The sequence below is a fragment of the Nocardia sienata NBRC 100364 genome (assembly GCF_001613205.1).
GTDB classification, from domain to species: Bacteria; Actinomycetota; Actinomycetes; order Mycobacteriales; family Mycobacteriaceae; genus Nocardia; species Nocardia sienata.
The window spans coordinates 56,468-102,661 of the sequence record NZ_BDBX01000031.1 but is presented as its reverse complement, the minus strand read 5'-3'; the positions used below and the strand labels follow the sequence as shown (position 1 = coordinate 102,661).

Here is a 46,194-nt window from a genome sequence, read left to right as displayed (position 1 = left end):
GCGAAGGCCGTCCGGTAGCCGCCGGTCAACGCCTCGGCGTCGGAGGCGCCGGCGGCCGCCAGGGTGCCGGTGCGGGACGCCGCGAGGGTGGTCAGTACAGCGACGCCGAGGGCCATACCGATCTGCTGGGTGGTGTTGAACAGTCCGGAGACCAGTCCCGCGTCGCCGGCCTCGGCACCGGACATACCGAGCGCGGTGAGCGCCGGGAGCACCAGCCCGAATCCGGCGAGCAGCGCCATCACCGGCAGCAGGTCGATCGGATAGGAGGCGTGCGCCGGCACGGTCGCGAGCCGGGTCATGGCGGCCAGCAGGAGCAACAGCCCCGTGATCAGGACGGCGCGTTCACCGAAACGGAGGGTGAGGCGGGCGGAGACGAACAGCGACACCCCGCCGATCGCCACGGCCGCCGGCAGCATGGCCAGCCCGGTCTCCAGCGCCGCGTAGCCGAGGACGCGCTGCAGGTACAGCGCGAGCAGCACCTGGAAGGCGAACATGGCCGAAACCGTCAGCATCTGGACAAGATTGGCTCCGGCGACAGCACGCGAACGGAAGATCCGTAGCGGGAGCAGCGGATCGGCGATCCGGGACTGCCGGCGGACGAACGCGGCCAGCAGGAACAGGGATACGGCCGCGAGACCGAGCGTGCGCGACGAGGTCCAGCCGTGGCTCTCGGTCCCGACCACCGTGTAGATACCCAGCATCAGCCCCGCGGTGACCAGTGTGGCGCCGATCAGATCCGCCCGGTGCACACCTCCGTCGGCCCGGTCCGCCGGCAGCACCGCGACTGCCAGAGCCAGCGTGGCCAGGCCGATCGGCACATTGATCAGGAAGATCCAGTGCCAGCCGAAGGCATCGGTCAGCACCCCACCCAGCACCTGCCCGATCGCGGCCCCGGCGGCGCCGGTGAAACCGAAGACGCCGATGGCGACCTTGCGCTGCCGGTCGTCGGTGAACAGTGTGACCAGGATGCCCAGCGCGACAGCGGAGGCCAAGGCGCTGCCCACGCCCTGCAGGAAGCGGGCGGCGATCAGCAGCGCGGGAGTGCCGACCGCGCCGGCGATCAGGGAGGCCGCGGTGAACACCGCGTTGCCGATCAGAAAGATCGTCTTGCGGCCGAGCAGATCGCCGAGACGCCCACCCAGCAGCAGCAGGCCGCCGAAGGCGATCAGATAGGCGTTGACCGTCCAGCTCAGTCCGGCGGCACCGAATCCCAGGTCCCGCTGAATCTCCGGGAGTGCCACGGTGACGATGCTGCCGTCCAGCACGGTCATCAGGGTGGCTGCCGACAGCACAGCGAGGGCGAGACGTGCGTGGGTATTCATGGTGTTCTCCTGTCCGGAACCCGACAGGAGAGACTGTAATAGATAGTTTTGTTACAGACAATCTTTTGGAGATCTATTGGCGCGCGCGGCGCGCTGCCGACGGCGCCTCCACCGCCTCGGCGAGATACCCCTCGGTCAGATTTCGCAGCGCACGCACCAGCACCTCCCGCTCCCCCGCCGGCAGCGAGCCGAGCGCCGCGCTGTGCACACCGTCGACGATCCGCTGACTGCGCTCGGCCACCTGCCGCCCCTTGTCGGTGACGGCGATGATGCGAGCCCGCCGGTCCGCCGTGGAAGGCCGCCGCTCGGCGAGCCCGGCCCGCTCCAGCGCATCGACGGTGACCACCATGGTGGTCTTGTCCATATCCCCGATCGCCGCGAGTTGCGCCTGGGTGCGCTCCTCCTCCAGCGCGTGGACGAGCACGCAGTGCATGCGGGCCGTGAGCCCGATCTCCGCCAGCGCAGCCGCCATCCGGGTGCGCAGGACGTGACTGGTGCGGTCGAGCAGGAACGACAGGTCCGCTTCGGCGCGGACGGGGGCCATTGCGGTCATACGTCCATGATAGTTCCGTTGCGGATCTTCTACGGTGAACCGTGCCTGCTGTCCTTAAGCGGGTACCGGGTGATCCGAACGGCCACGGGAATGAACCGGTCAGCGATCCACTCCCCCGGCCCTGCCCTAGAATTGCCCTACAACTCGAAGCACTCCCGTTCTTACGATGCGCACCCAGGTTTCGTGGTGCGTCGGCGAGTGCGTCCGCCCGCGCGGCGGCTTCGCACCGAACTCCGATCCGAGGCGGCGCTCATGACAGACGTCGACTATTGCGTGGTAGGTGGGGGATTTGCCGGACTGACCGCCGCCCGGCGGTTGAAACAGGCGGGCCGCACAGTGGCCGTGCTGGAAGCCCGCGACCGGCTCGGCGGGCGCACGTTCACCGAAACCCGGACCGACGGGTCGTGGATCGATCGCGGCGGTGCCTGGATCGGCCCCGGCCAGGACCGGATCCAGGCCCTGATGCGGGACTACGGGGTGGCGAGTTACAAGCAGTACACCGACGGTGAGGCGATGATGCTCGTCGAGGGCAAGCAGTATCGCTACACCGGCACGATCCCGTGGTCGATGAGCCCGTGGGTGGCGATGAACCTCGGCGCCGCGCTGCTCGACCTGGGTCATCTGTGCAAATCGATACCGCTCGACGCACCGTGGACGGCCGAGCAGGCCGACCGCTGGGATCGCCTCACCCTGGCTCATTGGCTGAATACCCATGTCGTATCCAAGGCCGCACACGAACTGCTCGAAACCGCGATCGCCGGTGCCTACACCTCTGCCGCGTCCGAGGTGTCGCTGCTTTTCGCCCTGTATCAGATGGCATCCGGCGGCGGGCCGGGTTTCGTCCTGGGTATCGAGGACGGCGCCCAGGATTCCCGGCCGGTGGGCGGGATGGGCGCCGTCTACTGCCCGATGGCGGCCGAACTCGGCGACGCGGTCATGCTCGCCCGGCCTGTCCGCCGCATCCAGCAGGACGCCGACGGTGTCACGGTGTTCGCCGGCAAGACGACGGTTCGCGCCCGCCGGGTGATCGTAGCGGTGCCGCTGGCGATCGCGAGCCAGATCCGCTACGAGCCGATACTGCCGGTCGACCGGTCGCTACTGCACCAGCGGATGCCGAGCGGCGCCATCATCAAGATCTCGCTCGTATACGACGAACCGTTCTGGCGGGCGGACGGGTTGTCGGGGCAGTCGGCGGCCCCGGGTTCGCCGGCCACCATCACCATCGACGCCTGTACCGACACCGGCCGTCCCGGCGTCCTGTGTGTCATCGTGGAGGGCCCCATCGCGCGGCGGATCGGCCGGCTCGACCCCGCCGAGCGGCGGCGCACGATCCTGGACGCTCTCGCCGACCGCTTCGGCGACAAGGCCCGCACCCCGGCCGACTACATCGAGCAGGACTGGAGCGCCGAACGCTATTCCGGTGGCGGGATGCTCAGCCACGCTCCGACCGGCGTCCTCACCCAGTTCGGCCCTGCCCTGCGCGCACCGTGCGGGCGTATCCACTGGGCCGGAACCGAGAGTTCCGCGGTGATGTGCGGGTGGGTCGACGGAGCCGTGCGCTCGGGCGAGCGGGCGGCGGAGGAGGCATTGGAGCACGAGATCGTGACCGCGGCCGCGGCACACGCTCCCGGCTCTCGGTTCGAGTGACGACACTCCACGCCGACCGGACCCCGGATCGGGCGTGGAACAATACGAGCGGAGCGAGGCCGCGGCACCGTCCGGCAGCCGCCACCGGGTCCCGCCGCTCAGAACCGGTCTTTGTGCTCACGCAACCAGTCGGCGAACGTGCGCGCGGGCCGGCCGAGAATCCGGTCCACGGTGCCGTCCGGGATCCGCGCCTCCGGCGGCGGGTCGGCGTGCCAGCCCACCACATACTCGGCATCGGCCCGCGAGACCCCTTCGCGCAGCATCCTTTCGATGGCCCGTTCGCGGCCGATCTGCTCGAAGGCGATATCGCGGCCGAGCGCACCGGCGAGCAGAGCCACCCGCTCTCCGGTGGTCAGCGCAGCGGGTCCGTTGAGGTTGTACGCACGACCCGCATGCCCTTCCTCGGTATGCGCGATCGCCGCCACGGCACCGAGATCGCCCTCGTGCACCACCGCGCTCGGCAGATCGAACGGTTCCCGCACCACGCCCTCCGCGCGAACGGATTCCACCCAGGTGAGCGCATTGGATATGAACTCCTGCGGTTCCAGCCGCGTCCATGCGACCCCGGACCGCTCCACCGCGGACTCGGCCGGGCCGACGTAACCACCCCAGAGGATGGTGATCCGCTCGACCCCGGCGGAGACCGCGCGCCGGACCAGTTCGGGTCCGGTCTCGGCCACGCCGGCCGTCACCGTGATGTGCAGCCCGGTGACACCGTCCAACGCCGCGTCCAGCGTCGCGGGTCGGGTGTGCGTACCCGCTACCAGTTCCGCGTCCGCGGGCAGCAGCGTGGCGGCCCGTCGCGGATCACGGGTCAACGCCCGCACCTTCCTGCCCCTACGCAGCAACTCCGACACCACGTGCTTGCCGGTGTTCCCGGTTGCGCCCGTTACCAATACCGTCACGTCGACTCCTTTCCGAACGCGAACGCTATAACCTCAACTAAAGTTGAGGTCAATTCCGCCGATTTCGGAGGCGTCGCGGCACGCACGAGCACCGAATCCGCGGCCCACGCGTCGTACCCGTATTCGGCCGCGGACCCGGCCGGGCGACATCCGAGGCCGGGGATGTGGACCCACGTCCTCGACAAACCGGATTCGACCAGCACCCACATGGCGACCGGCGCCGCCGTGCCGGATACGGAAGAGTGGCGGGAAGTGACCTCGGCGACGATCCCGGCCGGGGATGATCGCACCCAGTGCGCACACGAGTGCCCCGATGCGATTTCGGTTCCCTTCCCGGAGCCGAGCCGCTACACCGAGGTTCGGTCGGAGACGCCGTGGTCTCTTTGTTCTCCAGACACCAGATCTCGATGACCGCCGGCCCGGTCGCCGGCTCCACGGTCGGCCACCTCGGCCGAGCACCGTGGCGCAGGTCAGGACTTTCGGCCGACCGCGGCGTAGCCGGGCACCTTCGCGTCCATCGACGCCGCCGGTTCGATCGGCGGCCGCCACCGGTGGATGGGCACCACGCCGGGTTCCAGGATCTCCATCCCGGCGAAGAACGCGGCGATCTCCTCCTGGTTCCGCGGGTGGCAATACATGCCGCGCTCCTGGTACACCTTCACCGTGGCCGCGATTCCCTCCGGGTCGAAGTCGGCGGTCAGGTGGGTCATCGCCAGGTACGAACCCGGCACCACCGCAGCCAGGAGGGTTTCGGTGATCTCGTAGGCATCGGGCACGAAGTTCAGTAGGGCTATCAGCGACAGCGCGATCGGCTCATCGAAATCCAGGGTGCGGCGCGCGGCCGCCAGGATCTCTTCCGGCCGGGTCGCGTCGGCCTGAATGTAATCGGTGCGCCCCTCCGGAGTGCCGACCATCAGGGCCCGGGCGTGCGCGAGCACTATAGGATCGTTGTCCACATAGACGACCCGTGATTTCGGCGCCTCCTCCTGGGCCACCTGGTGCAGGTTCGGCTCGGTCGGGATGCCCGTACCGATATCGAGGAACTGGGTCACCCCGGCCTCCCGGGCGAGATACCGGGTCGCGCGGTGGATGAACCCCCGATTCGCCTGCGCGGCCAACCGCACCTCGGGCAGTGCCTGCAGCACCTTCTCCGCGGCTTCCGCATCGGCCGGGTAGTGGTCTTTACCACCGAGGTAGTAGTCGTACATGCGTGCGATATGCGGCTCGTGCGGGTTCAGGCCGGACCGATCCATACCGGTGAAGATACAAGACCGACAATAGTTTTCGTACACCCGAGCCCACGGGACCGGATCGTGACGGTGAACGCACCGGAGCCGGTGGTTGCGGAGATCTGCCAGGATGACCGCATGGGAACCATGACTCGCCCCGGCACGATCTCCGCCGGGACGCTGGTTCTGCTGGCCGCCCTGTATTTCGCCCAGGGACTGCCGTACGGGTTCTTCACCCAGGCGCTGCCGGTGGTGCTACGTGAATCCGGCTTCTCGCTGATCGAGATCAGCGCCACCGGAATTCTGTTCGCGCCGTGGGCTCTGAAGTTCCTGTGGGCGCCCTACGTCGATCACTACGGCACTCGCCGGCAGTGGCTACTGACCCTGCAACTCACCGCGTCGGCGGTCACACTCGGGCTCGCCTGCCTGGACCTGTCGGCGTCACTGCGCTGGCTACTCATGGGCATCGCCGTGGTCAACGCGGTATCGGCGACCCAGGACATCGCCACCGACGGTCTCGCCGTTCAACTCCTCGGACCTCGGCAACGCGGCCTGGGCAACGGGATCCAGGTCGGCGCGTACCGGATCGGCATGATCGTCGGCGGTGGCGCGCTGCTGTGGCTCTTCGCGCTCGCGGGGTGGCGCGTCCTGTTCGTCGCGATGTCGATTCTGCTGCTGATCACGGCGATTCCGGTGTGGTGGTCGCCGCGTACCACGATCCGAAGTACGCCGGAGAAGGCGCCACCGAGCCCGGGCGGGTTGACGATCGGATGGTGGCGGCGGCTGCGGCGGCCCGGCATGCTCGCGTTCATCCTGCTCATCGGGGGCTTCAAATTCGGCGATTCGATGGGCTCTGCGATGGTCGGCCCGTTCATGTCCGACACCGGACTCACTCTCGGGCAGATTGCCCTGGTCAAAGGCGTCCTTTCCTCCACCGGAGCGCTCGCCGGCGCGGCCCTGGGCGGCTGGATGTGCTACCGGCACGGCCGGCGGCGCGCCCTGCTCTTCGGGGGTGTCACACAGACCCTCGGTCTGTCTCTCTATCTGCTCGCCGCGCTGGGGATCGGCGGCTTCGAGTTGATCGTCACCGCGAGCCTCGCCGAACACATTCTCGGCGGTGCCGCGACGGTGGCGGTCTTCACCCTCATGATGGACGCCGCCGACCCTGAGCACGCCGGCAGCGACTACACGCTGCTGGCCTGCGCGATCGTGGTGGTGCAGGGTATCGCCGGGTTCGCGGCGGGGACGGTCGGCGAACTGCTCGGTTATCCGGCGCTGTTCGGCTCCGGCCTGGTGCTCTCCGGTATCGGCTGCGCCGCCCTCATCGTCGCGACGGACCGAGGCGCCGGACCGGCGGGGGTGCACGCGGTGTGGGCGACCCCCGGCCCGGCGACGCACCGATCCGCGACCTGACCCGGACGATTTCAGTCCGGCGCCAGCACACCCCGGAGGGCTCGGCGTAGCAGGAGTTCGAAGAGTTCCCCGGGGCCCGCGACACGGCTGGGGGTGACGAGCGCGTCGGCCAGATACGGATGGTGACCCGCCTCGGCGATCTTGCGCACATAGGCCACCTGAGCGATCCGGCGCGATTCGGTCGCCGTCCGCTCATCGAGTTCGGCCCGGGCGAACTGCTGGGCGAGCGCGTTCAACACCGCGACCGTCTGCAGTTTCACCTGCCCGGGAGCATCGACTTCCGCCATGGCCCGTAGCGCGTACTCGAGGTAATCGATTCCGCGAGGTCCGACGCGTAACGGCTCGACCGGGATGTCGAGGAGCCACGGGTATTTCAGGTACACATTCTTCGCCCGGACTCCCAACGCGGTGAGATCGTCGATCGCCTCTCCGGTCAGCGCTACGTCGAGGTCGATCTCCCCAGCGACGGTGTCGACCATGAGGTCGAGCACGTCGTCACGACCCGAAACGTAGCGGTACAGAGCCGATTGACTCACCCCGAGCCGCTGCGCGATCCGGCGCGTGGAGACAGCGGCCAACCCGCCGTGCCCGGCGAGCTCGATCGCCGCGGCGGCGAGTTGCTCCCGGCTGTGCGAGGGGGCCGGGCCACGCCTGCCGTCGGGTCGCTCCCAGACCGTCGGGTCGGCCTTTCCGGACCGTGTCACTCGCCATACCCCTCTACCAATCGATACCTGCCGTGCCCTATTCTAAACTGCGTTCGGTGAACACTATTTATGGGAGGTACCGGATGTCGGCACACGCAGTCTGGGGACCGCGACGATGGGCACAGAACGGAGCGGTACGCCTCGCCTTCGACCGGTACCTGCCGGAGCGAGGCGGTGAACCGCTGCTGATCGCCACCGGGCTGGGCGCCAACCGGCACTGGCTCCCCGACGGGTTCTGTGAGCAACTGACCCGACACGGTTTCGCCGTGGCGCGCTACGACCAGCGCGACGGCGGCGAATCCACCCATCTGCCGCCCACGGCCGTGCGGAACCCGATCACAGCGCTGCTCACCCGGCGCGGTGCGGACTACACCGCCGAAGACATGGCCGACGACGCGGTCGCGGTACTCGACGAACTGGGCTGGCAGTCGGCACATGTGCTCGGAGTCTCTCTCGGCGGCGCGGTGGTTCAGCGCCTCGCCCTCCGGCACCCCGACCGGGTACGGACCCTCACCACTGCCGATGCCGTCCCCGGCGACGTCACCGGACTGCGCACACTCCGCTACATCCGGTTGCGCACGCTCGCGAAGTTCGCCCGGGTGAAGTTTCCCGACACCCGACAGGGTGCGATCGAGGCAGGCGTCGCGGTAGCGAAACTGCTCGCCTCGCCACGCCACGAATTCGACGAAGCAGCCGTGCGAGCGCGTTTGGAAGCCGAGCCCGACAGCGGAATCCACGACGCACAAGCCCAGAGCCGGCAGATCGGGGCCCAGTGGAGCGGCCCTGCGATCACCGGCATCACCCGGCCCACCCTCGTCGTACACGGCGAAGACGACCCGCTGATCGAACCCGCCGCCGCGCATACCATCGCCTCGCGCATACCCGGCTCTCGTCTACTCATACTTCCCGGAGTGGGGCACGAACTGCCTGAACATGCGTGGAAGCCGCTCGCTACCGCAATCCGCGAACTCGCCGACGGGAACGCGCGATGAACTCGGCCGAACCGCGGCGCGCCCGACCACCGGGCCCGCGCGGTCCACGCTCTCGTGCTCGAACCGTCGGATCGGCACGAGGCGGCCGCACGGTGCGTTGGCGGCCGGGCAGCCCGGCAGTGCGTTATCGTCGGCACCCCGATGGACATACCGGCTGCACGAGCGACAGCGCGCCCTGACGTTCGGTACCGGCCCGAATCGCGGTTTCCGGGAGGGATTATGGACATTACCCAGCTGATCCTCGACGACCACCACGAGCAACGGCGACAGTTCGCGATCCTGGAGCAGATCGATCGCCGCGAGACCGGGGTGCTCTCCGTGATCTGGGACAGGCTGGCGGCCTTTCTCGAACTGCACGCGCAGGCGGAGGAGGAGATCTTCTATCCCGCGCTGCTCCAGGTGGGTATCGCGGCCCGGCGCGCATCCGGGGTGGAGGCAGAGACCATCGACGCTGTGCACGACCACAACGAGATCAGGGACGCGGTCGCCGAAGTGGCACGTCATCGGGTCGGCAGCGATGACTGGTACACGGCCGTCGCAGCAGCGAACACGGCCAACAGCGATCACATGGCCGAGGAAGAGCGCGAGGGCCTGACCGATTTCCGCCGTCTGGCGGGGTTGTCGCACCGCCATCGGCTGGCTGTCGCCTTCGCCGCGTACGAGGCGCGGCACTACGCGGGCGTCCGCCCTGTCGACAAGGATCCCGTCGGCTATGTCCGCACCGCGGAGAAAGAGCTACGGACCACCAAGAGTGGATCTCTGAGTGTCGGCACCCTGAAGCGGGCTCCGCGCAGTGGCCCGGCCTCTACTGCCGGCTGAGCGAAACGTTTTCTCCGGACATGCCGCGACAGCGCTGTGGCGCGACAGCGATATCGACACAGCGTAGGTAACGACCATCCGCCTCATCGATCCCGGCAGGCCCACCCACCTGCCGCCTGATCGGTAATCGAGGATCGCCGGCCTGTTCCGGATGTTCACATTCGCCTTGACTTGGAGTGCTCTCCAGGACTTAGCGTCGACCCGACGGTTCCGAATCCAGGAGGTAACAGCATGTTCCACGTCCACACCCGCTACCTCGGCGAACTGGCGGTCTCCGCGCAGGGTCTGGGGTGCATGGGCATGAGCCACGGTTATGGCACCACCGATGACGAACAGTCGATCGCGACACTGCACCACAGCCTCGACCTCGGGGTGAACTTCTTGGATACAGCCGACTTCTACGGCTCCGGGCACAACGAGGAACTGATCGGCCGAGCCATCGGCGGCCGACGCGACGAGGTGGTGCTGGCGACGAAGTTCGGCTTCGCCAACCGGCTCGGCGAGCCGACCCGGCTCCGCGGTGACGCCGCCTACGTGCGGCAGGCCTGCGAGGCTTCCCTGCGCAGGCTCGGCGTCGACCACATCGATCTGTACTACCTGCACCGAGTCGATCCGCAGGTACCCATCGAGGAAACGGTCGGCGCCATGGCGGAATTGGTGCGGGCCGGTAAGGTCCGGCACCTCGGCCTGTCCGAAGCGAGTGCGTCGACCATCCGCCGGGCGCACGCGGTACATCCGATCGCCGCGTTGCAGAGCGAATGGTCGCTGTGGACCCGCGACCTGGAGACCGACATCGCCCCGGCCTGCCGCGAGCTCGGCATCGGCATCGTCGCGTTCGCCCCGCTGGGACGTGGCTTCTTGACCGGCCGATACCGCTCGGTCGACGAGCTGGCGGATAACGATGTGCGGCGCAATCAGCCGCGTTTCGCCGACGGCAACCTGGACCGCAACCTGGCGATCGTCGCGAACCTCGAAGAGCTGGCCGCGGCGAAGGGAGTCACCGCCGCCCAGCTCGCCCTGGCGTGGGTACAGCACCGAGGCGAGGATGTGGTGCCGATCCCCGGCACCCGGCGACAGCGAAACCTGGAGGAGAACATCGCGGCGCTGGCCGTCGAACTGTCCGCCGAGGAACTCGCCGCCATCACGGCCACCGCCGCACCCGAACAGGTCGCGGGTACCCGCTACGACCCGGCCAACCTCGCCTTCGTCAACGGCTGAACCCTTCGGCCGTCCCTGTCGGCGCACCGAACCCGACCCACGATACGAGCGACCCCACCCGCGCGCCGACGGGTGGGATCCGCAAATTCCCTACCGGCAGCACTACATCCGCTGACGGCTCGACGGCCAGTGCCGTCCGGGTGACGGCACACACGGCGGCGCGGGGCACATCCGGGCTTGCCAGCGATCCGGGAGTTAACGCGATGGACGGTTCGAGTAACAAGCGCGATTCCTGTGCGATGTGTTCATACAACATCAAACCAGGAGGTTCGAAATGTTCTCTGCGAAGCGACTTGCCGCCGGCGCCGTCGTTGCGGGCGCGACTGCGGCCACTGTGCTCGCCGGTGGCGGCGTGGCCCAGGCCGACGTACCGGTGTGGCAGGCCAACTGTCACGTCTACAACGTCTTCAATACCGGCGGAATGGCCAATTGCGAGCTGCCGACCTGGCACCAGGTGAAGCTCACCTGCGTCGCGTGGCCCGTCCCGTTCACCTATTGGAAGTACGGCCCGGTGCAGTACGGGCAGAACCAGTCATGGGCCAGTTGCGATTCGTTCAACGCGATGACAAGGATCGAGGTGATCCAGGCCTGATTCGCAGGCCGGTCTGCGGCACCCGTTTTCCCGAGCTCATCGACTCCCGCCGACGCAGCGGACGCTCCGAACCTACGACCGCTCCCCACCGAGCCTCTCGATGGGGATCGGTAGAGGCGCCGACGGCGGGCACGCGCTCAGCAAATTCTCGTGCGAGCGAGGGTGCCGACTCGAACTGTGCTACCCGCCCGGGTATTCCGCGTGTATATCGCCACCGAGCGATCTCCAGTAGAAGGCGTTCATTCGCGCGGCGGCAGGGGCGTGGCGGGTCAGGATCGAGGCCACGGCCGGCGATACGTCGTCCGGGATATGACCGGCGGCGCACCGGAGTACGTACTCGCGGCGATGATCAATGTCTGCGCCGACGGCCGGGCAGCGGGCGATTGGTACACGACGATCACCGACGGCGCGGAGCGCAGCCTGCCGTTCGGGGATTACGCCCGCTGGCAGGACATAGCAGCACACGGTAGCCACATCCAATTGGCGACGGGGTGGTGCGAACTCGTTTGATCGCGGTGCGGCTCTGTCCTACCTCGCGACTGTTCGGTGGTTGGTATGCGCCGAAGCTCCCGCTCTCACTCGCTGCGGTTCCTGTTCCACAGCTGATGGGTCAGACCGCTGGATGTGCTGATGGACTCGACATCGAATCGCTCTTCCAGGCCGGTGAGGTGATCCCAGATCCGGACACCGGCACCGAGCACGATCGGAATGATCGACACGTGCAGAAAATCGATGAGGTCGGCCTGGAGGAACTCGCTCACGGTGGACGGCCCGCCGCCGATCCGGACGTCCAAGCCGCCGGCCGCGTCTTGCGCCCGGCGAAGTGCCTCCTGCGGCGAGGCATCCAAGAAGTGGAAACTGGTGCCGTTGTCGAATTCGAGTGTTTCGCGCGGGTAGTGGGTCAGAACGAAGACCGGTGTGCGGAAGGGCGGCGCATCGCCCCACCATCCCTGCCAGCCGTCGTCGGGCCATTCACCCGCCTGCGGGCCGAACTTGCGACGACCCATGATCTCCGCCCCGACACCCTGGCCCCACATACTGAACATGGCGCGATCCACGGTCACCGGTTCGTCGATCCCGTGAATGCCGTGGATGACGCGTCCGTCGAATTTGCCGAAGAGCGCCGCCGCTCCGCCGATCGGCGCTTCGAACGTCACGTGATCGCCGGCGGCATACCCATCCGAGGAAACGAAGAGGTTGTGGACTCGCGTCCGGGACATAATGGCTCCGATACAGGTGGTTGCAAATTAAAATCACTCACACCGTAGCGTAGAGTGATTTCTATTTGCAATCACTTTGGAGGGCGGATGGTGAGAGAACAGCCCCGATCAGGGTGCGCAATCAATGCGGCGGTCGAGGTCCTGGGCGACGCCTGGAGCCTCATCGTGCTTCGCGACATCGTTTTCGGCGGTCGCCGGCACTTCCGTGAGCTCCTGACACGCAACGACGAAGGCATCGCGTCGAACATCCTCGCCAGCCGCCTCCGAAACCTGGTCGAGGAGGGCCTGCTTTCTCGTGACGATGCGCCGCGGGGGCAGCGGGCGGCGTATTCGCTCACCGAGGCAGGGATTCAGACAGTGCCGGTGATGGTGGCCCTCGGGACCTGGGGCATGCACCATCGACCCACGTCACACGCATTGAGCGTGCGCGCTCGCATTCTGGCCGAGTCCCCGGAACTCGTCGACGACCTCATCGACGAGCTCCGCGAGATCCACCTCGGCATTCCGCGCCGCGCCCCCGAACGCCCCCTGGCGTCCGAACGGCTGCAGCACGCCTTCGAGGCCGCCACAGAGCGAGCGGGGGCACGGTACGGAGGCAACGACGCGCCCGAACCGGCGACCTCGAACGCCGACATCCGAACGTTGGGGCGTCCCGAGCCTTCGTAAGACAGCTCTGAAAGGCGGACCGAAACGACGACTACACGTTGAAGCGGAACTCGACCCTCTTGACATCCAACATCCGCACGTCGAATGCCCTGTCCGCGCCCACCTAACGTTCCGAAGCCGAATAACCTCCGTGCGGCTCCCGCCCCCGCCTCCAGCGACTCGCTCGTTGCGATGTTGGCATCAGGAATAGTCGACTTATTCCAGTCGGGCACGTAGTTGTTGAGCGTCGGTGACTCGACCGCCTGCATAAGGCAGGTGCTCTATGGGCTGACCACTGTGGCGTTCATCTCGACAGCCATGGCGAATTCGCCGACCCTCCGACGGCCACCACTGTGTCGCCGGGACTCCCTATGAGTCACGCTGATGTCAGGCCTCGTGGTCGCTCGGGTTCTGCGGGTGGGCAAGTCCCCGCCAGAACGGAGAATCGCGAGGGTGCTGCTGCGTGAGCACCGGCAGGACGGGATTCGCAGTCTTACTGCGGACCAGCACGTCGTCGAGCGAAGCGACGACGTCCAGCACCGAGCGCGGATCGAACTGACCGGCCTGCCTCTTGGCCTTAACACGCACGTTGTTAGGTGTGGGGCCAGCGTCGATGACGGAGTGGTGCCACAGCCGGCTGTGATGAGCACAGCGATTACGGAGGTAGACCAGGGCCCTCACCCGGTAGGCAAAACCGCTCTTTGCTACTCCGATGCTGGTCGCGACGGCTTCGGGTAGCGTGCCCAGTGCCCCACGCTCGATGCACTTTGATAGTGTGCCGAACGACCAGGCCTCGACGGCCGACCAGACGGGCAGTTCGCCAAAGTCCTGCGCGCCTGCGTCCCTGGTCTTGAATCGCAGAATGTGGCGCTCCTTGCTCCGCTCAATGTCGCGCAAGCATGACTCGACGGTTCGTTCGCCCTGGCCTACATCGGTGTAAAAATCTTCCTCAAGGTATCGCCCGCATGGCCCGTGCGCATATGCGATCACACGCGCCGTATGGGTCCGTAGCAGTAACTCAACGCGGGCGAGCGGCGGTGCGAGCATGGTCCGCAGCGCCTCGTCTGCTTCGTAAACCGCCCGGATCTCATGGAAGGTCGTGCCTGGACGGAAGTCATCGTCGCCCAGGTGTGGAGCCTGCTGGAAGTACCGCGCGTAACCGGAGAACCTGTAGTAGTTGTTCGCGGTGAGGAATGCGGAACACCCAGCCTCATCCTCGATGACAAGACCCCGTTGCTGCAGGAGCTCAATCTGCTCCCCCACGGACAGACTCGGCTTCACAGACCCCCCGGAAAGAAAAAGGCCCCCCCCATTTGAGCTTCAAAGAGAGGCTTGGGAGGGGGACGATTGAGACCAGCATAGCCCATGAGCAGAGTCGGCGCCAGCCGCCGCTGGGCATCAGTTGTTGCCTACGAGGCGCAGTACTGGCCGCTGGTCGGCCTCTCCGAGCAGGTCGCGAACCTGCATTGGGCTGATCTTCAGGACATCGGCGAGAGCAGGGATGCTCACCCCGTGGTCGCCGGCGAGTTCGGCTGCCTTCCTCAGCAGCGTCGGCACCTCCCCCGGATACGCGCTCGTCGGATCGGCGGACGGGTCGATGACCACAGCGAGGCGTTGGTACGCCCGGCGCGCAGACGACTCGGTGGTGCGGCCGCGCTCGACCATCCGGCGGACCAGCGAGTGGGGCGAGACACCCCAGGTCCTGCCCAGCCGGTCGAGAGCAGCCAGATCGAGCCGCTGGGGTAGGGCAGCATCCATCGACGCGGCCGGCGTGAGGAATGCGGCGGCGAATTCGTCGGCCTCATTCTCGATGGCTGCACTGTGCTCGCCGGAGTCGGCATGCAGCAGCAAGTGCCCAATCTCATGCGCAATCGAGAATCGGTGGGTAAATACGTTTTCGGTCCGCCGCGGGGTCGTGATGATGATCGGACGGTCGACAATCACGACGGAGAAGGCATCGACGGCGTCGATCTCGCCGAGCGGGCGCACAGCGACGACGATGCCGCGGGACTCGGCCGTGGCGACCAGGTGCTTGACTGGGCCGTCGGGCAGGCCCCAGTGCTGGCGCAGAAGCGCGGCGGCCTCGGCGGGCGCAGTGCCCCGATTGACCTCAGGGAGGTCGGCCTCGGGAAGCTTGATGTGCCGCTCAAGCGCGAATGTCAACTCCCACACCAAAGTCGCGGTGGCCAGTGCCTTTTGGCGGTCGCTCACGCGCGCCGAACGCAGGCTCCGGAAGTGGGCATTTACAGTGTCGATGCGGGCCAGAGGACGACCGACGCCGAAGAAGCCAGGGCGGACATCCAGGGCCTTCGCCAAGCGGTCGAGCACGTCGGCGCGCGGTGCGTTAACCCCGGCCTCGTACTGGCCGATCGCGGCTGCCGACACTCCTACCTCGGCCGCCAGGTCGGACTTCGTCACTGAACGACGGACACGAGCTTGGGTTAGCCGCGCCGGTTCGAAACGGCCGTGCGTCTGCCCAGAGCCGGGTAGGTCAAACAGGTGCGGGGTACCGTCACGCATCTGGATGCGTCCCCTCCTGCTTCTGCAGCTCGACGACGGGGCCGACCGGGGTGCCACTATCAAACGACTCGACATCCGAAGCCGCGCGTTCAAAGTCGGCCTCGGGCTGCCAGATGGCTTCATGCCCGTGCAGCTTGACCTTGCCTGCGTCGTCGAGGACGGCGACGGCCCACTCGATCGACTGCAACTGCCGCGGCGACGAATGGACCATGACAAGCACTAGAGGCATCGTGTCACCGACCGCCGCCACCAGGCGCTCAACGATGGCCTCGTCAGTGTTCTCGGCCGCCTCGTTGTCCGGCTCGGGCGCCTCCTCGAAGCCAGGCTCGAAAAGCATAGGGTCTGGAGGCTGGGCAGCAAAGCCGTTCATCCGCGTCGGGCTGGACGCGAAGTTACTGACCGCGTTAGGGGTGCCCGGCACCCGCCAGACATACACCAGGCAGTCGTTGACGACGGGAAACTCGTGCCCTGCCGGGGCTAGCTTGTGCGACTGAAAGCCGCGATCGGCCAGCGCCTGGTGGGCGTCATCGAGGAGATCGCGCCACTGACTGCCGAAGCCCATCGAGTACCGCGACCCCGAAGCCAGGTGCGCCTCTGCTGCGCGGTCGTGCCTGGAACGGACAACTTCGACGAGCAGTTCACGGATGCCGGGAGCGTGGGAGCCGAGAGCATCGGCCGGCGAGTGGAAAACCATGTTGGACTCCTGAATTCACGTCCGGATCCGTGTAGTCGGCCAGGACTGAAACTTCAGTATGGCACGCGATTCGCGCACAGTCGCTTCAGTCGGGCTCGGCGTGGCGCCGCAGCCGCAGGGAACCAGCCAGGCGAGTCGAGATTTGGATAACCGTCACCGGCCGCCGCTACCTCGCCGAACTAGTAACCGACACTTTCCTTTACGGCTGACCAAACGCATGCTCAAGCCGAATTCCGCACTGAACGAACCGGCCAGGGTTCTGCCCCGACGGAACGACTGAGCCTTACCCAGAAGCGACGGACGCACCGCCCTACTTCTTCGCAGACGCTGGCCTGTTACACGTTGAAGCGGAACTCGACCACGTCGCCGTCGGCCATGACGTAGTCCTTGCCCTCCATCCGGACCTTGCCCGCTGCCTTCGCCGCGGCCATCGATCCCGCCTCGACCAGATCGTCGAAGGCGACCACTTCGGCCTTGATGAACCCGCGTTCGAAGTCGGTGTGGATGACCCCGGCCGCCTTCGGCGCGGTGTCGCCCTGGTGGATCGTCCACGCCCGGGCCTCTTTCGGACCGGCGGTGAGGTAGGTCTGCAATCCGAGGGTGTGGAAACCGGCGCGGGCCAGGGCGTGCAGGCCGGGTTCGGTCTGGCCGATGGATTCCAGCAGTTCCGTGGCGGATTCCTCGTCGAGTTCGAGGAGTTCGGATTCGACCTTGGCGTCCAGGAACACCGAATCCGCCGGCGCCACGGAGGCTTTCAGTTCGGCGACCTTGGCTTCGTCGCTGAGCACCGACTCGTCCGCGTTGAAGACGTACAGGAACGGCTTGGTGGTGAGCAGGGACAGCTCTTTGAGCAGGTCGCCGTCGATCTCCTTCGCGGCGTGGAACAAGGTCCGGCCGCTGTTGAGGATTTCCTGCGCCAGTTTGGCGGCGTCGGCGTAGGGCTTGCGGTCCTTTTTGACCTTGGCTTCCTTCTCCAGGCGGACGACCGCCTTCTCGAGGGTCTGCAGGTCGGCGAGGATCAGCTCTGTTTCGATGACCTCGATATCGGAGGCCGGGTTCACCTGGCCGTCCACATGCACCACGTCGTCGTCGGCGAAGACGCGGACGACCTGGCAGATGGCGTCGGCTTCGCGGATGTTGGCGAGGAATTTGTTGCCGAGGCCGGCGCCCTCGGAGGCGCCCTTCACGATGCCGGCGATATCCACGAAGGAGACCGTGGCGGGGACCGTGCGGGCGGAGTCGAAGATCTCGGCGAGTTTGTCCAGGCGGGGGTCGGGCAGCGGAACCACGCCGACATTGGGCTCGATGGTCGCGAACGGGTAGTTCGCGGCGAGCACGTCGTTGCGGGTCAGCGCATTGAACAGCGTCGATTTTCCGACGTTGGGCAGGCCGACGATTCCGAGGGTGAGACTCACGAGGACAGCAGTCTACGCGGGTGAGCGCCGAGGGCGGCGGTCGGCCGGGGCGTGCGCGCGGGCGCTCGCGCGCAGGGCGGCGGAGAAGGCGGCGAACTTCATGCGGTCGCCGGGACGCTCGGTGATGACGAGGAGCTCGGTGGCCCGTTCGTGCTGGACGGCGCGGACGGCGAACCCGGGGACGCCGCCGAGCGCCCACCACGGCGGGTTCAGGGCCTGCGCGGCCAGGCGGTCGGCGGCCTCGGTGCGCTGTAGCCGGGTGGCACAGGCGTCGGTGAAGTACTCGGTGAATTCGGGCCAGCTGCCGGGGAGGGGGCGGGTGGAGATCCCGTAGAGGCGGTACCAGTCGCAACAGTCCTGGTAGAGGCGTTCGCGGGCGGCGGGAGTGAGGGGGCGGACGTAGGTGTCGACGGCGGTGACGAGAGTGTCGACGTAAGTGGCGTGCTGGAAGTGGAACAGGTCGGGGGTCAGCGCGTGATAGCGGGCGCCGGTGTGGTCACGGCCCTTGACGTGCTCGTGGGCGTAGCGGATGACGCGGGCGGGGTCGGGGTGGCCGTGGCAGGCCAGACCGGTCATGCGGTCGACCGTGCGCGTCTTGTGCGCCCAATTTTCGTCTCATCATGTCAACGCGCCGGTATGTCGGCCCGTCGGCGTAGCGTGACCCCATGGAGCCGACCTCGCAGGTAGTGACGGCCTACCCGGCGCCCGCCCTGGCCGCCTTCATCGACCGGTACGTCGGATACCGCATGACCGGGTACGAGGCGGGTCTGCACCGCGGGCTGCCCTCGCGGCATATGACGTTCATCGTCGCCATCGGACCGTCGATCGACGTGATCGGCCAGACCGACGCACGCCAGTCGCCGGGCGCCTACCGCTGCGTGCTCAGCGGACTCCAGGACAGCCCGGCGATCATCGCGCACGACGGCACCCAGGAAGGGGTGGCCATAAAGCTCACCCCGCTGGGGAGCCGGGCCCTGTTCGGGCTACCCGCGGCGGAACTGTGGAGCACCTCGATCGAATTCGCCGACCTCATCGGCGCGCCGGGACGGCAACTGTGGGAGGAGCTCCAGGAACAGCCGGAATGGCCGCAGCGGTTCGCGGCGTGCGACCGGGTGCTCACCCGGCTGCTGGTCCCCGAGCGGGCCGTGGGACCGGAACTGAGCTGGGCGTGGCGGGCGGTCACGGGGTCACACGGGACGATGGGCGTCGAACCGCTCGCCGAACGGATCGGGTGGAGCCGCCAGTACCTCACCAAACGTTTCACGAGCGAGTTCGGCTCGAGCCCGAAGGTGGCCGGGCGGGTGGCGCGGTTCGAGCGGGCCAAACAGATGCTGCTGCACACACCGTCGTTCGTCTCGATCGCCCAGGTCGCCGCCGCCTGCGGCTACTACGATCAGCCGCATCTCAACCGGGAGTTCGTCCGGCTGGCCGGTTGCAGTCCGACGCAGTGGCTGGCCGAGGAGATTCCATCCGTCCAAGACCCGGAGATGGCCGGCGGGCCAGGCTGAAACCATGACCGCAACCGAGGACACCACCACGACCACCACCCCCGCACCGGCCGTCTGGCCGTGCCTGGCCTTCACCGACGCCCGCGGCACCGCGGACTTCTTGGCCCGGGCGTTCGGCTTCGAACTGACGGCGATGTACGCCCGCGAAAACGACCCGTCGGTAATCGAGCACGCAGAAATGCGCTGGCCGGAAGGCGGCGGGATCATGTTCGGCACCGTGAACAAGGGCGGTGGGTTGCCGGAGCGGCGCATCCCGGGCACCGAATCGATCTATGTGGTCTGCGCCGACCCGGACGCGCTCTACGAGCGAGCCACTGCCGCCGGCGCGGAAACCGTCGCGGGCTGAAGGACGAGGACTACGGGTCACGCGGGTTCACGGTCGCCGACCCGGAGGGCAACTATTGGAGCTTCGGGACCTGTCGAGGGCACTGAACCGCGTCGCTGCGCCGGATCGGGGCCGGTACATGGTTCGCTGTTCCCGGTGGCCGCGGCGGTGTCGAGCCCTGCCGCGGCGCCTCTTCGAAGCGAGCCACGCGATCGTGGCTTGACCTTCAGGTTGCTCGAAGCCCGATGATGGGCGCGTGCCCGAATCCGACCTGATCACCATCGGCGCGTTCGCCCGCTCATGCGGTATCACGCCCAGTGCGCTGCGCTTCTACGACGACTCCGGCCTGCTGGCACCGGCCGGGGTCGACGCGGCCACCGGATACCGCTACTACACACCCACCCAGGTCGAGCGCGCGGTGACGATCCGCCGCCTCCGCGCCATCGATATGCCGCTCGACGAGATCGCCCGCGTTCTCGCGAGCGACCCGCATACCGCGGCCGGGCTCATCGACGATCACATGGCGGGGTTGCTCGAGCGGACCAGGCAGGCACGGCGGACCGCCGAAGTGGTCAAGGCCGCGCTCGGCGAACCCTCCGGCTGGTGGGTGGCGACGGTACGAGGGCCGGTGCTGGCGGCGGCGGTCGAGCAGATACTCGCCGCCACCGGCACGGACCCCGACCTGCCGGTGCTGACCGGGGTGCGGCTCGAGGTGACGCCCGCATCGCTCACCCTCACCGCCACCGACCGCTACCGGCTCTCCACCCGCACCCTGGTTCCCGAACAGCCCGGATCGGTCGAGTGGGCCGCCACGGTCGACGGCGCCGACCTGAGCGCGGCGCTGCCGGAGATCCGCAACGCCCATTCCATCGATATAGAAGCCGGTGAACACAGCGTCCGGTTCCGCTCCGCCGACGGCGCCGTACGTAGCTGCCGCACGTTGGCCGAACCGTTTCCCGACCACCGCGGGCTGCTGGCGGCTCTGCCGGCGGCGCCCACCCACGCCGTGGTCGCCAAACACGACCTCATGCGCGCGCTGGAACAGCAGCGCGACCGCTACCTGCGGGTGACGACCGCGGCGGGCACCCTCACCGTCTCGGGCACCGGAGGCGAGCCGCCGACCGAATTGTCCGCGCGGGTCACCGGCCCCGACAGCGAACTCGTCTTCGGGTTCACCATCCTGCACCCGGCCGTCGCCACCGCCATCGGACCCGATGTGCGGCTGGATATCGGCGGCCGCACCGACCCGATGGTCGTCCGGTCCGCGGACAACGGCGACCTCACCACCCTGGCCATGCCGGTCGCACTGGCAGTACTCGACGAACAGAACGGAATGCCCGCATGACCTCCACCACGGGGCTCTCACCCGATCCCACCATGCACTCGATCACCGAGGCCGTCACGCTCGGCCGGACCGGGGACCCGGCGGCCGCCCGAAAACGGCTGCTCGAGCTCTGGCGCGGTATCGGCGTCACCGGCGACCCCTTCCACCGGTGCACCCTCGCGCATTACCTGGCCGATCTCTACGACGATCCCGCCCAGGCGCTGGCCTGGGATATCCGCGCCCTCGACGCGGCCGACGCCCTCACCGACGACCGGGTTCAGCGGCACCATGCGAGCCTGCGGGTCGCGGGGTTCTATCCGTCGCTGCACCTGAACCTGGCCGACAACTATCGGCGCCTGGGCTCGTGGGACGCCGCGGAGAAACAGCTCGCCGCCGCACGCGAACGGCTGGACGCCCTCCCCGACGACGCCTACGGCGCGATGATCCGCACCGCGCTCGACGAGGTGGCCGACACGGTCACCCGGCGGTCCACCGAGCGGCGGCCGAGCGCACCGGGCCCGGGTTCCTGACACCGTTCCCCGCCGCTACCGCCCGGCCGGACGTCACCGATCGGGCGGAAGCCGCCCGTCCGACCGACGCCGATCGGCCGCCGTGCTCACCGCACTGTGAGCGCGGCGAAATCAGGTGCGTAGACGGTCGTCCAGTTCGGGCGCAGACGGAAGAACACCACATCGTTGTCCCAGTCGAACCCGTCGTTGCCGTAGAAATCCTTGAAGTAGGCGAGCAGTTCCGGCCACTCGGGATCCGGTTCACCGACCGCCGGGTTCAAGGTCTCGGCGGTGCCGTGCGTGAACACACCCAATGCCTCACCACGCAGGTGCGCGACGCTCGCGGCGGGCCGGGCAGCGAGGTGACGAGCCTTGGCCGCGGTGCGCGCGGTGCCGAAATACCACCGGCCGTGCAGGAAATGCCCGTCGACACCGCTCACCCGCGGCTCGCCCTTGGCGGTCACGGTGGACAGGGTGAGCAGACACATACCGGTGAGTATCGAGGTGAGCTGCTCAGCGGTCAGGGTGCGGTCGGCGGCGATGATCGAGCGGAGATGACCTGTGGCACCCGCGAGCGAGGTGTCGAGCAGGGTCTGCAGTGCGGCCAGTTCTTCGGGGGTTTCGCGCATTGCCCCACCGTATGCACGCCGGACCGGAATCCGGTTGACCGAAATTGCTCTATGTACCCGGGCCGTGCGGTTGCCGTTCGACCCGCGAAGGGCTATTCGAGATCATCGGGCAGCAACGGTTCATCGCCGGGTAGTGCCCGCGGACCTCGACAGCTGTACGGATCACCCTGGCATCGACCTCCGGCACGACAATGCGGCCCGCGGCGACGCGATCGCCCATCAGCCGCAGAATTGCGTCCGCCACGCGGCGGTCGGCCCGGACACTCGCCACATGGTGTACCTCCGTCAGCGCGAGCGGACTCACGACGACGGCGCTGGCGGAGGGACGCGGAACATTCCGCTCGCCGCATCACAACGACCGTTCACCGCAACCGTCGAAGCGCCGAACGGCCATCGGTTACGTTCGTGTGGCCGGCATGTTCCAGCTCGCTGTACAGGAGTTGCCCGATGGGGACTATCGAATATCTCAAGACCGACCCCGACCTACCACCCGTGGGTGTGGTCGACCGGTCCCCGATCACGCCCGCGAAGAAGGCGATCTTCGCGGCCATCGCGCTGCTGGGCGCCGTGGCCTGGACGATTCTCGCCCTCGCGCGGGGCGAGTCCGTGAACGCGGTGTGGATCGTGATCGCGGCGGTGAGTACCTACATCATCGCCTACCGCTTCTACGCCCGGCTCATCGAATACAAGGTCGTCAAACCCCGCGACGACCTGGCGACTCCGGCCGAGATCCTGGACAACGGCAAAGACTTCATGCCGATGGACCGGCGGGTGCTGTTCGGGCATCATTTCGCGGCCATCGCGGGTGCGGGGCCGCTGGTCGGGCCGGTGCTGGCGGCACAGATGGGGTACCTGCCGGGCACCATCTGGATCATCGTGGGCGTCGTGTTCGCGGGCGCGGTGCAGGACTACCTGGTGCTGTGGGTGTCGATGAAACGGCGCGGGCGCAGCCTCGGTCAGATGGCACGCGACGAACTCGGCGTGGTCGGCGGTGTGGCCGCCATCGTCGGCGTCCTGGTGATCATGATGATCCTGCTCGCGGTGCTGGCGCTGGTGGTGGTGAACGCGCTGGCGCACAGCCCCTGGGGTGTCTTCTCCATCGCGATGACCATCCCGATCGCCCTGTTCATGGGCGTGTACCTGCGGTATCTGCGTCCGGGCCGGGTCGGTGAGATCTCGGCGATCGGTTTCGTGCTGCTGATCCTGGCGATCATCGCGGGCGGCTGGGTCTCGCACAACGACACCTGGGCCGGGTGGTTCACCTTCCATCCCGTCACCATCTCGTGGATGCTGATCGGCTACGGCTTCGTCGCCTCGGTGCTGCCGGTGTGGCTGCTGCTGGCCCCGCGCGATTACCTGTCGACCTTCATGAAGATCGGCACCATCGGCCTGCTGGCGGTCGGCATCCTGGTGACCCTGCCGGTGCTGAAGGCGCCCGCGGTCTCGGAGTTCGCCACCTCGGGCACCGGCCCGGCCTTCGCGGGCAGCCTGTTCCCGTTCCTGTTCATCACCATCGCCTGCGGTGCGCTGTCCGGTTTCCACGCGCTGGTGTCGTCGGGTACGACACCGAAACTGCTGGAGAAGGAATCACACGCCAAGATGATCGGCTACGGCGGCATGCTGATGGAGTCGTTCGTGGCGGTGATGGCGATCATCACGGCGTCGATCATCGATCAGCACCTGTACTTCGCCATGAACGCCCCGGCCGGCGCGACCGGTGGCACCGCGGAGACCGCGGCCGCCTATACGAACAGCCTGGGACTGTCCGGCCCGCCGACGACCGGCGCCGAGTTGAGCCAGGCCGCGACCGATGTGGGCGAGGAATCGGTGATCTCCCGCACCGGCGGCGCCCCGACGCTGGCCATCGGAATCTCCGAAGTGTTCGCCGGATTCCTCGGCGGTGCCGGGATGAAGTCGTTCTGGTACCACTTCGCGATCATGTTCGAGGCGCTGTTCATCCTGACCACCATCGACGCCGGCACCCGCGTGGCGCGGTTCATGCTCTCCGATTCGCTGGGCAACCTGCGCGGTCCGGCGCGCAAGTTCGCCGATCCGTCGTGGCGGGTGGGCGCATGGCTGTGCTCGGCGATCGTGGTGGCGGCCTGGGGATCGATCCTGCTGATGGGTGTGACGGATCCGCTGGGCGGCATCAACGCGCTGTTCCCGCTGTTCGGTATCGCCAACCAGCTGCTGGCCGCGATCGCGCTGGTGGTGGTGCTGACGATCCTGGTGAAAAAGGGCCTGACGAAATGGGCCTGGATACCGGGTATCGCCCTGGCCTGGGATCTCATCGTCACCATGACAGCGTCCTGGCAGAAGATCTTCTCGGCCGATCCGAAGGTGGGCTACTGGAAACAGAACAGCATCTGCCGGGCCGCCCGCGACGCCGGGGAGCTGTGCCTGACGGCGAAGACACCCGATGACGTGGACGCGGTGATCCGCAATACGTTCATCCAGGGTGCGCTGTCCATCGTTTTCGCGGTGCTGGTGCTGATCGTGGTGCTCGCGGCGGTATGGGTCTGCTACCGCACCGTGAAGTCGGGCGATACCTCGACCACCGAATCGCCGGAGGAACCGTCGAAGATCTTCGCGCCGAGCGGTTTCCTGGTCACCTCGGCGGAGAAGGAGGTCCAGCGGCAGTGGGACGAGCGAATCGCGAAAGGCGAGGTCGCGGTGCCGGGGGCGGCGCACGCGGAGGTGCGGAGTTGACCGGGCGGCTCGCGGCGGCGCCGAACGTGCGCGCCGGCCTCCGCGGGGCCCCGGCGACGCCGGTCCGCGGGGTGCAGGCGCTCGTTGGCGGGGTGCTGTCGGTGTTCCGGTACCTGGACTCCGTCGTCGGCGGGCAGGACTACCAGCGCTATCTCGCACATATGCGCAGAGTGCATCCCGATCGCCCGGTCGCGAGCGAGCGGGACTACTGGCGGGAGCGGTACGCCGACGCGGAACGCAACCCGGGCGCTCGCTGCTGCTGAGCAAGGACCGCAAGAAGTTACGGCGGGGCCGGTCGGACCGGCCCCGCCGTCGCGTTTCCGCGGCGCCCAGCACCACGTGGGTCTTCGCGGCCCGCCCTGCCTCGCCGTAGTTTCCGCTGCCGTCCTCCCGTACCGCCTTTTCGAGGCCGCCCATCGTCACGAATCCTCATCATGTTCCCGCAGCGCGCTGCGCCGCCCGTCGTTGTGGCCGCGCGGTTACCCCCGAGAACGGACCCGCACAGCTCTCCGGCGAGTACCCCGGGCGACACCCGGCACCGATGTCTGTTTTCCGCTAGCCTGCGGCTTCCCGAGCTGACATCGTGTGTGGGGTGAGCATCACGGCCCTGGATTTCGAACGCTGCTATCGCGCGGTGTCGGCCCGCGACTCCCGTTTCGACGGGCAGTTCTACACCGCCGTGCGCACCACCGGAATCTACTGCCGGCCATCGTGCCCGGCGATCACTCCGAAGCGCACCAATGTGACCTTCCTGCCGACCGCGGCCGCGGCCCAGCAGGCGGGCTACCGCGCCTGCCGCCGCTGCCTGCCCGATGCCGCGCCCGGGTCCCCCCTGTGGAACACCCGCGCAGACCTGGCGGCCCGGGCCATGCGGCTCATCGGGGACGGTGTGGTGGAACGCGGCGGGGTCCCCGCGCTGGCCTCGGCGCTCGGCTATTCACAGCGTCAGCTCACCCGGGTGCTCACCACCGAACTCGGCGCGGGCCCGCTGGCGTTGGCGCGCGCCCACCGGGCACATACCGCGCGACTGCTGATCCAGACCACCGCCATGCCCATGTCGGATATCGCCTTCGCCGCCGGTTTCGCCAGTATCCGGCAGTTCAACGACACCGTGCGCGAGGTCTTCGCGGTCAGCCCGAGCACCATGCGCACCGAAGCGCAGCGCGCCCGCGACCGCACCGTCCCGGCCGCCAACGGCACCCTGTCCCTGCGCCTGCCCTACCGGGCGCCGCTGGACCGCGACTGGCTGAACTGGTTCCTGTCCGCCCATGTGGCACCGGGTCTGGAGCTCTGGCAGACCACATCGGGCGGGGAGAACCACTACCTGCGCACCATCCGCACGCCGCACGGTTACGCCGGGGTCCGCCTCGCGATACAGCCCGGGCATGTCCAGGCGGAACTGACGCTGCGCGATATGCGCGACCTCGCGCCCGCGGTGGCCCGGGTCCGGCATCTGCTCGACCTCGACGCCGATCCGGTGGCCATCGACGAGGCAATCGCCCGGGCGCACGAGGGCACCGGCGCGCCGCACGAACCGAAGACCCATTTCGCTCCCGGGATCCGGGTACCGGGATGTGTGGAGGGACCGGAATTGCTGCTGCGCACCATGATCGGTCAGCAGATCTCGGTGGCCGCGGCCAATACGCATACGGCCCGGCTGGTCGCCGCCCTCGGCGAAGCGGTGGACGGGCCGGTCGGCCGGCTGTTCCCGGCACCGGAGGTGATCGCCGAACGCGGCGCCGAAGTACTGACCGGCCCGGCCCAGCGCATCCGCTCCATCACCGCCGCCGCGGCGGCGCTCGCCTCCGGCGACCTGGTCCTGCACCAAGGCCGTACAGCCGCCGACCTGCGACGCGATCTGCTCGCGCTCGACGGTGTCGGCCCGTGGACCGCCGACTACGTCACCATGCGGCTACTCGCCGACCCCGACATCATGCTGCACACCGACCTGGTCATCCGCCGCGGCGCCGTCCGGCGCGGTATCGACCTGGCCGATACGACCCGCTGGTCGCCCTGGCGTTCCTATCTCTGTATGCACCTGTGGCGCACCGAACTGCGCACCCGGGCCCAATCTCGGGAGTCCGCCGCGCCTACCACCCGAACCGACGCGAAAGTGAGCACCGACTGATGTCCATCGCCACCCTGCCCGCACCGGCCGCCACCGCGACCGGCACCGCCGACTTCGCCACCGTCGACACCCCGCTCGGCCCGTTCACCGCGATCGTGGCCGCCGACGGCGCGGTACTGGCGTCCGGTTGGACCGCCGCGCCCGAAGAACTCCGCACACTGGTCCACCCCGGCCTGCGTCCCGCGCAGCTGCGTGCCCGCCGTGAACTGGGTGCGGTGACCGACGCCGTCACGGCCTACCACCGCGGCGATACGGCCGCGATCGATTCGGTCCCGGTGCGTCAGCGCTCGGGCGAATTCCTCCAGCACGCGTGGGAGGTGCTGCGCACGGTGTCCGCGGGGCAGCCGATCACCTACACCGCGTTCGCCGCGCGCGCTGGCCGGCCCGCGGCCACCCGCGCCGCGGCGAGCGCCTGCGCCCGCAATGCGGCCGCGCTGTTCGTACCCTGCCATCGGATCGTGCGCACCGACGGCACCCTCGGGGGTTTCCGCTGGGGTCTGGACATCAAGCGACGGCTGCTCGATCTCGAGGGTTGAGGCCCGTGCGGTCAGGCGATGGTGGCGTGCAACCGGGAACCGTTGCGGCCGCGCACCACGTGCAGGCGGCTGGGTATGCGCTGACGCATTTCGTCGACGTGACTGACCAGCCCCACCACCCGGCCCCCGGCGCGCAGTTCGTCGAGGACGCCCATCACCGCGTCGAGGGTGTCCGCGTCCAGGCTCCCGAAGCCTTCGTCGATGAACAGGGTGTCGAGGATGATCCCGCCGGCTTCGGCCGCGACGGTATCGGCCAGACCCAGCGCGAGCGCCAGTGAAGCCATGAAGGTTTCGCCACCGGAGAGGGTGCGAGCGGGCCGGACGGCGCCGGTGTAGTCGTCCCGGATGTCCAGCCCCAGCCCGCCGCGCCGGCCGTGGGTCCCGGCCCGGTCGGTGTGCACGAATTCGTACCGGCCGCCCGACATCCGGCGCAACCGGGCCGACCCGGCCACCGCGACCTCTTCGAGCCGGGCCGCGAGCACATAGGAACGCAGCGACATCCGCCGGTTGTTCGCGCCGCGGCCGGCGACCACCTCCGCCAGCTCGGCCAGTTCCTGATGGGCCCGCTGAGCAGGGGCGATCAGATCCACTGCCGCCCACAACTGCCCGCACAGGGTTTCCAGCCGGGTGACCCGGTGCACGGCGGCGGAATGGGCCGCGACCGCCTCGTCCAACGCGGTTCGGGCGCTCCGAACCGCCGCCTCGAGCGCTTCCGGATCGCCGGGCGCGCTGCTGGCGGCGGCCCGGATCTCGGGTTCGTCCAATACGGCCCGAGCCGCGGCGCGTATCTCTTCCGCGGCGGCGAGGGCAGCGCTCAGCGCGTCCTGCCGCTGCGGCGTCCGGGTCGCGGCGCCGATCAGCGGCGAGTAGATCCGCAGTGTCGCCAGCATCTCCGCCGAGCCGGCTCCGGGGTCCTGGCCCGCATCGCCCGATCCACCGGCCCCCGGCTCCGGTGCGGTGCCGTCGGTGCTCGTGGGCGGGACAAGGCCCGCCGACCCGGCCAGCCGTTCGACCCGCAGGACACAGGTGGCCACCCGTTCCCATGCCGCGCGGACCGCGGCATAGGTGTCACGCCGGTCGCCCGCGGCGGCGATCAGTGCGTGCAGACGTTCCCGGCGACGGCCGATGGTCCGGTCCCGCCCGGCGGCGGTGCGCAACTTCTCGTCGATTTCGGCCAGCCGGGTCTGCGCGGACTCGATCCGCGCGGCGATGGCTCCCGCCCGGGTCTCGGTATCGCGCAGCGCATCGTGCAACCCGCTCTCATCGGCACGCAGCCGGGTGAGTTCGGCGGCGCACGCATCGGCCGATTCGGCCAGTTCCTCGGTGTCCCCGCACTTCTCGGTGGCGGCGCGCAGAGCGGCCGCGAGTTGCACACGGTCGGTGTCACCACCGCGTGCCAGCAGCGCCTCGATCTCCCGCTCCACCTCGGCCAGCGCCGACTGCGCACGGTCCCGCGCCACCTCGGCGGAACGTTCCGCGGCGACCGCCGCCGCCTCGTCCTCTTCCGATACGGCACCGGCCGCCTGCCGCGCCGGCCGGGGATGCTCGGCCGAACCGCACACCGCGCACGCCTGCCCGTCGACCAGGCGCCCGGCCAGCTCCGCCGCCATTCCGGCCAACCTGCGCTCCCGCAGATCCAGGACGTGCTCCCGCGCCTGCAGGTGCCGGCCGCGCGCGGTATCGAGATCCACCCGGGCCCGGTCGAGCGTGGTCCGCGCCCGAGCCAGATCCACGGCCGCGGTCGCGGTCTCCTGCAAACGCCGGAGTTCGGCCCGCAGACCGGGCAGCGTCGCTTTCGCCTCGTCGGCTTCCCGCGCCCGCGCCTGGGCCGCAGCGATGGCCTCGGGTAAGCGGGTCCGCCGTTCGGTGAGTGTGGCCGAGCGCTCGGCGAGTTCGGCCGCTGCGGAGTGCAGTCCGGCCAGTTCCTCGCGCAACGTATCGGCCGTGGCCGCGTCGGCGCGGATCTCGCCGAGCCCGCCCAGCAGCGCACTCCACCCGCGAATCGCGGTATCCAGGCCGAAGTCCTCGTCGTAGCCGGCTCGGTCGTCCACCCGGTCCGACTCGTCCGCGGTACCGGAAGGGCCTTGCCGCGACCCGCCGGGGGCCACGTCGAACAGCGCGAATTCGTCCTGCGCCTGCGCCGGAGAGCCCCCGGCCGCGGCGTCCCCGGAGGACAGCTCGTCGATCCGGTCTCCCGTTCGCCCGGCGGATGGGCTCAGCACCAGATGGATACCCGGAATATCCGCACTGTCGGGTTCCGCGGCCAGCCGGGCCAGGTGTTGCGCCGCCGCCACGGATTCGTCTTCACAGCCGCGCGCCGCGCGGACCGCGGCCTCCGCCTCGGCCAATGCCGCGGCCACCGGTTCGGCGCGGCGCGCCCGATCCAATTCGCCCCGGTCCGCGGCCCGCGCCCGGGCCTCGGCGGCGTACTGCTCGAGCTGCTGCCGGGCCAGTTCCAGCCGGCGCCGCTGCTCGGCTGCCCGCCGCTCCCGTTCGGCCGACTCGTCGGCGCGGGCCGACTCCGCGCGCCGCCGATCGAGTTCGTGCTGTGCTTTCTCCACCTCGCCGCGGGCCCCGGCCAGCAGATCCTGCGACCACTCGACCGCGTCCAGAATGTCGATCCGCTCGGTGCGGTCGATCCCGGCCGTCACCGCGACCCGGGTGATCAGATCCTCCACATTGCGCTGCTGGGCGCCGATCTGCTCTCCCGACGACTTGCGCTGGGCGGTGAGCCACTGTTCGGCCGACCCGAAACGTCCGGTGTCGAACAGCTTCTCGAGCAGTCGCTCGCGATCCTCGTTCTCCGCGCGCAGGAACTTCGCGAAATCTCCCTGTGGCAGCAGCACCACCTGGAAGAACTGATCGGCACTCATTCCCAGCAGCCGCACGATCTCGTCGCCGATCTCGTTGATCCGCGAGAGGTTGGTGCCCCGGCCGTCCAGCCAGGCCAGCGTGGCTCTGGCGTTCTCCACCCGGGTCCCGCTACCGCGCAACTTCGGCCGCTCGAATTCCGGTTGCCGGGTGAGCCGGAGTCGCCGGCCGCCCAGCGTGGCCTCGAGCACCACCTCCGGCCGGATATGCGCGGGTGCGTGATCGGAGTGCAACCGTTTGTCCCCCCGTGCCCCCGGCACCCGCCCGTAGAGCGCGTAGGCGATGGCGTCGAGCACCGTGGTCTTCCCGGCACCGGTCTGCCCGTGCAGCAGGAAGAGTCCGTCCGCGCCCAGTTCGTCGAAATCGACGGACGCGGTCTCGGCGAAAGGGCCGAAGGCCGTCATCTCCAGCCGGTGCAACCTCATGCGGTGAGTTCCGTATCGGCCACCGGGGACGCGCCGATATCGTCGCGGACCACCTCCGTCTCCCGGACGGCCGCGGCCATGGCCCGGTTCAGCCAGTCCATTTCGGAGCTGTTCGGCTCGCCGCGTACATCGGTGAGGAAGGTGCGGGCGATATCGGTGTCGTCGCGGCCGCGCACCCGCTCCCGGTAACGCAGGGCCGGATCGCCCTGCGGGCGTTCCCATTCCACATGCACCGCGTACGGGAAACGCTCACGCAATCGGCGCATGGCGTCCACCGGCCGGGCATAGTCGGTGAGCGATACCGAGACGTAGTGCTCTTCGGACGCTTCCCAGGCGGGGTCGGCCAGCAACTCCTCGAGCGTCCCGGTGAGATGGCTCAGTCCGCGGACCTGCGGTAATTGCAGGCCGCGCACCCGGGCCGGACCGGTATCGCCGAGGTCCACCACCCAGGCCTGTTTGCGATGGGTGCTCTCCCCGAACGAATACGGCAACGGCGATCCCGAATAGCGCACCGTCTCGGCGAGGGTCTGCGGCGAATGCAGATGCCCGAGCGCGACGTAGTCGAACCCCGGCTCGGTGAACATCGCCAGCGGTACCGTCTCGACTCCGCCCACCGCGATCGACCGCTCCGAACCCGTCGCCGCGCCACCCACCACGAAGGCGTGTGCCAGCAGGACCGCCCGGGTGCCCGGCCGCTGTGCGATATCGCCCCGGATCCGTTCCAGCGCCGCCGCGAGCACCTCGGCGTGCGACCGCGCCTGCGGTACGCCGAGCTCGCCCCGGCATATCTCCGGCTCCAGGTAGGGGATGCCGTAGAAGGCGACCGCACCGTGCTCGTCGGACAGCAGCACCGGTCGTGCCGAATCGGCCACCGTGGTACGCAGATACAGCCCGCCGGCCGCCGCGAAACTGGCGCCCGCCCCGAGCCGCGTCGGCGAATCGTGGTTACCGGAGGTGGCCACGATGCGCGCTCCGGCCGCGCGGATGGCTTCGAACCCCCTGTTGCAGACCGCGATCGCGTCCGCGCTGGGGATGGAGCGATCGTAGACATCGCCGGGGAGCACGACGGTGTCCACCTCTTCGGCGGCGACGAGCTCGGCGATCGCCTCGAGTACCCGCGACTGGTCGGCCAGCAGGTCCACGCCGTGAAAGGTGCGACCGATATGCCAGTCCGACGTATGCAGGATTCGCATGACGGCGAATTTAGGGCACCGCACCGACAGCTTCAATGCCGGTACCGATACCCGGGACGCCACACCGGCAACACGCCGAGACCCGCACCGCCCCTGGCCCGACCGACCCGCGACCACCACGGACAGTGTCTCTATTGCGCCATCGTGTTGCGCGCCACCCATATCCCTCGACGGTATGAATACCGTCGCCGACCACCGTTTCCGCACAATCGCGGAGCCGGACCCGCCGTGCCGTAACACAGTCGACCCTTCCGGAGGATAGTGTTCAGGACGTGGCTGCTTCCCAACGAGTGAATTCCCGGGTGCCCGCGCCGCAACGTTCGTTATTGCCGACGGTGCCGGGTGTCCCGGCCTATGCCGCGGTTCTCATCGCTGCGACCTGCACCTTCCTGGGTTTCCTCATCGATGCCCTCGGCGACGTCACGGACCTGACCGGCACCTTCAGCGCGTTCTACATCCTCGGATGTCTGGCGGCGGTGGCGGCGGTGCGGTTCCGCGGCCTGTTCACCACGATGGTGTTACCGCCGCTATTGCTGTTCGTGGCCGTGCCGATCGCCTATCGCCAGCTCACCGGGACCAGCACCGCTTCCCTCAAGGACATCCTGCTGAACCTGGCGATCCCGCTGGTGCACCGTTTCCCGCCGATGATGCTGGCCACCGTCCTGGTGCTGATCATCGCCGGGATCCGGATCGCGCAGTTCCGCTCGGAGAACGCGGCCCGCGAGACCGCCGCCGCCCGGCGCGGCACGAGCTGGGGTCGTAGCGAACGGCGCGCGACCCGCGGCGAGGCCAAGGAACGGGCGGAGAACCGGCCCCGCCGCGAGACCGCGAAGCGGCCGAGCCGCGGACAGGCGAAGCGTCCCCTGGGCGAGGGCAAGACGGGTCGCGGGAGCAAACCCTCGCGCGCCGAGACCTTGGCGGCACGGTCCAAGGCCAACGGCAGGACCAAGGCGAAGGCGCGGCCGAAACGGCCCGAGAACCCCGAACCCGATTACACCCACGAATCGTTCGACGAATCCCCCCGCCGCGGCGGCCGGGGCCGCCCGCCCGCCGAGCCGGCCGCGCGGGGCGCCGCACCCCGCACCCGCGAGATGCGCCCGCACCGGCCCGCCCGCCCGGCGGCTCCGGTACCGGACGAACCGGTGCGCGCGAACTCCCGCCGGGGCGAACCGGCCCGGGCGCCGCAGACCGCCCGGGTCCGCGAACCCATCCCGGAACGGCGGCGACCCGAACGCCGGTGAGCGCGGGCCCGTCGCCGCCGGTGAGCGCCTAGGTGAGCGCGGTCAGCGCCGAGCGGCCCGCAATTCCCGCGGCAGCGCGAACACTAGGGTCTCGTTCGCCGTGGTCACCGGCTGGACCTCGCCGAACCCGTGTTCGGCGAGCATGTCCAGCACCCCGCGCACCAGGATCTCGGGGACCGACGCGCCGGAGGTGATCCCGACCGTGGTCACTCCTTCGAGCCACGCCGGGTCCACCTCGCGCGCGTAGTCCACCAGGTACGACGCGCGGGCCCCGGCGCCGAGAGCCACCTCCACCAGGCGCACCGAGTTCGACGAGTTGCGCGAGCCCACGACGATCACCAGATCGCATTCCGGTGCCATCGCCTTCACCGCGACCTGCCGGTTCTGGGTGGCATAGCAGATATCGTCACTGGGCGGGTCCTGCAGCGCCGGGAACTTCTCCCGCAGCCGCGACACCGTCTCCATGGTCTCGTCCACGCTCAGCGTGGTCTGCGACAGCCAGATCACCTTCGACTCGTCGCGCACGGTCACCTTCTCGACCGCGTCGGGTCCGTCGACCAGTTGTACGTGCTCGGGGGCCTCACCGGCCGTTCCTTCGACCTCCTCGTGGCCCTCGTGGCCGATCAGCAGGATGTCGTAGTCGTCGCGGGCGAAGCGTTTGGCCTCCTGATGGACCTTGGTCACCAGCGGACAGGTCGCGTCGATGGTGCGCAGGTTGCGCTCGGCGGCGGTCGCGTGGACCGCGGGCGAGACACCGTGCGCGGAGAACACCACCAGCTCCCCCTCGGGAACTTCGTCGGTGGTGTCGACGAAGATCACGCCGCGCTCGCGCAGCGTTTCCACCACGTGGCGGTTGTGCACGATTTCCTTACGGACATAAATCGGCGCGCCGTGCTTTTCCAGCGCCTTTTCCACGGTCTCGACGGCACGGTCCACACCCGCGCAGTATCCGCGCGGTTCGGCGAGCAGCACTCGTTTTCCTTCGGGGGCGGCGGTCGCGGCGCCGGCCGAGCGAGCGATTCCGACATTCAACGGTATTGCCGAGGACATGCCCCACAGAATACGTGCGTACCTCGGCGACCGCTGCGGCCGTGCACCCCGGCGCGAGGGCCGCGTCCCGACCACCTGTTCGGTCCGTTCCCCCGCTCACCGGCGGCCTCCGGCCGCAGCACGCCACCGGCCACCGGCGGCATCGCCTCGGGGAGAGGTGTGCAGGTTCACCCGCCGGTCCCGCCCGGCGCCGATGTGGATGTCCGTCGCAGCTCCCACCGCGGCGGCCCGCGCCCGACGGCGAGAAACCCACCGATCCGGCCGCGGCTTGCCGGGTACGCGCACCCTCTTTTGCGTACCCCGCCATATCGGGCAGGCTATTACCATGTTTCGACCACCGTTCCTGGCCCGCGTCGCCGCCGGAGCCGCCGTCTACGTTCTCGAGGAGACGCGACGGCTGCCTTCGGCAGCGGCGAAATTACCGCTCACCGCGGTAAGCCAATTACTGCAGACGGGGATGCACGTCCAGCAGTTCGTCACCAGTCTGGCGATCAAGGGCGATTCGGTTTTCGACCGGATCATCAACCGTCCCGAGGAACAGCCCGAATGGGCCACCTTCGACGAGGACGACGACCCGCCGGCGCGCGAGCCGGGCCAGACCTCGCGGCGACGCAACAGTGGTTTCGACCGCTTCGAATCCGATCCGGCCGAGGTGGAACTGGCCCTGCAGGAAACCCTGGCCGGGCTGCGCGCGATCCAGAACGGCGACCCGGTGCCCGCGGCGCACGCCTTCGACACCGAGGCCACGGTCGACCCCGGTGACGCGGCCGACGATCTCACGGTGGCCGGCGCGGCCGCGGTCGACGGACCCGAATCCGCCGCCACGGCCGATCCCGAGCCCGTCGCCGAACCCGAGCCCGCGGCCGGACCCGTACTCCCCGAGGTCGGCGCCCGCTACGACTACCCGAACATGACCCTCGCCCAGCTGCGCGGACGGCTGCGCACGCTCACGGTCACCGATCTGGTCGCCCTGCTCGACTACGAACAGCGCACCCTGGATCGCGCCGCGTTCGTGACCATGCTGACCAACCGGATCGCCACCGTGCGAGCCCAGTGACCGAGGCCGATCCCGCGCCCGCGGTCGGCCGGAGCGGTTCCGGCCGACCCGGGCAGGCACCCGCCCCCGCCAATTCCGCCGAGCAGCCCTGGCCGGTGCGCTCGGTGTCGATGAAGGTCGCCCAGTGGATCGACCGGCTCGGCAGTGTCTGGGTGGAAGGCCAGCTCACCCAGATCAACCTGCGGCCCGGCACCCGCACCGCCTTCCTGGTGCTGCGCGATCCGGCCGCCGATATGTCGCTGTCGGTGACCTGCGACCCGGCCCTGTTGCGCGCCTCCCCCGTCCCGCTGCAGGAGGGCAGCCGGGTGGTGGTCTACGGCAAGCTCTCCTTCTTCCCCGGCCGCGGCACCCTGTCGCTGCGGATCTCCGAGATCCGCCCGGTCGGCGTCGGCGAACTGCTGGCACGGATCGAACGATTGAAGGCTTTGCTGGATGCCGAGGGCCTGTTCGATCCGCGGCTCAAACGCCCGGTCCCCTTCCTGCCCGCCACCATCGGGCTGATCACCGGCCGCGGCAGCGCCGCCGAACGCGATGTGCTGAGCGTGGCACGGGACCGCTGGCCCGCGGTACGGTTCGAGGTCCGCAATACCGCGGTACAGGGCCCGTCCGCGGTCCCGCAGATCCTCGACGCGCTGGCGGCGCTCGATCGCGACCCGGCCGTCGAGGTGATCGTGCTCGCCCGCGGCGGCGGCAGCGTGGAGGATCTGCTGCCCTTCTCCGACGAGACCCTGTGCCGGGCCATCGTCGCCGCGACCACCCCCATCGTCAGCGCTATCGGTCACGAACCCGATTCCCCGGTGTCCGACCTGGTCGCGGATTTGCGCGCGGCCACCCCGACGGATGCGGCCAAACGTATCGTGCCCGACGCCGCCGCGGAGACCGCGCTCGTCCGGGAACTGCGCGCCCGGTCGGCGGCGGCACTGCGCGGCTGGGTCGCACGGGAGGCGGCGGCACTGCGACAACTGAGGTCACGCCCGGTCCTGGCCGACCCCCTGCGCGATCTCGGCCACCGGCACGACGAGATCGAACGCCTGCGCGCCGCGACCCGCCGCTGCGCCGAGAGCCTGGTCCGCGCCGAATCGGTGACCACCGACCATCTGCGGCGCCAGCTGACCGCGGTCGGCCCGGCCGCCACCCTGGCCCGCGGCTACGCTGTCGTGCAGCGGGTGACCGGACCCGAACGCCATGTGGTGCGCGCGATAGACGATTCGCCCGCGGGCAGCCAGTTGCGTATCCGGGTCGGTGACGGCGCGATCTCCGCCGCCGCCCTCGGCACCGAACGGCTCGGCGAACGCGGCTCCCCCACCCGCTCCGACGACTCCGAGAGGACCTGACCGTGCCCGACCCCGGCACCGACGATCTGGCCGATATCGCCGGCCTCGGCTACGAACGCGCCCGCGACGAGCTGGCCGGCGTGGTGAAGATGCTGGAGCAGGGCGGGATGGACCTCGACGACGCTCTGGCGCTCTGGGAACGCGGCGAGGCCCTCGCCAACCGGTGCGAAGAGCATCTGGCCGGGGCGCGGCAGCGGATCGAGAAAGCTCTGGCCGAATCCGACGACGCGCAATGATTCGCGCCTACACCGCTGACCGTTCAGGTGGCCGGTAGCGGCCGGGCGGCCACCACCGCGGCGGCCAGGGTCTCGAAGGCCTCGGTATTGCCGGCGCCCCGGATCAGCACTCGGCTGTCCCCGAAATCGGCCACCCACGCGGGTTCGGCGCCGGGCTCCTGGTAGACCACCCATTTCCGCCCGGCGACATCCCGGGTACCGGTGGCATACCGGGTGCCCGCGATATGCCGGGCCAGGACCTCTTCGGTGGCGTCGCTCTGGTCGAGTTCCATATAGGTGCCCACACCGGTGACATAACCGATGGTGCTGACCGTGCCACCGCCGCGTTCGGTGATCGTGTCGCGGCTGCCGGAATTCGGCTGCCAATTCTGCGGGAGGGCCGGTTCGCGGATCGGGAACGACAGGTTCTGCGCGTCCGAGCGCAGCGCCGCGGCGGCATCGAAACTCGGTATCGTGCCCTGGGTGGGACCGGTCGCGGAGAAACTGCACTGACTGGTCAGTCCGGCGAACACCACGGCGATCAGCACCAACGGGATCAACGACCAGAACAGATCCCGGTAGTCGTTCATGATGCGTGGCTTCTTGTTCGGCACGCTCCCAGTATCCATCGTGGTAGCGGCGGGGCCCCGCGCCGCCCCCGGTACTGCCGTACCAGGTGATCACCGGCACGCAATCCGGCGATGCGACAATTACGGCAAGTTACACAACCTAGGAGGCACCCGCTATGACGGCATCTTCGCCCGCTTCGAGCCGCCGCGAGGCGCCCGATCGCAACCTCGCGCTCGAACTCGTCCGCGTCACCGAAGCCGGCGCCATGGCAGCGGGGCGCTGGGTGGGCAAGGGCGACAAAGAAGGCGGTGACGGGGCGGCCGTGGATGCCATGCGGCAGCTGGTCAGCTCGGTATCCATGAGCGGCGTCGTGGTGATCGGCGAGGGCGAGAAGGACGAAGCGCCCATGCTGTACAACGGCGAGAACGTGGGTGACGGCACCGGTCCGGAGGTCGATTTCGCCGTCGACCCGATCGACGGCACCACACTGATGTCGAAGGGGTCCCCCGGCGCCATCTCGGTGCTGGCGGTCGCCGAACGCGGCGCCATGTTCGACCCCTCGGCGGTGTTCTACATGCAGAAGATCGCCGTCGGCCCCGACGCCGCCGACGTGATCGATATCTCGGCGCCCATCGGGGAAAACATCCGCAAGGTCGCCAAGGCCAAGCACGCCTCGGTCTCCGATATCACCGTGTGCATCCTGGACCGCCCCCGCCACAGCGGCCTGATCCAGGAGATCCGTGACGCCGGCGCCCGGATCCGCTTGATCTCCGACGGTGACGTGGCCGGCGCCATCGCCGCCGCGCGACCCGATTCCGGGACCGACATCCTGGTCGGTATCGGCGGCACTCCCGAGGGCATCATCGCCGCCGCGGCGATGCGCTGTATGGGCGGCGCGCTGCAGGGCAAGCTCGCCCCCAAGGACGACGAAGAGCGGCAGAAGGCGCTCGACGCCGGACACGACCTGGACCGGGTGCTGGTCACCGAGGATCTGGTGGCCGGGGAGAACGTCTTTTTCTGCGCCACCGGCGTCACCGACGGAGACCTGCTGCGCGGAGTCCGCTACTACGGCGGCGGCGCGTCCACCCAGTCCATCGTCATGCGGTCGAAATCGGGCACGGTCCGCATGATCGACGCCTACCACCGGCTCACGAAACTGCGCGAATACTCGTCGGTCGATTTCCACGGCGACGAGCACGCCGCCCCGCCGCTGCCCTGATCGGCGCGCGTGCGGTCCGGGCACTCCTCCGGACCGCACAGGGCCTCTCCGGCGCGCCGGGCACACACCCGCCGTGTCCAGCAACTTTCCGGCATACGGATCTATCCTCGATGTTTGCGGGTAATATCCGCGTGGCCACCGAACTGGCAACGTCACGGATATTCGCGCCCGGTAGCCGCCGCGTTGCCGAACCCACAGCCGGAGTGATGAACCACCACGACCTGCCCGTCCATCACACCGGCCTGTCGCGAGAGGATGGACATGCACCACTTCGCTCGACGTTCGGCCGGATTCACCATGGCACTCGCCGCCGCGGGGCTGCTCGTCGCCGGTTGCGGTGACGACGACAACTCGGTGTCGGATACCGTCGGCTCCCTGACCTCGGCGGTGATGCCCGGCGGCAACACCGGCACCGGCGCCCCCTCCGCCTCCCCGGGCGCCGAGGGCTCGCCCACCGAGACGACAGGCGCCGAGGGCTCGGCCACCCCTGACGAGGACCCCAATGCCGATGCCGGCGAAACCAGGGTGCAGACCCCGGACGGCAACGAAGTCGCCGTGAAGGGCAGCATCTATCAGAAGTACACCGAGGCCGGCGGTCCGACCGGCACACTCGGTATGCCCGAGGGCGAGGAGCAGGTCGCCGGTGACGGCGGTCGGTACCAGAACTTCTCCGGCGGCACCGTCTTCTTCAGCGAGGACACCGGCGCCCATATCGTCTGGGGCGATATCCGCGAGGCATGGGAGGCCAACGGCGGCGCGGACGGCCAACTCGGCTTCCCCACCTCCGACGAGGAGACCACCCCGGAGGGCAAGAAGAGCGAGTTCGAGGGCGGCACCATCACCTGGAACTCCTCGGACCGTTCCACCACGGTCACCGAGAAGTGAATCCAGTGCTCGGGGCGCCCGCGGGAGTGGGCGCCCCGGGCGCCAGCCGAGCCCGCGCGTCGGATGATCCGGAATCTCCGTTCACTTCCGGGGAATGGGCCGATTGTGCGAGTACCCCACCCGCGCCGGCCGGATCGCCGATATTCCCCAACCCGGCCCCGGCGCTCACCCCGTACGCGGTCCGACCCGCTACCGTGTGTGCGTGCAGAAACTGTTGACCGACCGCGACCTGCTGGAATCGCTCGCGGTAGAGGTGGAACTGACCATGCGGCGCCATACCGAGATCGCCGACGAATGGCAGCCGCACGACTTCGTCCCGTGGGACGACGGTCGCAACTTCGCTTTCCTCGGCGGCGAGGACTGGGACCCCGCGCAGTCCGAGCTCAGCGATACCGCCCGGCTGGCGCTCACCGTGAGCGTGTTGATCGCCGACAATCTGCCCTCGTACCACCGCGAGATCGGCAAATATCTGCGCACCGGCGCGTGGTGGCGCTGGGTGGGCCGCTGGACCGCCGAGGAGGCCCGGCACTCCGTGGTGATCCGCAACTACCTGATGGTCACCCGTGCCTGCGACCCGGTGGAGCTGGAACGACTGCGGATGGGTCATATGACCGACGGTTTCCGGCGCGCACCGCTGCATCTGCTGGATGTGCTGGCCGCCTGCGCGTTCGAGGAGACGGCCGCCGCCGTGCGCCATCGCAATACCGCCGCGCTCGGGGAGAACCCGCTGATCACCGCGATCAGCGAGCGGATCGCGGAAGACGATGAGCGGCAGGCCGCGGTATTCGCCGACCTCGTCGCAGCCGGTTTCGACGAGGCCCCGGACCAGACCATGCGTGCCGTCGCCGACCAGGTCGCCGCGTTCCGGGTCCCCTCGGTCACTCTGCCCGACGGGCGCAGCAGCGACGAGGCGCTGGCCGATGCCGGTATCTACGATCCGGAGAAGCAGGACGAGCTGATCTTCGCGCCGCTGCTGCGGCGCTGGGATGTGTTCGGCCGTAGCGACCTCGGCGAATCCGGCGAAGCGGCCCGCGAAGAGCTGGCCCGCTTCCGGTCCTGAATCCGTCTACGGTGCGACGCGACCGTCGACCAGCGGTCGCGTCGCACCGGCTGCCCTCACCCCGGATTCCCGGGCGGCACGGCCTCAGTCGTTGTCGATATTCGTCATGGACAGCACGTCCAGGCGCTGGTCGAGTTCTTCCTCGCTGAGCGCGTCTCCGATCAGTCCCCGATCGATCACCGTCTGACGGATCGTCTTCTGCTCCCGCAGGGCCTGTTTGGCCACCGCCGCAGCTTCCTCGTAACCGATCGCCGAGTTCAGCGGGGTCACAATGGAAGGCGAGGATTCGGCGAGGGTACGCAGCCGTTCGGTATCGGCGATCAGTCCGTGCACACACCGGTCGGCGAACAACCGCGACACCGCCGCCAGCAGCCGGATGGATTCGAGCACATTACGCGCCATCACCGGAATGTAGACGTTCAGCTCGAAATGCCCGCCCGCCCCCGCGAAGGCGACCGCGGCATCGTTTCCGATCACCTGCGCCGCCACCTGGGTGACCGCCTCCGGCAGCACCGGATTCACCTTCCCCGGCATGATCGAACTACCCGGCTGCAGGTCGGGCAGTTGCAGTTCACCCAGCCCGGTCAGCGGACCCGAACCCATCCAGCGGATATCGTTGGCGATCTTGGTCAGGCTCACCGCGACCGTGCGCAGCGCCCCGGAGACCTCCACCAGCCCGTCCCGCGCCGCCTGCGCCTCGAAATGATCCTGGGCCTCGGTCAGCGCGTCGAGCCCGGTGGCCCGTACCAACTCCGCCACCACCTTTTCCCCGAACCCGGCGGGTGCGTTCAGCCCGGTCCCGACCGCGGTACCGCCGATCGGCAGTTCGCCCAACCGCGGCAGCGTCGCCATCAACCGCTCCATACCCGCCGCGACCTGCCGGGTGTAGCCACCGAACTCCTGACCCAGCGTCACCGGGACCGCGTCCATCAGATGGGTACGCCCCGATTTCACCACCGTGCGCCATTCGGTCGCCTTGTCCAGCAGCGCCAGCCGCAGATGCTCGAGCGCAGGCAGCAGATCCTTGATCACGGCCTCGGTGGCGGCCAGATGGGTCGCGGTCGGGAAGGTGTCGTTCGACGACTGGGACATGTTCACGTGGTCGTTCGGGTGCACGGTGACCCCGCCCGCGGCCGCGATCGAGGCGATCACCTCGTTGGCGTTCATATTCGAACTGGTCCCCGACCCGGTCTGGAACACATCGATCGGGAACTGGTCGTCGTGGCGGCCCTCCGCGATCTCGGTGGCGGCCGCGACGATCGCCGCGGCCCGTTCGTCGTCGAGCAGCCCCAGATCCCGGTTGACCACCGCGCAGGCCCCCTTCAACAGCCCGAGCGCCCGGATCTGCGCCCGCTCCAGCCCCCGCCCGCTGATGGGGAAGTTCTCCACCGCCCGCTGAGTCTGGGCACGCCACAGCGCATCCACCGGAACGCGGACCTCGCCCATGGTGTCGCGCTCGATGCGGTACTGCTTCTCCTCGCTCATGTTCCCGACCCTATGCCGGGACCCGACGAAGTTGGCGTCCGACGTGCCACGCGTGAGGTCTGGCCCCGGCCCGACCACGGCAGGCTCGTGCGATTGCGAACACGTCCCCGCCGTAAACGTCGCCTTCCGGATACCGCCATCTCGACCAGCTCCGATCCGGGACCCGCCGGAATCGATCCCACGTTTCGTCGCGAACACGGCGTACCACCGTCCGTTACGCGGCATAGTGAGGTACATCACGCTTTATCCGGCGTGCGTTCAGCGCCCGAGTCGACCGAGGAGTTCGTCATGACCTACGCCAAGCCCGGTGCCGACGGCAGCATCGTCAGCTATGCCCGCCGATACGACAATTTCATCGGGGGTGAGTGGACCGCGCCCGTCGAGGGAAAATACTTCGACAATCCGTCACCGGTCGATGGCGAGACCTTCTGCGAGGTAGCACGTTCCACCGCACCCGATGTGGAACTGGCGCTGGATGCCGCGCATGCGGCCGCCGACGGGTGGGGGGCCACTTCCACCACCGAGCGGGCGAATATCCTCAACAAGATCGCGGACCGGATCGAGGAGAATCTGGAGGCGCTGGCGGTCGCGGAGACCTGGGAGAACGGGAAGCCGGTCCGGGAGACGAAGGCGGCGGACCTGCCGCTGGCCGTGGATCATTTCCGGTATTTCGCCGGCGCCATCCGCGCTCAGGAGGGCGGAATCAGCGAAATCGACGCCGATACCATCGCCTATCACTTCCACGAGCCGCTGGGTGTGGTGGGGCAGATCATTCCGTGGAATTTCCCGATTCTCATGGCCACCTGGAAACTGGCGCCTGCGCTGGCGGCCGGTAACGCGGTAGTGCTGAAACCGGCCGAGCAGACGCCGGCGTCGATCATGAAGGTGGTCGAGCTGATCGCCGACCTGTTGCCCCCCGGGGTGCTGAATGTGGTGAACGGTTTCGGGGTCGAGACCGGTAAGCCGCTGGCGTCGAGTCCGCGGGTGGCGAAGGTGGCGTTCACCGGGGAGACCACCACGGGCCGGTTGATCATGCAGTACGCGAGCGAGAACATCATCCCGGTCACCCTGGAACTGGGCGGGAAGAGTCCGAACATCTTCCTGCCGGATGTCATGGCGGCCGACGACGATTTCCTGGACAAGGCGGTCGAGGGTTTCGTGATGTTCGCGCTGAACCAGGGTGAGGTCTGCACCTGTCCGTCGCGGGCGCTCGTGCATTCGTCGATCTACGACGAGTTCATGGCCCGCTGTGTGGAGCGCACCAAGGCCATCGTGAGCGGCGATCCGCTCGATGACGCGACCATGATCGGCGCGCAGGCCAGTAACGACCAGCTCGAAAAGATCTTGTCCTACATCGATATCGGCAAGAAGGAAGGCGCCGAGGTTCTCACCGGCGGCGGTTCCCGTTCGGTCGAGGGCTACCCGAACGGCTACTACGTGGAGCCGACCATCTTCAAGGGCAGCAACGATATGCGCATCTTCCAGGAGGAGATTTTCGGCCCGGTCGTCTCGGTCACCACTTTCGATTCCACCGAGGAGGCCCTGAAGATCGCGAACGACACCCTCTACGGTCTCGGCGCGGGTGTATGGACCCGGGACGGTAATACCGCCTACCGGCTCGGCCGCGGTATCAAGGCCGGCCGCGTGTGGACGAACTGCTATCACGCCTATCCGGCGCACGCGGCGTTCGGCGGCTACAAGAAGTCGGGTATCGGCCGGGAGAACCACGCGCAGATGCTGGACCACTACCAGCAGACCAAGAACCTGCTGGTCAGCTACTCACCGCAGAAGCTCGGGTTCTTCTGATGCCGGACCCGAACCGGGTGGAACTCACCGCGACCGCCGCCGATCTGCTGCACGAGCTGATCGAACGGCACGGTCCGGTGATGTTCCACCAGTCCGGCGGGTGCTGCGACGGCAGCGCACCCATGTGTTATCCGCGGGGCGAGTTCCGGGTCGGGGCGCAGGATGTGCTGCTGGGGCAGGTGGATGTGGACACCCCGTTCTGGATGAGCGCGGACCAGTACCAGTACTGGAAGCACACCCATCTGACCGTGGACGTGGTGCCCGGGCGCGGGAGTGGATTCTCGCTGGAGGCGCCGGAGGGTGTGCGGTTCCTGATCCGGTCCCGGCTGCTCACCGATGAGGAGTTCCTCCGCCTCGAGGCCGCGCCGCCACCGCCGACGGGCGCGGACCTCGCCGACTGACCGCTGCGGCGAATCCGCCGGCCCGGACTACTGCCGATCGGGCCCGGCGGGTCGGGCGGTACGCGTCGGCCCGGTACCGGATCATCGATCGAATCCGGCCGGAGCCGATCAATTCCGGCTCCGGGATCCGTCGTCAGTGCATACCAGCCGTCAGCCGAGGAGGATCGTCATGCAGAAGATCGTCACCAATCTCTGGTACGACACTCAGGCCGAGGAGGCCGCGGAGTTCTACTGTTCGCTGTTCCCGGACGGGAAGATCACCGGGGTGCAGCGCTATACGGAGTCGGGGATGCGGGAGGCGGGGACGGTGATGCTGGTCGATTTCCAGCTCGCCGGCCAGCAGTTCACCGCTATCAACGGCGGCGGCGACTACCACTACACCCACGCCATGTCACTACTGGTCAACTGTGACGATCAGGCCGAGGTGGACCGCCTGTGGGAGGCGCTGCTCGCCGACGGCGGCGAGGAGGTCCAGTGCGGCTGGCTCAACGACAAGTACGGGGTGCCGTGGCAGATCTGGCCCAGCGAGGCCAACGAACTGCTCTCCGGTGACGATCCGGTGGCGGTCGACCGCGCTCTCGCCGCCATGTACCAGATGACGAAGATCGACGTACAGGCCATGCGCGAGGCCTACGCCGGCTGACCCTCTTCCGGCGGCCGCGCCGGGTGGGTTCCAGAGCGTTGCCAGCGCCAGGCGAACTCACCCGGCCGCGGCGGTGGGCCCGGTAGCTCGCCCTCGGCGGTCAATCCGGCGATCAGGACCGCGAGCACCCGGCGGCGCAGTTGCGCGGTGCGCTGCCGGTCCGGCGTCGCCACGGCGGCGCACGCTTCCAATATCAGGCCGATGTCCTGCGGGGTCACTCCTTCCCGCAGTCGGCCCGACGCATGGGCGCGGCGCACCAATTCCGTGTTCACCTCGTCGGCGTGCGCCACATCGGGCCGCATCGCGGGATCGGGCTCGAAGGTACCCGCGAGATGGACCGTCAGGGAGTGCACATCGGCGTCTACCACTCGCTGCAGGAATCCCACCAGGGCCTGCCAGCCGTCGGGTTCGGCCAGCGCGGCGTCGGCCTCCGCGTTGTAGCGGCGCAGCCCCTCGTGACACAGCGTGCGTAGTAGCGCTTCCTTGCTGGGATAGCGCCGGTAGAGCGCGCTGATCCCGACACCCGCCCGTTCGGCCACCGCGGCGATCGGGGCCTTCGGCTCGGCCAGGAACACCTCCCGGGCAGCTTCCAGAACCAGACTGTCGTTGCGGGCGGCCTGCGCTCTACGTCCGGCCAGGGGCTTGTGAGCAGGTGTTTTCGCTGATTTCGGCATGTGTCGAGCATATCACTTGAAACGGAATGTTCCGTTCTGTTAGATTAACGGAACAAATCATTCCGTTCCAAGATAAGGATCAGCTATGGCCACCATCCAGCCTTTCCGCATCGAGATCCCCCAGGCCGATGTCGACGAGCTGCGCACCCGGCTCCAGCGCACCCGCTGGGCCGATCAGATCCCGGGCTCCGGCGAGGAGTACGGCGTGAGCGTGGACCGGGTACGCGCCCTGGCGGAGCACTGGCTACAGCTCGATTGGCGGAAGATGGAGGAGCAGCTCAACACCCACCCCCACTTCGTGACCGAGATCGACGGTCAGCGGATCCATTTCCTGCACGTACGCGCGCAGCAGGGCACCGGGTTCCCGCTCGTCCTCACCCACGGCTGGCCCGGCACCTTCATCGAATACCTGCGCCTGATCGAGCCGCTGACCGCCGCGGGCTTCGATCTCGTCGTCCCCTCGGTGCCCGGTTACGGTTTTTCCGGACCCACCAGCGAGAAGGGCTGGA

43 protein-coding genes and 2 pseudogenes (1 of these 45 running past the window's edge) are annotated in these 46,194 nt (G+C 68.6%); 27 read left to right on the top strand and 18 right to left on the bottom strand.

Annotation, left to right across the window (positions count from 1 at the left end):
- Positions 1-1,322, bottom strand: a 1,322-nt coding sequence (locus NS4_RS17845; protein ID WP_063060653.1) for an MFS transporter, incomplete at its 3' end; no start/stop codon positions are given.
- A 73-nt stretch (positions 1,323-1,395) separates the two neighbouring features.
- Complete coding sequence (locus tag NS4_RS17840; protein ID WP_063060652.1) at positions 1,396-1,875, bottom strand: MarR family winged helix-turn-helix transcriptional regulator; 480 nt, start codon at positions 1,873-1,875, stop codon at positions 1,396-1,398.
- 252 nt (positions 1,876-2,127) lie between these two features.
- Here NS4_RS17840 and NS4_RS17835 point away from each other — a divergent pair, with 252 nt between their 5' ends.
- Positions 2,128-3,522, top strand: coding sequence for a flavin monoamine oxidase family protein (locus NS4_RS17835; protein ID WP_063060651.1), 1,395 nt, complete (start codon positions 2,128-2,130; stop codon positions 3,520-3,522).
- 98 nt (positions 3,523-3,620) lie between these two features.
- Here the strand turns inward: NS4_RS17835 and NS4_RS17830 are convergent, their stop codons facing one another.
- Positions 3,621-4,427, bottom strand: a complete 807-nt coding sequence (locus NS4_RS17830) for an NmrA family NAD(P)-binding protein (protein ID WP_063060650.1) — start codon at positions 4,425-4,427, stop codon at positions 3,621-3,623.
- 470 nt (positions 4,428-4,897) lie between these two features.
- Positions 4,898-5,680: an SAM-dependent methyltransferase gene (locus NS4_RS17820; RefSeq protein WP_063060648.1), complete on the bottom strand. Its 783-nt coding sequence runs from the start codon at positions 5,678-5,680 to the stop codon at positions 4,898-4,900.
- Between the two features lie 114 nt (positions 5,681-5,794).
- Between NS4_RS17820 and NS4_RS17815 the strand changes: the two genes are divergently transcribed.
- Positions 5,795-7,069, top strand: coding sequence for an MFS transporter (locus tag NS4_RS17815; protein ID WP_063060667.1), 1,275 nt, complete (start codon positions 5,795-5,797; stop codon positions 7,067-7,069).
- Between the two features lie 11 nt (positions 7,070-7,080).
- Here the strand turns inward: NS4_RS17815 and NS4_RS17810 are convergent, their stop codons facing one another.
- Entirely contained in the window at positions 7,081-7,773 is a 693-nt protein-coding gene (locus NS4_RS17810; protein ID WP_063060647.1) for a TetR/AcrR family transcriptional regulator, read from the bottom strand.
- Positions 7,774-7,856: 83 nt separating this feature from the next.
- Between NS4_RS17810 and NS4_RS17805 the strand changes: the two genes are divergently transcribed.
- The 5 genes from NS4_RS17805 to NS4_RS32270 all read left to right on the top strand — a co-directional run bounded on the left by NS4_RS17805 (position 7,857) and on the right by NS4_RS32270 (position 11,904).
- Positions 7,857-8,765 carry an alpha/beta fold hydrolase gene (locus NS4_RS17805; protein ID WP_063060646.1) on the top strand — a complete coding sequence of 303 codons (909 nt, stop codon included), beginning with the start codon at positions 7,857-7,859 and terminating at the stop codon, positions 8,763-8,765.
- A 219-nt stretch (positions 8,766-8,984) separates the two neighbouring features.
- Entirely contained in the window at positions 8,985-9,584 is a 600-nt protein-coding gene (locus tag NS4_RS17800; RefSeq protein WP_063060645.1) for a hemerythrin domain-containing protein, read from the top strand.
- Positions 9,585-9,815: 231 nt separating this feature from the next.
- A complete protein-coding gene (locus NS4_RS17795) occupies positions 9,816-10,802 on the top strand; it encodes an aldo/keto reductase (protein WP_063060644.1) in 987 nt (328 codons plus the stop codon).
- Positions 10,803-11,076: 274 nt separating this feature from the next.
- Positions 11,077-11,394: a hypothetical protein gene (locus tag NS4_RS17790; RefSeq protein WP_063060643.1), complete on the top strand. Its 318-nt coding sequence runs from the start codon at positions 11,077-11,079 to the stop codon at positions 11,392-11,394.
- A 309-nt stretch (positions 11,395-11,703) separates the two neighbouring features.
- Positions 11,704-11,904: a hypothetical protein gene (locus NS4_RS32270; RefSeq protein ID WP_063060642.1), complete on the top strand. Its 201-nt coding sequence runs from the start codon at positions 11,704-11,706 to the stop codon at positions 11,902-11,904.
- A 65-nt stretch (positions 11,905-11,969) separates the two neighbouring features.
- Here the strand turns inward: NS4_RS32270 and NS4_RS17780 are convergent, their stop codons facing one another.
- On the bottom strand, positions 11,970-12,614 hold the full coding sequence (locus NS4_RS17780; protein WP_063060641.1) for a dihydrofolate reductase family protein: 645 nt from the start codon (positions 12,612-12,614) through the stop codon (positions 11,970-11,972).
- Between the two features lie 87 nt (positions 12,615-12,701).
- On the opposite strand from NS4_RS17780, the gene NS4_RS17775 reads away from it, so the two are divergent.
- Positions 12,702-13,280 (top strand): winged helix-turn-helix transcriptional regulator, encoded by a 579-nt coding sequence (locus NS4_RS17775; protein ID WP_218020362.1) that lies wholly within the window; start codon positions 12,702-12,704, stop codon positions 13,278-13,280.
- Between the two features lie 366 nt (positions 13,281-13,646).
- On the opposite strand, the gene NS4_RS17770 is transcribed toward NS4_RS17775, so the two are convergent.
- The 5 genes and pseudogenes from NS4_RS17770 to NS4_RS17750 all read right to left on the bottom strand — a co-directional run.
- Positions 13,647-14,522, bottom strand: a complete 876-nt coding sequence (locus NS4_RS17770) for an Abi family protein (protein WP_245665490.1) — start codon at positions 14,520-14,522, stop codon at positions 13,647-13,649.
- A gap of 135 nt (positions 14,523-14,657) precedes the next feature.
- Positions 14,658-15,779, bottom strand: a complete 1,122-nt coding sequence (locus tag NS4_RS17765; protein ID WP_063060639.1) for an XRE family transcriptional regulator — start codon at positions 15,777-15,779, stop codon at positions 14,658-14,660.
- Positions 15,772-16,473 (bottom strand): hypothetical protein, encoded by a 702-nt coding sequence (locus NS4_RS17760; protein WP_063060638.1) that lies wholly within the window; start codon positions 16,471-16,473, stop codon positions 15,772-15,774. The genes NS4_RS17765 and NS4_RS17760 overlap by 8 nt, the downstream gene beginning before the upstream one ends.
- A 335-nt stretch (positions 16,474-16,808) precedes the next feature.
- The gene (gene ychF / locus NS4_RS17755; protein WP_063060637.1) at positions 16,809-17,888 is read right to left on the bottom strand and encodes a redox-regulated ATPase YchF; all 1,080 of its coding nucleotides are present in this window, start codon (positions 17,886-17,888) and stop codon (positions 16,809-16,811) included.
- A gap of 12 nt (positions 17,889-17,900) precedes the next feature.
- Positions 17,901-18,473: pseudogene (locus tag NS4_RS17750) on the bottom strand (oxygenase MpaB family protein); the annotation flags it as partial.
- Positions 18,474-18,553: 80 nt separating this feature from the next.
- Here NS4_RS17750 and NS4_RS17745 point away from each other — a divergent pair.
- From NS4_RS17745 to NS4_RS17730, 4 genes and pseudogenes are all read left to right on the top strand, one after another.
- Positions 18,554-19,396 (top strand): helix-turn-helix domain-containing protein, encoded by an 843-nt coding sequence (locus NS4_RS17745; RefSeq protein ID WP_063060635.1) that lies wholly within the window; start codon positions 18,554-18,556, stop codon positions 19,394-19,396.
- Between the two features lie 4 nt (positions 19,397-19,400).
- Positions 19,401-19,828, top strand: a pseudogene (locus NS4_RS17740) (VOC family protein).
- 149 nt (positions 19,829-19,977) lie between these two features.
- Positions 19,978-21,066, top strand: coding sequence for a DNA polymerase III subunit beta family protein (locus NS4_RS17735; protein ID WP_063060634.1), 1,089 nt, complete (start codon positions 19,978-19,980; stop codon positions 21,064-21,066).
- Positions 21,063-21,575: a hypothetical protein gene (locus NS4_RS17730; protein ID WP_063060633.1), complete on the top strand. Its 513-nt coding sequence runs from the start codon at positions 21,063-21,065 to the stop codon at positions 21,573-21,575. The genes NS4_RS17735 and NS4_RS17730 overlap by 4 nt, the downstream gene beginning before the upstream one ends.
- Before the next feature lie 86 nt (positions 21,576-21,661).
- Here the strand turns inward: NS4_RS17730 and NS4_RS17725 are convergent, their stop codons facing one another.
- The gene (locus NS4_RS17725) at positions 21,662-22,183 is read right to left on the bottom strand and encodes a pyridoxamine 5'-phosphate oxidase family protein (protein WP_063060632.1); all 522 of its coding nucleotides are present in this window, start codon (positions 22,181-22,183) and stop codon (positions 21,662-21,664) included.
- A 447-nt stretch (positions 22,184-22,630) separates the two neighbouring features.
- On the opposite strand from NS4_RS17725, the gene NS4_RS17715 reads away from it, so the two are divergent.
- The 4 genes from NS4_RS17715 (at position 22,631) to NS4_RS17700 (ending at position 27,556) form a co-directional block, all read left to right on the top strand.
- Entirely contained in the window at positions 22,631-24,892 is a 2,262-nt protein-coding gene (locus NS4_RS17715) for a carbon starvation CstA family protein (protein ID WP_063060630.1), read from the top strand.
- Between the two features lie 92 nt (positions 24,893-24,984).
- Positions 24,985-25,155 carry a YbdD/YjiX family protein gene (locus NS4_RS17710; protein WP_439955792.1) on the top strand — a complete coding sequence of 57 codons (171 nt, stop codon included), beginning with the start codon at positions 24,985-24,987 and terminating at the stop codon, positions 25,153-25,155.
- Between the two features lie 329 nt (positions 25,156-25,484).
- Complete coding sequence (locus tag NS4_RS17705) at positions 25,485-27,020, top strand: Ada metal-binding domain-containing protein (protein ID WP_063060629.1); 1,536 nt, start codon at positions 25,485-25,487, stop codon at positions 27,018-27,020.
- Complete coding sequence (locus NS4_RS17700) at positions 27,020-27,556, top strand: methylated-DNA--[protein]-cysteine S-methyltransferase (protein WP_063060628.1); 537 nt, start codon at positions 27,020-27,022, stop codon at positions 27,554-27,556. The genes NS4_RS17705 and NS4_RS17700 overlap by 1 nt, the downstream gene beginning before the upstream one ends.
- Positions 27,557-27,567: 11 nt before the next feature.
- Here NS4_RS17700 and NS4_RS17695 read toward each other — a convergent pair whose 3' ends face one another.
- Both NS4_RS17695 and NS4_RS17690 read right to left on the bottom strand, forming a co-directional pair.
- Entirely contained in the window at positions 27,568-30,852 is a 3,285-nt protein-coding gene (locus tag NS4_RS17695) for an AAA family ATPase (RefSeq protein ID WP_063060627.1), read from the bottom strand.
- On the bottom strand, positions 30,849-32,045 hold the full coding sequence (locus NS4_RS17690; RefSeq protein ID WP_063060626.1) for an exonuclease SbcCD subunit D: 1,197 nt from the start codon (positions 32,043-32,045) through the stop codon (positions 30,849-30,851). The genes NS4_RS17695 and NS4_RS17690 overlap by 4 nt, the downstream gene beginning before the upstream one ends.
- 272 nt (positions 32,046-32,317) lie before the next feature.
- On the opposite strand from NS4_RS17690, the gene NS4_RS32825 reads away from it, so the two are divergent.
- Entirely contained in the window at positions 32,318-33,286 is a 969-nt protein-coding gene (locus NS4_RS32825; protein ID WP_174552105.1) for a DUF6542 domain-containing protein, read from the top strand.
- A gap of 42 nt (positions 33,287-33,328) precedes the next feature.
- Here the strand turns inward: NS4_RS32825 and NS4_RS17680 are convergent, their stop codons facing one another.
- Entirely contained in the window at positions 33,329-34,336 is a 1,008-nt protein-coding gene (locus tag NS4_RS17680) for a 4-hydroxy-3-methylbut-2-enyl diphosphate reductase (protein WP_039826533.1), read from the bottom strand.
- Positions 34,337-34,661: 325 nt separating this feature from the next.
- On the opposite strand from NS4_RS17680, the gene NS4_RS17675 reads away from it, so the two are divergent.
- The 3 genes from NS4_RS17675 (at position 34,662) to NS4_RS17665 (ending at position 36,963) form a co-directional block, all read left to right on the top strand.
- Positions 34,662-35,393, top strand: a complete 732-nt coding sequence (locus tag NS4_RS17675; protein ID WP_063060625.1) for a lipid droplet-associated protein — start codon at positions 34,662-34,664, stop codon at positions 35,391-35,393.
- 95 nt (positions 35,394-35,488) lie between these two features.
- The gene (gene xseA, locus NS4_RS17670; RefSeq protein ID WP_245665495.1) at positions 35,489-36,727 is read left to right on the top strand and encodes an exodeoxyribonuclease VII large subunit; all 1,239 of its coding nucleotides are present in this window, start codon (positions 35,489-35,491) and stop codon (positions 36,725-36,727) included.
- Positions 36,728-36,729: 2 nt separating this feature from the next.
- The gene (locus NS4_RS17665; RefSeq protein WP_063060623.1) at positions 36,730-36,963 is read left to right on the top strand and encodes an exodeoxyribonuclease VII small subunit; all 234 of its coding nucleotides are present in this window, start codon (positions 36,730-36,732) and stop codon (positions 36,961-36,963) included.
- A 23-nt stretch (positions 36,964-36,986) separates the two neighbouring features.
- On the opposite strand, the gene NS4_RS17660 is transcribed toward NS4_RS17665, so the two are convergent.
- Complete coding sequence (locus NS4_RS17660) at positions 36,987-37,556, bottom strand: DUF4245 domain-containing protein (RefSeq protein ID WP_063060622.1); 570 nt, start codon at positions 37,554-37,556, stop codon at positions 36,987-36,989.
- Positions 37,557-37,687: 131 nt separating this feature from the next.
- On the opposite strand from NS4_RS17660, the gene glpX reads away from it, so the two are divergent.
- The 3 genes from glpX (at position 37,688) to NS4_RS17645 (ending at position 40,676) form a co-directional block, all read left to right on the top strand.
- Positions 37,688-38,731 (top strand): class II fructose-bisphosphatase, encoded by a 1,044-nt coding sequence (glpX, locus tag NS4_RS17655; RefSeq protein ID WP_063060621.1) that lies wholly within the window; start codon positions 37,688-37,690, stop codon positions 38,729-38,731.
- 261 nt (positions 38,732-38,992) lie between these two features.
- Positions 38,993-39,616 carry an LGFP repeat-containing protein gene (locus NS4_RS17650; protein ID WP_063060665.1) on the top strand — a complete coding sequence of 208 codons (624 nt, stop codon included), beginning with the start codon at positions 38,993-38,995 and terminating at the stop codon, positions 39,614-39,616.
- A gap of 202 nt (positions 39,617-39,818) precedes the next feature.
- On the top strand, positions 39,819-40,676 hold the full coding sequence (locus NS4_RS17645) for an acyl-ACP desaturase (protein ID WP_169811774.1): 858 nt from the start codon (positions 39,819-39,821) through the stop codon (positions 40,674-40,676).
- An 84-nt stretch (positions 40,677-40,760) separates the two neighbouring features.
- On the opposite strand, the gene NS4_RS17640 is transcribed toward NS4_RS17645, so the two are convergent.
- On the bottom strand, positions 40,761-42,161 hold the full coding sequence (locus NS4_RS17640; protein ID WP_063060620.1) for a class II fumarate hydratase: 1,401 nt from the start codon (positions 42,159-42,161) through the stop codon (positions 40,761-40,763).
- Between the two features lie 288 nt (positions 42,162-42,449).
- On the opposite strand from NS4_RS17640, the gene adh reads away from it, so the two are divergent.
- The 3 genes from adh to NS4_RS17625 all read left to right on the top strand — a co-directional run bounded on the left by adh (position 42,450) and on the right by NS4_RS17625 (position 45,011).
- The gene (gene adh, locus NS4_RS17635) at positions 42,450-43,967 is read left to right on the top strand and encodes an aldehyde dehydrogenase (protein ID WP_063060663.1); all 1,518 of its coding nucleotides are present in this window, start codon (positions 42,450-42,452) and stop codon (positions 43,965-43,967) included.
- Entirely contained in the window at positions 43,967-44,368 is a 402-nt protein-coding gene (locus NS4_RS17630; RefSeq protein ID WP_063060619.1) for a DUF779 domain-containing protein, read from the top strand. Before adh ends, NS4_RS17630 begins: the two co-directional genes overlap by 1 nt.
- 169 nt (positions 44,369-44,537) lie before the next feature.
- Entirely contained in the window at positions 44,538-45,011 is a 474-nt protein-coding gene (locus tag NS4_RS17625; protein WP_063060618.1) for a VOC family protein, read from the top strand.
- On the opposite strand, the gene NS4_RS17620 is transcribed toward NS4_RS17625, so the two are convergent.
- Positions 44,999-45,685 (bottom strand): TetR/AcrR family transcriptional regulator, encoded by a 687-nt coding sequence (locus NS4_RS17620; protein WP_063060617.1) that lies wholly within the window; start codon positions 45,683-45,685, stop codon positions 44,999-45,001. The genes NS4_RS17625 and NS4_RS17620 overlap by 13 nt on opposite strands.
- An 85-nt stretch (positions 45,686-45,770) precedes the next feature.
- On the opposite strand from NS4_RS17620, the gene NS4_RS17615 reads away from it, so the two are divergent.
- Positions 45,771-46,194, top strand: the beginning of a protein-coding gene (locus NS4_RS17615; protein ID WP_063060616.1) for an epoxide hydrolase family protein. 662 nt of this gene lie beyond the right edge of the window; only the first 424 of its 1,086 coding nucleotides appear in the window; its start codon is at positions 45,771-45,773; the stop codon falls past the right edge of the window.

Bases quoted from the DNA above. Each gene is read 5' to 3' on its own strand.
- NS4_RS17835 (WP_063060651.1), top strand. From the start codon at position 2,128: ATGACAGACGTCGACTATTGCGTGGTAGGTGGGGGATTTGCCGGACTG.
- NS4_RS17625 (WP_063060618.1), top strand. From the start codon at position 44,538: ATGCAGAAGATCGTCACCAATCTCTGGTACGACACTCAGGCCGAGGAG.
- NS4_RS17775 (WP_218020362.1), top strand. From the start codon at position 12,702: ATGGTGAGAGAACAGCCCCGATCAGGGTGCGCAATCAATGCGGCGGTC.
- NS4_RS17650 (WP_063060665.1), top strand. From the start codon at position 38,993: ATGCACCACTTCGCTCGACGTTCGGCCGGATTCACCATGGCACTCGCC.
- NS4_RS17800 (WP_063060645.1), top strand. From the start codon at position 8,985: ATGGACATTACCCAGCTGATCCTCGACGACCACCACGAGCAACGGCGA.
- NS4_RS17700 (WP_063060628.1), top strand. From the start codon at position 27,020: ATGTCCATCGCCACCCTGCCCGCACCGGCCGCCACCGCGACCGGCACC.
- NS4_RS17695 (WP_063060627.1), bottom strand. From the start codon at position 30,852: ATGAGGTTGCACCGGCTGGAGATGACGGCCTTCGGCCCTTTCGCCGAG.
- NS4_RS17765 (WP_063060639.1), bottom strand. From the start codon at position 15,779: ATGCGTGACGGTACCCCGCACCTGTTTGACCTACCCGGCTCTGGGCAG.
- NS4_RS17745 (WP_063060635.1), top strand. From the start codon at position 18,554: ATGGAGCCGACCTCGCAGGTAGTGACGGCCTACCCGGCGCCCGCCCTG.
- NS4_RS17820 (WP_063060648.1), bottom strand. From the start codon at position 5,680: ATGGATCGGTCCGGCCTGAACCCGCACGAGCCGCATATCGCACGCATG.
- NS4_RS17715 (WP_063060630.1), top strand. From the start codon at position 22,631: ATGGGGACTATCGAATATCTCAAGACCGACCCCGACCTACCACCCGTG.
- NS4_RS32270 (WP_063060642.1), top strand. From the start codon at position 11,704: ATGACCGGCGGCGCACCGGAGTACGTACTCGCGGCGATGATCAATGTC.
- NS4_RS17690 (WP_063060626.1), bottom strand. From the start codon at position 32,045: ATGCGAATCCTGCATACGTCGGACTGGCATATCGGTCGCACCTTTCAC.
- NS4_RS17815 (WP_063060667.1), top strand. From the start codon at position 5,795: ATGGGAACCATGACTCGCCCCGGCACGATCTCCGCCGGGACGCTGGTT.
- NS4_RS17730 (WP_063060633.1), top strand. From the start codon at position 21,063: ATGACCTCCACCACGGGGCTCTCACCCGATCCCACCATGCACTCGATC.
- NS4_RS17840 (WP_063060652.1), bottom strand. From the start codon at position 1,875: ATGACCGCAATGGCCCCCGTCCGCGCCGAAGCGGACCTGTCGTTCCTG.
- NS4_RS17680 (WP_039826533.1), bottom strand. From the start codon at position 34,336: ATGTCCTCGGCAATACCGTTGAATGTCGGAATCGCTCGCTCGGCCGGC.
- NS4_RS17790 (WP_063060643.1), top strand. From the start codon at position 11,077: ATGTTCTCTGCGAAGCGACTTGCCGCCGGCGCCGTCGTTGCGGGCGCG.
- NS4_RS17630 (WP_063060619.1), top strand. From the start codon at position 43,967: ATGCCGGACCCGAACCGGGTGGAACTCACCGCGACCGCCGCCGATCTG.
- NS4_RS17620 (WP_063060617.1), bottom strand. From the start codon at position 45,685: ATGCCGAAATCAGCGAAAACACCTGCTCACAAGCCCCTGGCCGGACGT.
- NS4_RS17760 (WP_063060638.1), bottom strand. From the start codon at position 16,473: ATGGTTTTCCACTCGCCGGCCGATGCTCTCGGCTCCCACGCTCCCGGC.
- NS4_RS17805 (WP_063060646.1), top strand. From the start codon at position 7,857: ATGTCGGCACACGCAGTCTGGGGACCGCGACGATGGGCACAGAACGGA.
- NS4_RS17725 (WP_063060632.1), bottom strand. From the start codon at position 22,183: ATGCGCGAAACCCCCGAAGAACTGGCCGCACTGCAGACCCTGCTCGAC.
- NS4_RS17675 (WP_063060625.1), top strand. From the start codon at position 34,662: ATGTTTCGACCACCGTTCCTGGCCCGCGTCGCCGCCGGAGCCGCCGTC.
- NS4_RS17640 (WP_063060620.1), bottom strand. From the start codon at position 42,161: ATGAGCGAGGAGAAGCAGTACCGCATCGAGCGCGACACCATGGGCGAG.
- NS4_RS17780 (WP_063060641.1), bottom strand. From the start codon at position 12,614: ATGTCCCGGACGCGAGTCCACAACCTCTTCGTTTCCTCGGATGGGTAT.
- NS4_RS17795 (WP_063060644.1), top strand. From the start codon at position 9,816: ATGTTCCACGTCCACACCCGCTACCTCGGCGAACTGGCGGTCTCCGCG.
- glpX (WP_063060621.1), top strand. From the start codon at position 37,688: ATGACGGCATCTTCGCCCGCTTCGAGCCGCCGCGAGGCGCCCGATCGC.
- adh (WP_063060663.1), top strand. From the start codon at position 42,450: ATGACCTACGCCAAGCCCGGTGCCGACGGCAGCATCGTCAGCTATGCC.